This window comes from Mediterraneibacter sp. (genome assembly GCF_030825015.1).
Lineage (GTDB): Bacteria > Bacillota > Clostridia > Lachnospirales > Lachnospiraceae > Mediterraneibacter.
The window spans coordinates 1-57,671 of the sequence record NZ_JAPJQP010000011.1; the positions used below are offsets into that span (position 1 = coordinate 1).

44 protein-coding genes and 1 other annotated feature (1 of these 45 running past the window's edge) are annotated in these 57,671 nt (G+C 42.8%); of the genes, 40 read left to right on the forward strand and 4 right to left on the reverse strand.

The window, feature by feature from the left end; all coding sequences use genetic code 11:
- Positions 1-93: 93 nt before the first annotated feature.
- Entirely contained in the window at positions 94-723 is a 630-nt protein-coding gene (locus RCH61_RS06405; protein ID WP_306480194.1) for a single-stranded DNA-binding protein, read from the reverse strand.
- Between the two features lie 249 nt (positions 724-972).
- On the opposite strand from RCH61_RS06405, the gene typA reads away from it, so the two are divergent.
- The 14 genes from typA to thrS all read left to right on the forward strand — a co-directional run bounded on the left by typA (position 973) and on the right by thrS (position 24,475).
- Positions 973-2,799 (forward strand): translational GTPase TypA, encoded by a 1,827-nt coding sequence (typA, locus tag RCH61_RS06410; RefSeq protein WP_306480195.1) that lies wholly within the window; start codon positions 973-975, stop codon positions 2,797-2,799.
- A 153-nt stretch (positions 2,800-2,952) separates the two neighbouring features.
- Positions 2,953-3,510, forward strand: a complete 558-nt coding sequence (gene hpf, locus RCH61_RS06415) for a ribosome hibernation-promoting factor, HPF/YfiA family (RefSeq protein ID WP_306480196.1) — start codon at positions 2,953-2,955, stop codon at positions 3,508-3,510.
- A 141-nt stretch (positions 3,511-3,651) separates the two neighbouring features.
- Positions 3,652-4,179 carry a hypothetical protein gene (locus tag RCH61_RS06420; protein WP_306480197.1) on the forward strand — a complete coding sequence of 176 codons (528 nt, stop codon included), beginning with the start codon at positions 3,652-3,654 and terminating at the stop codon, positions 4,177-4,179.
- Between the two features lie 198 nt (positions 4,180-4,377).
- Positions 4,378-5,136, forward strand: coding sequence for a 4-hydroxy-tetrahydrodipicolinate reductase (gene dapB, locus RCH61_RS06425; RefSeq protein WP_306480198.1), 759 nt, complete (start codon positions 4,378-4,380; stop codon positions 5,134-5,136).
- Between the two features lie 25 nt (positions 5,137-5,161).
- Positions 5,162-7,117: a fructose-1,6-bisphosphatase gene (locus RCH61_RS06430; protein ID WP_306480199.1), complete on the forward strand. Its 1,956-nt coding sequence runs from the start codon at positions 5,162-5,164 to the stop codon at positions 7,115-7,117.
- A gap of 83 nt (positions 7,118-7,200) precedes the next feature.
- On the forward strand, positions 7,201-8,022 hold the full coding sequence (locus RCH61_RS06435) for a sigma-70 family RNA polymerase sigma factor (RefSeq protein ID WP_178006411.1): 822 nt from the start codon (positions 7,201-7,203) through the stop codon (positions 8,020-8,022).
- A gap of 86 nt (positions 8,023-8,108) precedes the next feature.
- Positions 8,109-8,504, forward strand: coding sequence for a hypothetical protein (locus RCH61_RS06440; RefSeq protein WP_178006412.1), 396 nt, complete (start codon positions 8,109-8,111; stop codon positions 8,502-8,504).
- Between the two features lie 236 nt (positions 8,505-8,740).
- Entirely contained in the window at positions 8,741-9,535 is a 795-nt protein-coding gene (gene hisA, locus RCH61_RS06445) for a phosphoribosylformimino-5-aminoimidazole carboxamide ribotide isomerase (RefSeq protein WP_178006413.1), read from the forward strand.
- 302 nt (positions 9,536-9,837) lie between these two features.
- Complete coding sequence (locus RCH61_RS06450; RefSeq protein WP_306480200.1) at positions 9,838-15,429, forward strand: alpha-N-acetylglucosaminidase TIM-barrel domain-containing protein; 5,592 nt, start codon at positions 9,838-9,840, stop codon at positions 15,427-15,429.
- 368 nt (positions 15,430-15,797) lie between these two features.
- On the forward strand, positions 15,798-18,374 hold the full coding sequence (secA, locus tag RCH61_RS06455) for a preprotein translocase subunit SecA (protein WP_306480201.1): 2,577 nt from the start codon (positions 15,798-15,800) through the stop codon (positions 18,372-18,374).
- A 78-nt stretch (positions 18,375-18,452) separates the two neighbouring features.
- Positions 18,453-19,572 (forward strand): peptide chain release factor 2 gene (gene prfB, locus RCH61_RS06460; protein ID WP_442920446.1). Its coding sequence is split into 2 segments (ribosomal slippage): positions 18,453-18,527 and positions 18,529-19,572, totalling 1,119 coding nucleotides; the frame shifts between segments, so codons are not numbered across the junction.
- 76 nt (positions 19,573-19,648) lie between these two features.
- The gene (locus RCH61_RS06465; protein ID WP_178007311.1) at positions 19,649-20,866 is read left to right on the forward strand and encodes a homoserine dehydrogenase; all 1,218 of its coding nucleotides are present in this window, start codon (positions 19,649-19,651) and stop codon (positions 20,864-20,866) included.
- A 17-nt stretch (positions 20,867-20,883) separates the two neighbouring features.
- The gene (locus RCH61_RS06470; protein WP_178007313.1) at positions 20,884-22,098 is read left to right on the forward strand and encodes a cofactor-independent phosphoglycerate mutase; all 1,215 of its coding nucleotides are present in this window, start codon (positions 20,884-20,886) and stop codon (positions 22,096-22,098) included.
- Positions 22,099-22,148: 50 nt separating this feature from the next.
- Positions 22,149-22,355, forward strand: a binding site (T-box leader).
- A 194-nt stretch (positions 22,356-22,549) separates the two neighbouring features.
- On the forward strand, positions 22,550-24,475 hold the full coding sequence (gene thrS / locus RCH61_RS06475; protein WP_178007315.1) for a threonine--tRNA ligase: 1,926 nt from the start codon (positions 22,550-22,552) through the stop codon (positions 24,473-24,475).
- A 114-nt stretch (positions 24,476-24,589) separates the two neighbouring features.
- Here thrS and RCH61_RS06480 read toward each other — a convergent pair whose 3' ends face one another.
- A complete protein-coding gene (locus tag RCH61_RS06480; RefSeq protein WP_306480202.1) occupies positions 24,590-25,627 on the reverse strand; it encodes a LacI family DNA-binding transcriptional regulator in 1,038 nt (345 codons plus the stop codon).
- Between the two features lie 251 nt (positions 25,628-25,878).
- Between RCH61_RS06480 and RCH61_RS06485 the strand changes: the two genes are divergently transcribed.
- The 22 genes from RCH61_RS06485 to RCH61_RS06590 all read left to right on the forward strand — a co-directional run bounded on the left by RCH61_RS06485 (position 25,879) and on the right by RCH61_RS06590 (position 52,910).
- Positions 25,879-26,745, forward strand: coding sequence for a D-psicose 3-epimerase (locus RCH61_RS06485; RefSeq protein WP_306480203.1), 867 nt, complete (start codon positions 25,879-25,881; stop codon positions 26,743-26,745).
- A gap of 14 nt (positions 26,746-26,759) precedes the next feature.
- Entirely contained in the window at positions 26,760-27,704 is a 945-nt protein-coding gene (locus RCH61_RS06490) for a sugar kinase (RefSeq protein WP_306480204.1), read from the forward strand.
- Positions 27,701-28,819, forward strand: coding sequence for a Gfo/Idh/MocA family protein (locus RCH61_RS06495; RefSeq protein WP_306480205.1), 1,119 nt, complete (start codon positions 27,701-27,703; stop codon positions 28,817-28,819). Before RCH61_RS06490 ends, RCH61_RS06495 begins: the two co-directional genes overlap by 4 nt.
- Positions 28,820-28,837: 18 nt before the next feature.
- Entirely contained in the window at positions 28,838-30,337 is a 1,500-nt protein-coding gene (locus tag RCH61_RS06500; RefSeq protein ID WP_306480206.1) for a sugar ABC transporter ATP-binding protein, read from the forward strand.
- Positions 30,334-31,293, forward strand: coding sequence for an ABC transporter permease (locus tag RCH61_RS06505; RefSeq protein ID WP_306480207.1), 960 nt, complete (start codon positions 30,334-30,336; stop codon positions 31,291-31,293). Before RCH61_RS06500 ends, RCH61_RS06505 begins: the two co-directional genes overlap by 4 nt.
- A 24-nt stretch (positions 31,294-31,317) precedes the next feature.
- On the forward strand, positions 31,318-32,292 hold the full coding sequence (locus RCH61_RS06510; protein ID WP_306480208.1) for a sugar ABC transporter substrate-binding protein: 975 nt from the start codon (positions 31,318-31,320) through the stop codon (positions 32,290-32,292).
- 12 nt (positions 32,293-32,304) lie between these two features.
- Positions 32,305-33,186 carry a sugar phosphate isomerase/epimerase family protein gene (locus tag RCH61_RS06515; RefSeq protein ID WP_306480209.1) on the forward strand — a complete coding sequence of 294 codons (882 nt, stop codon included), beginning with the start codon at positions 32,305-32,307 and terminating at the stop codon, positions 33,184-33,186.
- Positions 33,187-33,357: 171 nt separating this feature from the next.
- The gene (locus RCH61_RS06520; RefSeq protein WP_306480210.1) at positions 33,358-34,311 is read left to right on the forward strand and encodes an AAA family ATPase; all 954 of its coding nucleotides are present in this window, start codon (positions 33,358-33,360) and stop codon (positions 34,309-34,311) included.
- Positions 34,312-34,321: 10 nt separating this feature from the next.
- Positions 34,322-35,374 (forward strand): DUF58 domain-containing protein, encoded by a 1,053-nt coding sequence (locus RCH61_RS06525; RefSeq protein ID WP_306480211.1) that lies wholly within the window; start codon positions 34,322-34,324, stop codon positions 35,372-35,374.
- A gap of 15 nt (positions 35,375-35,389) precedes the next feature.
- Positions 35,390-37,282: a transglutaminase-like domain-containing protein gene (locus tag RCH61_RS06530; RefSeq protein ID WP_178007493.1), complete on the forward strand. Its 1,893-nt coding sequence runs from the start codon at positions 35,390-35,392 to the stop codon at positions 37,280-37,282.
- Positions 37,279-37,728 carry a GNAT family N-acetyltransferase gene (locus tag RCH61_RS06535; RefSeq protein ID WP_178007496.1) on the forward strand — a complete coding sequence of 150 codons (450 nt, stop codon included), beginning with the start codon at positions 37,279-37,281 and terminating at the stop codon, positions 37,726-37,728. The genes RCH61_RS06530 and RCH61_RS06535 overlap by 4 nt, the downstream gene beginning before the upstream one ends.
- A 205-nt stretch (positions 37,729-37,933) precedes the next feature.
- A complete protein-coding gene (locus RCH61_RS06540; protein WP_306480212.1) occupies positions 37,934-41,233 on the forward strand; it encodes a DUF5717 family protein in 3,300 nt (1,099 codons plus the stop codon).
- A 30-nt stretch (positions 41,234-41,263) separates the two neighbouring features.
- Entirely contained in the window at positions 41,264-42,547 is a 1,284-nt protein-coding gene (locus RCH61_RS06545) for a DUF5716 family protein (RefSeq protein ID WP_178006456.1), read from the forward strand.
- Positions 42,522-43,289 (forward strand): hypothetical protein, encoded by a 768-nt coding sequence (locus tag RCH61_RS06550; RefSeq protein ID WP_178006455.1) that lies wholly within the window; start codon positions 42,522-42,524, stop codon positions 43,287-43,289. The genes RCH61_RS06545 and RCH61_RS06550 overlap by 26 nt, the downstream gene beginning before the upstream one ends.
- Positions 43,290-43,551: 262 nt before the next feature.
- Complete coding sequence (locus tag RCH61_RS06555; protein WP_178006454.1) at positions 43,552-44,367, forward strand: transporter substrate-binding domain-containing protein; 816 nt, start codon at positions 43,552-43,554, stop codon at positions 44,365-44,367.
- A gap of 29 nt (positions 44,368-44,396) precedes the next feature.
- Positions 44,397-45,083: an amino acid ABC transporter permease gene (locus tag RCH61_RS06560; RefSeq protein WP_004846450.1), complete on the forward strand. Its 687-nt coding sequence runs from the start codon at positions 44,397-44,399 to the stop codon at positions 45,081-45,083.
- Between the two features lie 12 nt (positions 45,084-45,095).
- Positions 45,096-45,881 (forward strand): amino acid ABC transporter ATP-binding protein, encoded by a 786-nt coding sequence (locus RCH61_RS06565; protein ID WP_306480213.1) that lies wholly within the window; start codon positions 45,096-45,098, stop codon positions 45,879-45,881.
- Between the two features lie 230 nt (positions 45,882-46,111).
- Entirely contained in the window at positions 46,112-46,819 is a 708-nt protein-coding gene (gene purC, locus RCH61_RS06570; RefSeq protein WP_178006452.1) for a phosphoribosylaminoimidazolesuccinocarboxamide synthase, read from the forward strand.
- 38 nt (positions 46,820-46,857) lie between these two features.
- Entirely contained in the window at positions 46,858-48,291 is a 1,434-nt protein-coding gene (gene purB / locus RCH61_RS06575; RefSeq protein WP_178006451.1) for an adenylosuccinate lyase, read from the forward strand.
- 145 nt (positions 48,292-48,436) lie between these two features.
- The gene (locus tag RCH61_RS06580) at positions 48,437-49,420 is read left to right on the forward strand and encodes a leucine-rich repeat protein (RefSeq protein ID WP_178006450.1); all 984 of its coding nucleotides are present in this window, start codon (positions 48,437-48,439) and stop codon (positions 49,418-49,420) included.
- A 165-nt stretch (positions 49,421-49,585) separates the two neighbouring features.
- Positions 49,586-51,061, forward strand: coding sequence for a glutamate--tRNA ligase (gene gltX / locus RCH61_RS06585; RefSeq protein ID WP_178006449.1), 1,476 nt, complete (start codon positions 49,586-49,588; stop codon positions 51,059-51,061).
- Positions 51,062-51,083: 22 nt separating this feature from the next.
- A complete protein-coding gene (locus RCH61_RS06590; protein ID WP_306480214.1) occupies positions 51,084-52,910 on the forward strand; it encodes an ATP-dependent helicase in 1,827 nt (608 codons plus the stop codon).
- Between the two features lie 31 nt (positions 52,911-52,941).
- Here the strand turns inward: RCH61_RS06590 and RCH61_RS06595 are convergent, their stop codons facing one another.
- Complete coding sequence (locus RCH61_RS06595) at positions 52,942-53,250, reverse strand: DUF1292 domain-containing protein (RefSeq protein WP_178006600.1); 309 nt, start codon at positions 53,248-53,250, stop codon at positions 52,942-52,944.
- Between the two features lie 155 nt (positions 53,251-53,405).
- On the opposite strand from RCH61_RS06595, the gene RCH61_RS06600 reads away from it, so the two are divergent.
- The 3 genes from RCH61_RS06600 to RCH61_RS06610 are packed head-to-tail and all read left to right on the forward strand — an operon-like array spanning position 53,406 to position 56,775.
- The gene (locus RCH61_RS06600) at positions 53,406-54,395 is read left to right on the forward strand and encodes a substrate-binding domain-containing protein (protein WP_178006599.1); all 990 of its coding nucleotides are present in this window, start codon (positions 53,406-53,408) and stop codon (positions 54,393-54,395) included.
- A 15-nt stretch (positions 54,396-54,410) separates the two neighbouring features.
- Positions 54,411-56,282, forward strand: coding sequence for an alpha-amylase family glycosyl hydrolase (locus RCH61_RS06605; protein ID WP_306480215.1), 1,872 nt, complete (start codon positions 54,411-54,413; stop codon positions 56,280-56,282).
- Positions 56,242-56,775 carry a DUF5662 family protein gene (locus tag RCH61_RS06610; RefSeq protein ID WP_306480216.1) on the forward strand — a complete coding sequence of 178 codons (534 nt, stop codon included), beginning with the start codon at positions 56,242-56,244 and terminating at the stop codon, positions 56,773-56,775. The genes RCH61_RS06605 and RCH61_RS06610 overlap by 41 nt, the downstream gene beginning before the upstream one ends.
- A gap of 47 nt (positions 56,776-56,822) precedes the next feature.
- Here the strand turns inward: RCH61_RS06610 and RCH61_RS06615 are convergent, their stop codons facing one another.
- Entirely contained in the window at positions 56,823-57,302 is a 480-nt protein-coding gene (locus tag RCH61_RS06615; protein ID WP_306480217.1) for an S-ribosylhomocysteine lyase, read from the reverse strand.
- A gap of 127 nt (positions 57,303-57,429) precedes the next feature.
- Here RCH61_RS06615 and RCH61_RS06620 point away from each other — a divergent pair, with 127 nt between their 5' ends.
- Positions 57,430-57,671, forward strand: the 5' portion of a protein-coding gene (locus RCH61_RS06620; RefSeq protein WP_306480218.1) for a histidine phosphatase family protein. Its footprint extends 373 nt past the window's final position; the window shows 242 of its 615 coding nt (coding positions 1-242); its start codon is at positions 57,430-57,432; the stop codon falls past the right edge of the window.

Consider the following 57,671-nt stretch of genomic DNA (forward strand, 5'->3'; position numbering starts at 1 on the left):
TTTACCATAGAAGACCTTCTAAAACATTATTTACAGAAAAAGTTTCACATTCTCACAGAAAAAATTCATACTGTCCATCTTTAAATTATGTGGTTATTCATCGATACATTCCAGTTTGCTCACTGACACCTCATATGCCGTTCTTGTCTCTGTTTCCGTTTCAGACAGTTTCTTTACATATTCTCTGCTTTGAATCCTTCCTAATATACGCACATGTTCACCTACGTCAAAATTCGAAGCATATCGCGCGTTTCTTCCCCAACAGATGCAGGGAATATAATCCGATTTCCCATAAGGACGATTCACGGCGAGAAGAAGGTCTGCGATCTCTCGTCCTAACGGGGTTTTCCGGTATACCGGCGTCTTGCACATATATCCCTCCAGTAAAATGTGATTTGTCTTTGCTCCGTCAGGCTCTTCTTCGATGAATTCCATTTCCCGGGCAAACACCGAGAGAACGAGTCTGTTTTTCTGTTCTTCATGACGGTTATATGACCGGAACTGCCCTGATACTAAAATGCTTCTGCCTTTGTAATCCTGTGTCACATCAATGAGTCGTTCCGATACCATGACCGGAATTCTGTCGCTGGAATTGCTCAGCCGTTTCACGAGGATATCTACCATATAGAATCCTTCTCCGAATACTTCATGGCTGTATGTAAATTCCGACGCCACTGACCCTATAACCGTTACCTGATTGTTCTCAATAATCTTATCTGACATGCTCTGTAATTCTCCTCTCCTCTTATCGCCGGTTTGCCTTCCCGGCACTGCTTGTATTTTTGAGTCACTACTAAATTTATGTTTCATAAATCTTGTTTAGAACGGATTTCCTTTGGAATCGTTCGACACAAAAATTCGACATGCGTTCTTGTAAAATGAAAATTTTATGATAAAATATAACAGTTGCAGTAAAACTATAACTATAAATCACTCCCTTACCGTGGGAGAATAAAGAAAGAGTGTATATTTATGAAGACAAAACGTGAAGATGTAAGAAACATTGCCATCATCGCTCATGTTGACCACGGAAAAACAACATTGGTTGACGAACTTTTAAAGCAGAGCGGTGTTTTCCGTGAAAATCAGGAAGTGGCGGAACGTGTCATGGACTCAAATGATATCGAAAGGGAGCGTGGAATTACGATCCTGTCTAAAAATACAGCAGTCCATTATAAAGGAACAAAGATTAATATTATCGATACACCGGGACATGCCGATTTCGGCGGAGAAGTAGAACGTGTGCTGAAAATGGTCAACGGAGTTATTCTTGTTGTTGATGCGTTTGAGGGCGCGATGCCGCAGACAAAATTCGTATTAAGAAAAGCGTTGGAACTGAACCTTCCGGTTATCGTCTGCATTAATAAGATCGATCGTCCTGAAGCAAGACCTGACGATGTGATCGACGAAGTTCTTGAGCTTTTTATCGATCTCGGAGCATCTGACGATCAGCTCGAATGTCCGTTTGTCTATGCGTCTGCCAAAGCAGGAGTTGCATGCCTTGATCTGTCTGATCCGCAGCAGGATATGAAACCGCTTTTTGAAACGATCCTTGAATATATTCCGGCTCCGGAAGGAGATCCGGAAGCTCCGACACAGGTGCTGATCAGCACGATTGATTATAACGAATATGTCGGACGGATCGGGATCGGAAAAGTTGACAACGGAACGATCAGCGTTAATCAGGATATGGTACTTGTCAATCATCACGATCCGGATAAACAGCAGAAAGTGAAGATCAGCAAGTTATATGAATTTGATGGATTAAATAAAACAGAAGTCAAAGATGCGACGATTGGATCGATCGTTGCCATTTCCGGTATTTCGGATATTTCCATCGGAGATACTCTCTGCTCCCCTGAAAAACCAGAAGCGATTCCGTTTCAGAAGATTTCTGAGCCGACAATCGCAATGCAGTTCATCGTAAACGACAGTCCGTTTGCCGGACAGGAAGGAAAATATGTAACTTCCCGTCATTTGCGTGACCGTCTGTTTAAAGAGCTGAACACAGACGTCAGCCTCCGTGTGGAAGAAATGGAAAACACAGACAGCTTTAAAGTATCCGGACGCGGAGAGCTCCATCTGTCTGTCCTTATCGAAAATATGCGCCGTGAAGGGTATGAGTTTGCCGTAAGTAAAGCGGAAGTTCTCTATCATACAGATGAAAACGGTAAGAAACTTGAGCCGATCGAAACAGCTTTTATTGATGTGCCGGATGAATTTACGGGAGTTGTGATTGAAAAACTCGGACAGAGAAAAGGGGAACTCCGTAATATGGGTCTTTCTAACGGCGGTTATACACGCCTTGAATTTTCAATCCCGTCAAGAGGTCTGATCGGATACCGCGGAGAATTTATGACTGATACAAAAGGAAATGGTATCATCAATACAAGTTTCGACGGATATGAGCCGTATAAAGGTGATATCCAATACCGCAAACAGGGTTCACTGATCGCATTTGAGACAGGGGAATCTGTAACTTACGGTCTGTACAGCGCGCAGGAACGAGGAACTTTGTTTATCGGGCCCGGAGAGAAAGTCTACTCAGGTATGGTCATCGGTCAGAATGGAAAAACAGATGACATTGAGCTGAATGTATGTAAGACAAAACATCTGACAAATACACGTTCTTCCAGTGCTGATGAGGCTTTGAGACTGACGCCGCCGAAAATCTTAAGTCTTGAACAGGCTCTTGATTTCATTGATACCGACGAGCTTTTAGAGGTGACTCCGAAGACGCTTCGTATCCGCAAAAAAATCTTGGATGCCAGAATGCGTAAGAGAAGTATGATGAAATAAATTATGAAAATTTAATGAAATTTAAAGAATTTACAGAATTCGAAGCGATTTGTCCTATACATCAGAGTTGTTCTGTGTTATAATATTTCCATAATATAAACATCCTTTTTACACATGTTTATGTTAAGTATATACAAAAAGGAGTTGAACAGCATGAATTTTATCATCAGCGGAAAAAACATTGAGGTAACACCGGGACTTAAAGAGGCTATCGAACAAAAGTTGGGAAAACTTGAGAGGTATTTCACTCCTGAAACAGAGATCATCGTAACGCTCAGTGTGGAAAAAGGACGTCAGAAAATCGAAGTGACGATTCCTGTAAAAGGTTCTATTATCCGCTCCGAGCAGACGAGCAGCGACATGTATGTGTCGATTGACCTTGTAGAAGAGGTCATTGAACGACAGCTTCGCAAATATAAGAATAAACTTGTTGCAAAAAGTCAGGGACATCCTACGGCTGCTGTTCCGTCAGGAAGTATTAAAAAAGAATTTATTGAATCTGACGACGATTCATCTGATGACGATGAAATCCACATCGTCCGCACGAAGAAGTTTGGTATCAAACCGATGTTTCCTGAAGATGCCTGCATCCAGATGGAACTGCTCGGACATAGCTTTTTCGTTTTCTCAAACGCAGAAACAGATGAAGTAAATGTTGTATACAAAAGAAAAGACGGATCTTTCGGACTGATCGAGCCGGAATTTTCATAAACAGGGCCGATTCGTATTTTCATCGGAAAATAAAATAAACATAGAAAGCGCCTGAGAAACGGATTATATTGTTTTACAGGCGCTTTGACTGTTGTGTAGTTGTTCCTGGATAAGTTGTCGCGAAAGTTTGTGAAATTTCAAATGAAAATTTTAAGGTTATTTAAAAATAAAATCAAGTTACTATCAGTAACAGTAATATTTGTTTTATTAATATGCGCGGGGTATTCGATACTTAGTTTTGAGCAGACTGATTTACAAAGTATCTTAAAAAAGGAAAGTTCTAAAAAGGAGTTATTTATTGATCATAACGAGAGCAGAGTTTGTTCCATACAATATGAGGCGAAGGACAGCCGGACAGAGAAGATTTATTTCGAATTTGCCGATAAATATGTATTTGATATGGAGTCTAAGTTTTCGCTTTATTATGACAGTAATTATTTAATGATAGACTCTTTTGAATATGAGGTGTTAAAAAACAATCTGATCCATACGAAGCGTATTGAAAAAGGGAATGCACCTGCATCGTCGCATCATGAGGTTATATCATGGTATAATAAATTCAATGTAGCCGGCTGCAACGTGACAAAAGTTACGATAGGTTTCAAGGTGATTAATCAGGAGATCGATCTGTCAAATATTACAGAGATGATATTTTTGTATGAGGAATAAAGCCGGGTATGATTCGACGAATCGGTTATCGAGAAACTTTGTGAAAAGGATATCATATGTTGAGATGCGAACTCAAATGTGATATCCTTTTTTAAGTAGAGAAAAATCCGTTTTTGATTCAATAATGAGCCGCAGGGAAAACTGGTGGTGAATGATTGCTTTTGAAGCGTGAAATGATACAGGCAGGAGGAAAATAAAATGATTAAAATAATGATGCATGGATGCAACGGGAAAATGGGAAGAATGATTACGGAGATCGTGAAAAATGATGAAAATGCTGTTATTACGGCAGGTATTGACACATATACGGGAACCCCGAATGATTATCCGGTATTTGATTCGGTGGAAAAATGCACGGAAGATGCAGATGTTGTGATTGATTTTTCAAATGCGGGAGCAGTGGATGCGCTTTTGGATTACTGCGTGGATAAGAAGCTTCCGGTTGTACTTTGCACGACAGGGCTTTCGGAAGAGCAGCTTGCAAAAGTGGAGAAGGCGGCGGAGAAAACAGCAGTGTTAAAGTCGGCGAATATGTCGCTTGGGATCAATCTTCTTTTGAAGCTTTTGAAAGATGCGGCGAAAGTGCTTGCTCCGGCTGGATATGATATTGAGCTTGTCGAAAAACATCACAATCAGAAACTGGACGCTCCGAGCGGAACAGCGCTTGCACTTGCGGATTCGGTTAATGAAGCGCTTGGAAATGAATATCATTATGTATATGACAGAAGCGCTGTCCGCCAGAAACGTGATGCAAAAGAGATCGGAATTTCAGCGCTTCGCGGCGGCACCATCGTAGGAGAGCATGAAGTATTTTTCGCGGGAACGGATGAAGTGATTGAATTCAAGCATACGGCATACTCAAGAAGCGTATTTGGAAAAGGCGCTGTTGAGGCTGCAAAATTTCTTGCAGGAAAAGAATGTGGAATGTACGATATGAGCGATGTAATTGGATTGTAAAATTCAGAATAAGGAGAGACAAGTTATGAAGGGAGAGCTTGAGAAGCGGTATTTGGCACGTTTGTCAGATTTGTATCCGACGATTGCGGCGGCTTCGACAGAGATTATCAATCTGCAGGCGATTCTGAATCTGCCGAAAGGAACAGAGCATTTTCTGACCGATGTTCATGGAGAGTATGAGGCTTTTTCTCATGTTTTAAAAAATGGATCCGGGGCTGTCAGAAGAAAGATTGAGGATGTGTTCGGAAATACAATGAGCGCCAGAGATAAGCGGTCACTGGCAACGCTGATTTACTATCCGAGAGCGAAGATGGAATTGATCCGGCAGACAGAGACAAATATGGAAGACTGGTACAGAGTCCATCTGTATCTGCTGATCGAAGTTGCCAAAAGAGCGGCGAGCAAATACACGCGGTCAAAAGTAAGGAAAGCGCTTCCGAAAGATTTCGCTTATGTGATCGAGGAGTTGATCACGGAAAAGGCGGAGGTAAATGACAAAGAGTCTTATTATAATGAAATCATTTCAACAATCATACGGATCGGAAGGGCGGAAGATTTTATTGAGGCAATTTCAGAGCTGATCCAAAGGCTTGTTGTAGATCACCTTCATATTGTCGGAGATATTTATGACAGAGGTCCGGGTCCTCATATTATTATGGATAAGCTGATGTCTTATCATTCTCTTGATATTCAGTGGGGAAATCATGATGTGCTTTGGATGGGCGCGGCAGCAGGGCAGCGGGGATGTATTGCGAATGTGATCCGTATCTGTGCACGCTACGGAAACTTAGACATTTTGGAAGATGGGTACGGGATCAATCTTCTTCCGCTGGCGACATTTGCTCTTCGTGTTTATGGAGAGGACCCTTGCAGTTGTTTTCGGTTAAAAGCAGGAGGCGGAACGGATACAGATGAGATGCAGATGAATCTTCGAATCCACAAAGCAATTTCCATCATTCAGTTTAAAGTGGAAGGGCAGATTATCCGGCGGCAGAAGTCGTTTCATTTGGAAGACAGGGCGCTTTTGCACAGAATCGACTTTGAAAGAGGAACGATTGAATTGAAGGGAAAAACATATCCTCTTTTGGATACGGTGTTTCCGACAGTTGATCCCGAGGATCCATATGCGCTTACTCCTGAGGAAGAAGAAATCATGACACGGCTGGAAAAGGCCTTTCTGCATTGTGAGAAACTTCAGAAACATATGCGTTTTTTGCTGACAAGGGGAAGTTTATACAAAGTATATAATGGGAATCTTCTCTATCACGGATGTGTTCCTCTGACAGAGGAAGGAAGGCTGAAAGAGATTGAGGTTTTCGGGAAAACTTATCGGGGAAGAGAACTTTATGACGTTTTGGATTCCTATGTGCGAAAGGGATTTTTTGCCCTTGATGAGAAGGAGAGGCAGGATGGAAAAGATATCATGTGGTACATATGGCTGCATCCGGATTCGCCCCTTTTCGGAAAAGATAAAATGGCAACCTTTGAACGGTATCTGCTGGAAGATGCGGAAACTCATATAGAAAAGAAGAATCCTTATTATTCTCTTCTTGAGAATGAACATGTTATTGATGGCATATTGGCAGAATTCGGGTTAAATCCGGCTTTGTCCCATATTGTCAACGGTCATGTTCCGGTGAAACGAAAAGACGGAGAGAATCCTGTGAAATGCGGAGGAAAAGTACTTGTGATCGACGGTGGATTCTCAAAAGCATATCAGAAAGAAACAGGGATTGCAGGATATACGTTGATCTTTAATTCTTATGGACTTCGTCTTGTTGCGCATGAACCGTTTGAGTCTACAGAAACTGCCATCGAGCAGGAAAAAGATATCCATTCGGAGACGATGATTGTAAAGAGGATGCAGGAACGGCTGTTGGTTGGGGATACAGATATCGGAAGGGAGTTAAAAGGTCAGGTAGAAGATCTTGAATGCTTGTTGGCCGCATACAGAAACGGCGAGATCAGGGAGAAACTATAGACGATATCGAATGTATAACGAAACAGAAAATCTGGACATGATAGTAAGATGACAAATAAAAATGAAATAAGAGCGAGGTTTTTATGGGAAAAGAAGAAATTCAGGAATCAGAACCGCTTCGTATTTATTTGAATGAAATCGGGGAGATTCCTCTGGTAGAGGAAGCAGAGGAAAAAGAATTAGGAAGAAGAATGGCAGAAGGAGATGCGTCTGCAAGAGCGAGACTGGAAGAGGGAAATCTTCGCCTTGTAGTCTCTATCGCGAAACATTACACAGGGAGAGGACTGCCTCTGATGGATCTGATACAGGAAGGCAATATCGGATTGATGCATGCTGTAGAAAAATATGACTACAGGAAAGATAATCGTTTTTCCACATATGCGTCATGGTGGATCAAAGAGGCGATTACAAGAGCGATCGACCAGCAGTCCAGGGAAATTCGTGTGCCTGTTCATGTTGCGGAAAACATAAAACGTGTGCAAAAAGCGGCAAAGGAATTGCAGCAGGAGTTGGGAAGAGAGGCTGATCCCCGGGAAATTGCAGAGAAACTGGGGGATCGCACAGAAGAGGAAGTAAAAAGTATTCTTTCTTATATACGAAATCCGATATCTTTGGAAACTCCGGTCGGTGAAGACGGAGAAGACAGTCTCGGAGACTTTTTGGAAGACCGGTCGGAAGCGACACCGGAAGAGGCTATGGATCTTCTTGTGAAGAAGGAAGAGGTAAAAGAGCTTCTTGAGACATTGAATGACAGAGAAAAGGAAGTGATCAGCCTCCGTTATGGTTTGGGACAAGATAAGACTTGTACGTTGGAGGAGATTGGAGAAAGATTTGGAATTACAAGAGAACGGGTGCGTCAGATTGAAGCGAAAGCGATGGAGAAGCTGCGAAAAAAAGCGTTATAGATAAAAGAAACTCCCGAATGTATAAATATTGAAAATATTGCAGATATTAGAACTACAATAATATTTATGGAAAGGGAGATATTCTTATGAAAAAAATGAAACAGATCCTGTTGCTGATGTTGTGTGCATTTACTTTGTTTGGTACAACGGCATGTACAAGTAAAGATAAAACAGACAATGCGGCAGATCAGACAACAACGGAGAAAGACAAAGAGAAGGGCAGCAATGACGCGGCTGATAAGTCAGATAAAAAAGGTGATGGAATCTTAGACGATGCGGTCAATGATGTTACACAGGGAGTCGATGACGTAACAGATGATGTGACGGACGGAATTGATAATGTGACGGATGATGTAACAGATGGAGTCGATGATGTAACTGATGATCTGACAGATGAAAACGGAGCGAAAAAAGAAGGCGATCGTATGAAAAATACAGATCAGGGTGATGCAACAGGAAACGCAGATGATTCCATGAGATAGTTTCTCGGATGAAACCGACAAAACAGAACAGATGGAAGAGGGCAGGGAATAAGCAGAAAAAAGAGTCCGACCGCAGAGAACAGGAAAAAGTGTGTCTGCGGCCGGTTTTTTGAAATGGCAACGGGCCAAAGTCCGGGCTTGCCCGAGACTTTAGCGGCCGCTTACAATCCCGGAATGTGCCTTTTGGCTCTTCCGGTGAAAATGATTGAGAAAACAGTACATAAGGAGTAAATCAGATGAGGTTCAGACCGTGTATCGATATTCATAATGGAAAAGTAAAGCAGATTGTCGGAGGCAGTTTGAAAGATGAAGGGAATATGGCGCAGACTAATTTTGCTTCTGACTTAAATGCTGCATTTTATGCGAAGATGTACAGAGAAGATGGATTGAAAGGGGGACATATTATTCTTTTAAACAGTCGGGAGTCAGAATATTATGAACAGACGAAACAGCAGGCTAAGGATGCTCTTCGAGTTTATCCAGGCGGACTGCAGGTTGGCGGCGGGATCACAGAAGAGAATGCATACGAATATATCGAGTGCGGAGCAAGCCATGTGATCGTGACGTCCTATGTGTTTCGAAACGGAGAGTTTTGCAGGGAAAATCTTGAAAAACTCGTTCATGCTGTAGGAAAAGAACATTTGGTGATTGATTTAAGCTGCCGGAAACAAGGGGAAGATTATTATGTAGTTACAGATCGTTGGCAGAAGTATACAAAACTGCGGCTGAGCAGCGATGTGCTTGATATGCTGTCGTCTAACTGTGATGAATTTCTGATCCACGGCGTAGATGTGGAAGGAAAACGGTCAGGGATGGAGGAAAATCTCGTGCAGATGCTTGGTGACTGGGGGAAAATTCCGATCACTTATGCGGGAGGGATCGGATCAAAAGAAGATTTGGAACGTTTTTCTTGTCTGAGCGGGGGAAAACTTGACTTTACAATCGGAAGCGCCCTTGATCTTTTCGGGGGAAATATTTCTTACAGGGAAATTGTGAATAAATATAATGCCGCGGAACTGGAAGATTTATAATTTTTTCGGGAAAATATACATTTTTGGAAAAGTGTTTCGGTATTATTAATAGAAATAGATATTATGGCAATCATACACATGTATAAATTGACATTTTAAGAGAAGTTTGCTATTCTGATACAGAGCAAAGACATAGATGGCGGCTTTGGCAGGCGAGATCAGATATTTTCTATGCATTGTGCTAGGAGGTGTCCGGTCTTTTTTTCTGTCTGTATTCAGGAAAAGTCAGTATGAAAACAGGTTTTATTTTAAATATGAATTTGTCGCCGAAGTCTGATTTGATTAATTAAAGGAGTGGAAGAATGCAAAAGAAGATTAGAAAAATCGTATCATCGATTCTTGCTTCCTGCATGGTCATCACTGCATTTACGGGCATAGCTCCGCAAAAGGCAGAAGCGAAGACAACACTTGTCAATGTAGCTGTTGACGGTACGGCAAGTACGCAGAGCGGCGAGAATGGAAACTATGTGATCGGAAACATCAACGACGGAGATCCGAAGACAAGCTGGCAGACACAGGGAAAGTGGCCGTCTACAGCGGTGATCCAGCTGGATAAAGGACGCAGTGTTTCCAAAGTGGCTGTGGAACTTGGGGAAGACGGGGATAACAGCACAGGAAGAACGGCGCTTGTAACGGTTCAATATGCACAGAACGGCATTACAGGCGATCTGATTGATTTCGGAAGCAAGAGAATGACGGTGGATTCAAAAGAAGAGTTTATAGCAGACGTTCCGAAGTCAGCGACACATATTTATGTGACACTTTCCGATCCGCAGAATTCAGACGGAAGTCAGGGCACTTTCTGGCCGTCGGTTCAGGAAGTGGAAGTGTTTGAAGAGCAGGAAGAAAAAGTGTCTGATTACAATAACATTGCAAATCAGGCGAAGATCACAACAGATGGAAACGAACATCCGACAGACGGATCTGCAAAGCTTGTTGACGGTAATGACACAACATTGTATAAGTTCCACAATGCAGCGCAGACAGAAGAGAAATACATTGCTTTGAATTTTGACGAGGCGAGAACAATGGATGCGTTCCGTATTGCTTTTGAGCATGTGGGGGATACGGACAGCACTGATTTCGCATTCGAATACAGTATCTTGGCGAAGAAAGCTGGTGACAGCGACTATACGAAGGTTGCGGATCACGCAAAGGCGAATCGTACAGATAATTATGCGCAGGTTTATAAGTTTAATGCGGCGCAGTATTCAGAAGTGAAGATCGTTATGCATTCCTGTAAGACGCAGGGCGGAACGCAGAACGGATGGCCGGCAGTGGCAGAGTTCGAAGTGTACGGAAGCGAGATCGAAGTACAGGATACAGACAGCATTGCATTTAAGAAACCGGTACATACGCCTTCAGGAAAAAATACAGCGAAAAATATTACTGACGGAAGCAAAAAAACGCAGTGGACAGGAGCATATTATCCGTCTTATGTAGATATTGATCTGGAGAAAAACTACAATCTTGATACGGTAGAAGTATATACACCGGAGAATGGATATTCTCAGTATACGATCTATACAAGTATGGACGGAAGAGATTTTGATAAACTGGCAGAGAAGACGTCAAAAGATTCCTGTGATCCTGAGAACGGAGAAGTTTATCAGGCAGAAGGAAAAGAAGCAAGGATCGTTCGTGTTTATATGGAATATAATTCTGCTTCTACGGCGGCTGTACTGAACGAAGTTCGTGTGACAGGAACAGAGAGCACGACAGAAGTTCAGAAAAGACCTGCAATCAATACAGTAAAATACGAAGACTCGGCTTATAATGTAGCGATTACCGAAGAAGATACGAAAAACGAAGTTTACGGTATTATCGAAAGAAGACTCGGAAAAGCTTACAAAGAGTGGTTTAAGCTTGAACTTGCGGAGAATCCGAAAAAGAACGGTTATGATTATTTTGAACTTTCCATGGATGGAGATCAGGTGAAAATCAAAGGAAATGACGGTGTATCTCTTGCGACAGGACTGAACCATTATCTGAAATATTTCTGCCAGGTCAATCTTTCGCAGGTGGGAGATCAGGCAAATATGCCGGAAAATAAACCTGCTGTAACAGAAAAAGTATTTAAAGAGACGAAGGCAGAAGTTCGTTATTCTTATAACTATTGTACGCTCTCCTATTCTATGGCATTCTGGGGAGAACAGGAATGGCGCGATGAGTTAGACTGGCTGGCGTTAAACGGTGTAAATGTTGTTCTTGACGCGACAGCTCAGGAAGAAGTGTGGAGAAGATTTTTAGGAGAACTTGGGTATTCTCACGAGGATATTAAAGACTTTATCGCAGGACCTGCATATTATGCATGGGCATATATGGCGAACCTTTCCGGTTTCGGAGGTCCGGTACATGATTCATGGTTTGAAGAGAGAACAGAGCTGGCTAGAAAGAACCAGCTTATCATGAGAAAACTCGGAATGCAGCCTGTGCTTCAAGGTTACAGCGGTATGGTTCCGACAAATATTCATGATTATGACCCAAATGCAGAAGTAATCGAGCAGGGCGAGTGGTGTTCCTTCCAGCGTCCGACGATGCTTAAGACAACATCTTCTACATTTGAAAAATATGCGAAGAAATTCTATCAGTGTCAGAAAGAAGTTTACGGAGACGTAAGCAACTATTATGCGACAGACCCGTTCCATGAAGGCGGTATCACAGGCGGCATGGATTCTGCGGACATTTCGGAAAAAGTGTTGACTGAAATGATCACGGCGGATAAAGATGCGGTTTGGATCATCCAGTCATGGCAGGGGAATCCGACAACTGCATTGTTAAACGGTCTTGACAGAGTGGAAAACGGAACAGATCATGCGCTGATCCTTGACCTGTACGCAGAGAAAGATCCGCATTATGATGAAGGACGCCCCGGTGCAGGAGCGTATGGAGACGAGGAAGAATTTGACAAGACACCGTGGCTGTTCTGTATGCTGAACAACTTCGGCGGACGTCTCGGACTGCACGGACATCTTGATAACCTTGCAAATAATATTCCGAAAGTATTTAACGAGACGAAATATATCGCAGGAATCGGAATTACTCCTGAGGCGAGTGTGAATAACCCTGTACTGTATGATTTCTTGTTCGAGACGATCTGGCAGGATGATGCGTCACAGCAGATGGAAGTAATTAATCTTGATACATGGCTTGATGATTATGCGACGAGAAGATACGGGGCAGAAAGTGAATCTGCGAACCAGGCGTGGGATATTCTGAAAGAAACAGTGTATAAGGCGAGCCTGAATGGTCTCGGACAGGGAGCGCCGGAGTCTGTAGTAAATGCAAGACCAAACCTTACGATCGGAGCGGCTTCTACATGGGGCAACGCGGTGATCAGTTATGAAAAAGGCGATCTTGAAGAAGCGGCGGCGCTTCTGTTAGCTGATTATGATAAGCTGAAAGACAGCGCAGGATATCAGTATGATCTGGCAAATGTTTTACAGCAGGTGCTTTCCAACAGCGCTCAGGAATATCAGAAAGGTATGTCTGCTGCGTTCAGTGCGAAAGATTTGGAGAGCTTTAAGACATATTCAGACAAATTCATGTCAGTGATTGAAGATATGGAGAAAGTAACGGGAACAAGCGAATACTTCCTTCTTGGAAGATGGGTGGAGCAGGCAAAAGCGCTTGCAAAAAATGCAGATGATTTTACAAAAGAATTGTATGAGTTCAATGCAAAAGCGCTCGTTACTACATGGGGATCGAAAAACCAGGCTGAAAAAGGTGGTTTGAAAGATTATTCTAACCGTCAGTGGTCCGGTTTGATCGGTGATTTTTATAAAGTAAGATGGCAGCGTTGGATTACGGCAAGAATGAATGAGCTTTCAGGAAAAGAGTATGAGAGCAATATTGACTGGTTTGAGTGGGAATGGGAATGGGTACGCAGCAATAAAGAGTATCCGACAACTGCGACACCGCAGGATCTGAAAACACTTGGAGCAAAAATTTTAGAAGATTATTCTGTGAAAAATCCGGCGGCAAATGAGGAGTTTGACCTTCCGACAGAAGGTATGACTGCTACAGCAGGAAGCGCACAGACGCAGACCGGAACAGAAGGACCTGCATCAAATGTTTTGGACAACAATGTGTCAACACTTTGGCACAGTAAATATGCGGGAGACGATCAGACCAATCTGTGGATCGGCATTGCGCTCGGAGAGAGCAAGACAGTCAACGGACTGCGTCTTCTTCCGAGAAACAGCGGAATTAACGGAATGATCGTGGAATACCGTATCGAGGTAAGTAATGATAACGGAAACTCTTACCGCGAAGTGGCAACAGGAACATGGACAAATGATCCGGGATGGAAATGGGTACAGTTCGATCAGACAGAGGCGACAAATGTTAGATTATACGCAGTGAGAACATTGTCAGATCAGGCAGGAAAGAACTTCGCATCTGCGGCGGAGATCCGTATCATGGCTCCGAAAGCAGAAGAACCGCAGCCGGAACAGGCAAATAAAAAATTCCTTGAATTTTTGATCGGATACGCACAGAGCGCGAAAGAAAAAACGGAATACGAAAACGTAGTTCCTGAAGTGAAAAAAGCGTTAGATGCAGCATTGGAAAAAGCAGTTCAGGTAAGAGATGATGACAAGGCATCTCAGGATCAGGTTGACGCAGCCTACACAGAATTGCTTGAAATCGTACATATGCTTGACTTTACAGGTGATACGACAAGCTTGAAGATACTTGTTGATGCGGTAAGCGATAAGAAAGAGGAAGATTATACTCCGGCTACATGGCAGCCGTTTAAGAACGCGCTGGATGCGGCAAATGAAGTTTTGAAAAATGAAAATGCACTTGACGCGGATATCGAGGCGGCTCGTGCAGCGCTTGATACAGCGGCAAACGGACTTGTAAAACGCGCAGATTTCACAAAACTGCAGGCTGCAGTCGAAGAGGCGAAAAAAGCGTATGGAGATCTTTCGGGATATACGGAAGACTCTGCATCAAAGTATACGGAAGCGCTGGCAGCGGCTGAGAACGTACTCAAAAACGCAGATGCTTCACAGACTGAAGTAGATCAGGCAAAGACGGATCTTGAAACTGCGATCAGCGGACTGACTGCAAAACCGAATCCGGATAAAGTGAATAAGTCAGATCTTCAGAATTATGTAGATCTCGTAAAGAAATATGCAGATAAAGAAGATCAGTATACTCCTTCGACATGGAAAGGTTTTAAGGCAGCATATGATAAAGCTCAGGAAGTTCTCGCAGACGACAAGGCAGTACAGAAAGATGTAGACGACGCTTTGGCTAAATTGCAGAAGGCTGCGGCTGATTTGAGACTGAAGCCGAGCAAAGAGAAGTTAGAGGAATTAAAGAAAGCTGTCAAAGCGGCTGAAAAGAAAGATTTAAGCACATATACAGAAGCATCTGGAGAAGCATATAAAGATGTCGTGGAAAAGGCAAAAACAGTATTAGAAGATAAAGAAGCAACGGCAGAAGATGTGGAAAAGATGCTGAAAGAATTAAAAGACGCAGACAAGCTTCTCGTAGAGAAAGACAACCCGCAGGAAGAAGACAAAAAGCCAGGCAAAGAGCAGTTAGAAGCATTGAAAGAAGTAATTGAAGCGGCTGAAAAGAAAGACTTAAGCGGATATACGGATGCATCAGTGAAAGCATATAAAGACGTCTTGGAAAAAGCAAAAGCGGTATTGGAAGACAAGAAAGCGACGGCAAAAGACGTTGAAGATATGTTAAAAGCGTTAGAAGATGCAGAGAAACTGCTTGTGAAAAAAGATGACGTTAAGGAAGACGGAGATAAAACTCCGGATTCACAGAAAGGTCAGGCAGTTCAGACAGGCGATCAGACGCCGCTCATGTTCTGGATGCTGATTCTGGCAGCTTCAGCAGCTGTTATTTTCAAAAGAAGAAAAAGAGCATAGATTAATTAGAAAAGAATCGGCATAGGATAATCAAATATTGTGTGTGGATGAAATGAGAAAAGCACAGAGCCTTCGTAAAGGGTTCTGTGCTTTTTGAATGGAGACGAGCCAAAGTCCGGGCTTGCCCGGGACTTCGGCGACCACTTACAATCCCGAAATGTGCCTTTTGGCACTTCCGGTGATTCTGAATAAGGATATTATTTCCGACATAAGAGTATCATTTTTATTTGTAAACGGCGGTGCAAGTATGGTTGTTAAAACAATTTTTGAGTATTGAATTACGCTTTGGTTAGTGTTAAAATGAAGAATAGCGGTGGCATCGGAGCTATTACCGATGCTAAATTTATATAAGGAGTTAATTACAGAATATGGGTATTATAGAAAAAATTTTCGGAACCCACAGCCACAATGAGCTGAAAAGGATTTATCCGATCGTAGACCGGATCGAAGCTCTTGCTCCTGCAATGGAGGCGCTGTCAGACGAGGAACTGAAAGGAAAAACAAAGGAGTTTAAGGACAGACTGAATGAAGGCGAGACACTTGATGATATTCTGCCTGAGGCTTATGCCGTTGTAAGAGAAGCAGCATGGAGAAGTATCGGTATGCGCCATTACAGAGTACAGCTTATCGGTGGTATTATTCTGCATCAGGGTCGTATTGCCGAGATGCGTACAGGTGAAGGTAAGACACTTGTGTCTACACTTCCTGCTTATCTGAATGCACTCTCAGGAAAAGGTGTCCATATTGTTACGGTCAATGATTATTTGGCAAAGCGTGACGCAGAATGGATGGGAAAAGTACATGAATTTCTCGGACTGACGGTTGGCGTCATCTTAAACGGAATGGATAATAAAGAGCGCCGTGCGGCATATGACTGTGATATTACTTATGTAACGAACAATGAACTTGGATTTGACTATCTGCGCGATAATATGGTCATATATAAAGAACAGCTCGTACAGAGAGGACTTCATTTTGCAATCATCGATGAGGTTGACTCTGTTTTGATCGATGAGGCGAGAACGCCGCTTATTATTTCAGGACAGAGCGGAAAGTCTACGAAGCTCTATGAAGCCTGCGATATTCTTGCCCGTCAGCTTGAGCGCGGCGAGGCAAGCGGAGAATTCTCCAAGATGAATGCGATCATGGGAGAAGATATTGAAGAGACAGGTGATTTCATTGTCAACGAGAAAGAAAAGGCGATCAACCTGACAGAAGACGGTGTGAAAAAAGTAGAGAAATTCTTCCATATTGAGAACCTTGCCGATCCGGAGAATCTGGAGATCCAGCATAATATCATTCTTGCGCTGCGCGCTCATAATCTGATGTTCAGAGATCAGGATTATGTTGTGAATGCAGAAGGCGAGGTTATGATCGTCGATGAGTTTACAGGACGTATCATGCCGGGAAGACGTTATTCAGACGGTCTGCACCAGGCAATCGAGGCGAAAGAGCATGTAAAAGTCCGCAGAGAGAGCAAGACACTTGCTACGATCACATTCCAGAACCTGTTTAATAAATTTGAGAAGAAGAGCGGTATGACAGGTACGGCTCTTACAGAAGAAAAAGAGTTCCGTGATATTTACGGGATGGATGTTATAGAAATTCCGACAAACAAACCGGTTCAGAGAAAAGATCTTGAAGACGCGGTATATAAAACAAAAGCGGAAAAATACCATGCAGTTGTGGAAGAAGTAAAACGGGCGCATGCTACAGGACAGCCGGTGCTTGTCGGAACGATCACGATCGAGGTATCCGAACTTTTGAGCGGTATGCTGAAAAAAGAAGGCATTAAACATAATGTCCTGAATGCAAAATACCATGAGCAGGAAGCAGAGATCGTAGCGGATGCTGGTATCCACGGCGCGGTAACGATCGCGACGAACATGGCAGGTCGTGGTACGGATATTAAACTTGATGAAGATGCGAGAGCTGCAGGCGGTTTGAAGATCATCGGTACAGAGAGACATGAGTCAAGACGTATTGACAATCAGCTTCGAGGACGTTCTGGTCGACAGGGAGATCCGGGTGAATCAAGATTTTATATTTCACTGGAAGATGATCTGCTCAGGCTGTTCGGTTCAGACCGTCTGATGGGAGCGTTTAATGCGCTTGGAGTTGCGGACGGAGAACAGTTGGAACATAAGATGCTTTCCAATGCCATTGAGACGGCGCAGAAGAAGTTGGAGACAAACAACTTCGGTATCCGTAAAAACCTTCTTGAGTATGATCAGGTTATGAATGAACAAAGAGAGATTATTTACGGAGAAAGAAGAAGAGTTCTTGACGGCGAAAGCATGAGAGATACTGTATATAACATGATTACGGAATATGTTGAAAACATCACAGACCGGTTCGCATCTCCTGAGGCAGACGCAGAAGACTGGGATGTAAAAGGTCTGGAACTGAATCTGCATAAGATTATTCCGATGATGGAACTTCCGAGTGAGAAAGAGTGCCTTGACATGCGTCAAAAAGAACTGAAACACCTTTTGAAAGAACGTGCAGTGAAGGCATATGAAGCGAAAGAGGCAGAATTCCCGGAGACAGAACAGATCCGTGAGTTAGAGCGTGTTGTTCTTCTGAAAGTAATCGATGCAAGATGGATGGATCATATTGATGATATGGATCAGCTTCGTCAGGGAATCGGCCTTCAGGCATATGGACAGAGAGATCCGTTGGTAGAGTATAAAATGACAGGCTACAATATGTTTGGCGAGATGACAAATATGATTGCGGAGACAACGATCCGTACATTGTTCAATGTCCGTGTTGAGCAGAAAGTAGAAAGAGAAGAAGTAGCGAAAGTTACGGGAACAAATAAGGATGATACTTCTGTACGCGCTCCGAAAAAACGAGAAGATAAGAAAGTTTATCCGAACGATCCGTGTCCTTGCGGAAGCGGAAAGAAATATAAACAGTGCTGCGGAAGAAAACCGGTGTAACAGACACCGCAGGATGGAAATCTGATATGAGAGAGCAGAAATCAGAAAAAGATTGAATAAATGAAAGAGGTGATCAAGGTGGTTTTGTTAGATGAACTGAAGTCAAGACTGAGTGCATATGAAGAGCCGCTGAAAGATTTGAGGGATTCACTTTGACTTAGCTTCTAAGAAGCTTCGGGTTGAAGAGTTGGAGAAACGATTGGAAGAGCCGGGATTTTGGGATGATCCGGAAGTTTCCCAACAGGTGATGAAAGAGTTAAAAGGGTTGCAGGATTCCGTGAAAGAGATTGAAAAGCTGTATTCTGATTACGAGGATATGATGCTTCTGATCGAGATGAGCGAGGAGGAAGATGCAGAGGAAACGGCGCAGGAGATCGAGGAAGAGCTGCAGCAGTTTGAAGAGACGTTTGAAGAATTGAGGATCGGGACATTACTTACAGGGCCTTATGACAGAGATAATGCGATTGTAACACTTCATGCCGGAGCCGGCGGTACCGAGTCTTGTGACTGGACCGGGATGCTTTACCGGATGTATACGAGATGGGCGGAGAAGAAAGGGTACAGTATCGAAGAACTTGACTATCTCGAGGGAGATGTGGCAGGTGTGAAAGGCGTGACTTTCGAAGTGAAAGGCGAGAATGCATATGGGTATCTGCGCTCAGAAAAAGGAGTGCACCGTCTTGTGCGTATTTCTCCGTTTAATTCAGCGGGAAAACGACAGACATCATTTGCTTCCTGTGATGTGATTCCTGATATAGAGGAAGATATTGATATAGAGATCAATGACGATGATCTGAAGATCGACACATACCGATCCAGTGGAGCGGGAGGACAGCATATCAACAAGACGTCGTCTGCTGTCAGAATTACGCATCTTCCGACCGGAATTGTTGTTCAATGCCAAAATGAACGTTCACAGCATATGAACAAAGATAAGGCAATGCAGATGCTGAAATCAAAACTTTATTTGATGAAACAGCAGGAACAGGCGGAAAAAATGTCTGATATCCGGGGGGAAGTAAGGGATATTAATTTTGGAAATCAGATCCGTTCCTATGTCATGCAGCCGTATACGATGGTGAAAGATCACCGGACGAATGCGGAAGTGAGTAACGTAGGCGGAGTGATGGATGGAAATATTGATCCGTTTATCAACGCATATTTAAGTGCAAATACAGAACAGGCATCCGAGGAATAATCGGAAGCCTGTTTTGGCTAATATTGGTGTTAGGAAATGTTACGAACAGAAAAAGGGATAGGAAAGGAAGAATAGGATGATAAATATAGCGATAATGGGATATGGCACAGTCGGTTCGGGAGTTGTTGAGGTAATCGGCAGAAATCAGGATGTTATCAGTCAGAGAGCAGGAGATAAAATCAATGTCAAATATGTTCTTGATCTGAGAGATTTTCCGGGAGATCCGATACAGGAGAAGATCGTGCATGATGTTGATGTGATCATTAACGATCCAGAAATACAGATCGTAGTTGAAGTGATGGGCGGAGTAGAGCCGGCTTATACATTTGTGAAACGGTGCTTGGAAGCAGGAAAAAGTGTTGCAACTTCCAATAAAGCGCTTGTGGCAAAACATGGTGCAGAACTGTTGTCTATTGCAAGAGAGCGGGAGATTAATTTCCTGTTTGAGGCGAGTGTTGGCGGCGGAATCCCGATTATTCGCGCTTTGAATTCTTCTTTGACGGCGGATCGTATCGAAGAGATTACCGGAATTTTAAACGGAACGACAAACTATATGCTTACGAAAATGTTCTATGAAGGCGCTCAGTACGATGAAGTTTTGAAAGAAGCGCAGGATAACGGATTCGCAGAGCGTAATCCGGAGGCGGATGTAGAAGGCTATGACGCATGCCGTAAGATTGCGATCCTTTCTTCTCTTATTTCCGGTCAGCAGGTTGATTTTGAAGATATTTATACAGAAGGAATTACGAAGATTACAAAAGAAGATATGATATATGCAAAGAAGATGGGAATGACGATCAAACTTCTTGCATCAAGCAAGCGCGATGGAGATCACCTTCACGCAATCGTTGCTCCGGCGCTTCTTGGAAGTGAACACCCGCTTTATAATGTAAACGGCGTATTTAATGCAGTGTTTGTAAACGGCAATATGCTCGGGGACGCAATGTTTTATGGAAGCGGAGCAGGAAAGCTTCCGACAGCCAGCGCAGTTGTGGCAGATGTTGTAGACGAGGCGAAGCATCTTCACAGAAACATTATGACGATGTGGAAAAATGAAAAGCTGGAACTTCTTCCGATCGAAGATACCCAGAAACGTTTCTTTGTACGAATCAGCGGCGATGAAGATATGCGCCGGGAAGAGACAGAAGCGGCGTTTGGATCAGTAACGTTTGTGAATGTAGAAGGTCTTGAAAACGAATTTGGTATCATGACAGAAAAGATGACAGAAGGATCATATAGGAAGATTGCAGAGAAATTTGATGGAATCCTTCATATGATTCGTATTGAAGAGTAGACAAAGAGGACAAAATTATGAAATATATCGTTATTTTATGTGACGGAATGGCAGATGAACCGATAGAGTCTCTTTCGGGAAAAACTCCGCTTGAAGCGGCGAAGACGCTGAATATGGATCGTCTGGCAAAAACGTCGGAGATTGGGATGGTTCAGACTGTTCCGAAAGGAATGGCTCCGGGAAGCGATACGGCGAACTTGTCCGTGATCGGATATGATCCCAAAGTTTATTATTCAGGACGTTCTCCGCTGGAAGCGTTGAGTATCGGAGCGCAGATGGATGATGGGGATGTATCGTTTCGATGTAATCTTGTCACGCTGACCGAAGAAGAAGACTGTTATGAGGAACGTACGATTTTGGATCACAGTTCCGGCGAAATATCGACAGAGGATGCAGCGGTTCTTGTAGAAGCGCTGCGAGAGGGACTTGCCAAAGAAGGTTATCAATTCTATGTGGGAACGAGTTATCGCCATTTGTTGATCCAAAAGAACGGGCATGTGACAGAGTTGACTCCACCCCATGATATATTAACAAAGAAAATCGGGGAATATCTTCCGGAAGATGAAGTCCTTCGGGAAATGATGGTGAAAAGTTTTGATATATTAAAAGATCATCCGATCAATGTAAAACGTCGGAAAGAGGGAAAAAATCCGGCGAATTCGGCTTGGTTTTGGGGAGCGGGAACCCGTCCGGCGCTGACTTCATTTATGGAAAAAAACGGAGTCAGAGGAGCGATGATCTCTGCGGTTGACCTGCTGAAAGGAATTGCTGTCGGTGCGCAGATGGATAACATTACTGTAGAAGGCGCGAATGGCGGACTGCATACAAATTACAGAGGAAAGGCAGAAGCGGCGGTAAAGGCTCTTACAGCGGATGGTTATGATTTTGTATATGTCCATATTGAAGCGCCGGATGAAATGGGACATCAAGGAAGCGTGAAAGATAAGATAAAAGCGATTGAACTGATTGATGAGTTTGTGATCGGTCCTGTGGCAGACGGTCTTGAACAGGCAGGGGAAGACTATAGAATACTGATTCTTCCGGATCATCCGACCCCTGTTCGTGTGCGTACACATACAGGAGATCCTGTTCCGTATTTGTTGTATGACAGTACAAATGCAGTGGAAGGTCAGGAAGAGTATTCTGAGCGGACAGCTAAGGAGACAGGGATTTTCCGCGCAAAAGGAGATCAGTTGATGGATTATCTCCTGTCGGGAGAGATTCAGTCTTGACATATATTCTTGTTTTGATGTAAAATAGCCGTTGTAAAGTGAAAATAATTATGAAAGTGTTGAAGAGGACAGTAAGCTGTCCGGTCATCTCAGAGAGGGATCTGTATGGTGCGAGGATCCTGATGTTCCGGCTGACTGAATACCACCTCGGAGCGGCCTTAATACGGCACGGTGATTCCGTTATCATCACATGAATTAAGATGGTTTTCTGTCGAAAACAAGCAGGGTGGAACCGCGGGAGTTTTCCCGTCCCTGTGTGGAATGTTTCCGTGCAGTATAGATTCATAGATAAGAGGCATTCCGAAGTGAATGCCTTTTTTATGTGTGCGGACAGGAAAGAAAAATCGTATTTTTCTGAATAAGGAAGCTGGTTTTTCTGACTGATCCGGATTAGATCGTAAAAGCATTTCACAAAACACGGAAGAATAATAGAAAAGAAAGGAAGAAAAAGATGAAGATCACATTAAAAGATGGATCAAGCAAGGAATACGGACAGCCGATGAGCGTCTATGAAATTGCGCTTGATATTAGTGAAGGATTGGCGAGAGCTGCCACAGCAGGAGAAGTTGACGGAGAGGAAGTTGATTTAAGAACTGTGATCGACCGCGACTGTGAATTGAATATTCTGACATTTCATGATGAGAAAGGAAAAGGCGCTTTCCGCCATACGGCGTCTCATATTATGGCGCAGGCGATCAAACGTCTTTATCCGGATACAAAACTTGCGATCGGTCCGTCGATTGCAGATGGATTTTATTATGACGTAGATCGGGAAACACCTCTTACTGCTGAAGATTTGGATAAGATCGAGGCGGAGATGAAGAAGATTGTGAAAGAAAATCTGGAAATCAAGCAGTATACAATGCCGAGAGAAGAAGCTATCGCTTATTTTAAAGAAAAAAATGAACCATATAAAGTAGAATTGATCGAAGATCTTCCGGAAGGGGAGACAATCAGTTTCTATTCACAAGGGGAATTTACAGATTTGTGTGCAGGTCCTCATCTTATGACGACAAAACCGGTAAAAGCGTTTAAATTGACGAGTCTTGCCGGAGCGTATTGGAGAGGTGACGAGCACAACAAAATGCTTCAGAGAATTTACGGAACTGCCTTTTCTAAAAAAGCAGAGCTGGAAGAATATTTAACAATGATCGAAGAAGCGAAAAAGAGAGATCATAGAAAACTTGGAAAAGAGCTTGGATTGTTTATGATGCGCGAGGAAGGTCCGGGATTTCCGTTCTTCCTTCCAAACGGTATGGTTTTGAAAAACACGCTGCTTGATTATTGGAGAGAAATCCATCGCAAGGCAGAGTATGTGGAAATTAATACGCCGATTATGCTGAGCCGTCATTTATGGGAAACATCGGGACACTGGGATCATTATAAAGAAAATATGTATACGACAGTGATCGATGAAGAAGATTTTGCAATTAAACCGATGAACTGTCCTGGGGGAATACTTGTATATGAATCAGAGCCTCGTTCTTATCGGGATCTTCCGATCCGCATGGGTGAGCTTGGACTTGTGCATCGGCACGAAAAATCAGGTCAGCTTCACGGATTGATGAGAGTTCGTTGTTTTACACAAGATGACGCACATATCTTCATGATGCCGGAGCAGATCAAGGATGAGATCAAAGGTGTTGTAAAACTGATTGATGAAGTGTACAGTCTGTTTGGATTTAAGTATCATGTAGAACTTTCTACTCGTCCGGATGACAGTATGGGAAGTGACGAAGATTGGGAGATGGCGACAGACGCTCTGAGAAGCGCGCTTGATGATATCGGACTTCCATATATTGTAAATGAAGGCGACGGTGCATTTTATGGTCCTAAGATCGACTTTCATTTGGAAGATTCTATTGGAAGAACATGGCAGTGCGGTACGATCCAGCTCGACTTCCAGCTTCCGCTTCGGTTTGAACTTGAGTATACGGGAGCGGACGGAGAGAAGCACAGACCGATTATGATCCATCGTGTTGTATTCGGTTCGATTGAGCGTTTTATCGGTATTTTGATTGAACATTTTGCGGGAGCATTCCCGACATGGCTTGCTCCGGTACAGGTGAAGGTGCTTCCAATCTCTGATAAATATCTTGATTATGCAGGTAAGGTTCTTGCAGATCTGAAAGAGGCGGGTATTCGCGCCGAGATTGACAGCCGGGCAGAGAAGATCGGATATAAGATCCGTGAGGCACAGATGAAAAAAATCCCGTATATGCTTGTAGTAGGAGCAAAGGAAGAAGAGGAAGGCAAAGTATCTGTAAGAAGCAGGTTTGCCGGAGATGAAGGACAGTGCGGTTTGGAAGAGTTTGTAGCACAGATCAAAGAAGAAGTTGCGGCAAAAAAACTCAGAGAAACAGTGCAGGATAAATAAGAAGAGAAAAGCGGTTCGGACGAAGGGGTGTCCGAACCGTTTTTAGTTTCAATAAAAATACGCCGCAGCAAAAGCTTTGGCGTATTTTAGTGAAAAGAAAATAATAACATTTGGCTAGTGTTCCTCCACTTTATAAGATTCATCCGTAGAAATTGTGACCGGAATATCGATAATCTTGCGGGGAGTAATGTTTTTAATCAAGTATTCAAATAAGGTTTTAATCAATAAATATCCTTGATTTACCGGTTCCTGCCCGAGCACAAAATCAACAACCTGTGTTTGGAGCAGATGGATAGAACCTTCTGTAAGATCGTGGCAGATTACATGGATGTTTTCAGAATCGTCGATGATGTCTAAAGCACTGCCAACTCCGGCAATACCGCCTCCTGTAATGTAAATTCCGTCTAGATCAGGAAGTTTATTGCAGTATTCTAAAGTGATGCGGAACGCATCTTCTTTTTTGTCTTGATTTTCGGAAATGCCGACAATCTTGATGTCCGGTCGTGTTTCCGAAAGCTTGTTTTGAAAACCAAGCAGTCTTTGCTGGTGACATGAAAGTTTTTTACTGCTGATAATGATACCTATTCTGGCATCTTTGGGAAGAATCTTACACATTAATCCGCCTGCGGTTCTTCCGCCTTTATAATGATCCTGTCCGATAAAGCATAGACTTTTTACTTCCGGGGCAGGAGAGTTGAAAGTAATTATGGCAATTCCTTTTTCGATGAGAGAATTAAGAAGCGCATAAACATTCGGATGGTCGAGCGGAAAAACAGCCATCCCGCTGACACCGCTTTCTGTTAAATCATTGATAATTCGGATTTCTTCAGAAGGATCAAGGCTGGTCATCAGTTTTATGATCACTTCGATTCCGAAAGCGGAAAATTCTTTTTTAGCACGGTCGATTCCTGCAATAATATCATGGATAAAGGGATTATAGTCTGGGGTTAAGATGACCCCAATCTTTATAGATTCCTTTTTTGATACTAAAGCCTTGGCAAGAAAGTTTGGTTCATAGTGCAGTTCTTCTGCAATTTTTAAAACCTTTTGGCGCGTTGCTTCACTGACTCCGGATCGGTTGTTCAGTACCCGGTCTACAGTACCTCGAGAGACGTTCGCCAGTTCTGCGATTTGTTTTACTGTAACCGCCATGTAAAAAATCACCTCCCATATAATACCAATTTTCTTGCTAATAATATAGCACAATATCGTGCTCGTGTCTAGTTGGAAAAAATAAGGAGTTATAGAAATTTATATAAAAACTATATATCGATATAAAAGATGTGAAAAATATACAAAAAAATAACATTAAAAATGGTAAATATATAGTATTGAAACAATAAAATTAACGTGTTACTATAAATACAACAAAACGTGCACGAGCACGAAAAAGGAGGACGGAGATGAAATTTGGAACATTGTATTCTTATTGGGGAACCGAATGGAACTGTGATTATTTAAAAACATTAAAGAGAGTTTCGGATATTGGATTTGACATTTTAGAGGTTGGAGCTCCGCATTTGTTGGAAATGACAGATTATGAATTGTCTGAATTGAGTCGTGTGGCGAAAGATATGGATATGACATTGACGGCGAATATAGGACCGGCGAAAGATAAAGATCTTTCTTCTCCTGATCCAAAGATACGGAAAGCAGGCGTTGAATATCTGATCGACATCTTAAAAGCTATGAATAAAGTCGGTTCGAAATCACTTGTCGGAGCGATGTATTCATATTGGCCATGTCAGTTTGAGATCACAGATAAAGAAAAGGCGTGGGAGAGAAGTATTGAAGGGATGAAAGAAGTTGCAAAAGTGGCGGAAGAATTGGATATTGAGTGCTGCCAGGAAGTGTTGAATCGCTATGAAACATATATCATGACAGACTGCAGAGAAGGATTAGAGTATTGCAGACAAGTCGGCAGTAAAAAGGTCAATCTTCTTCTTGACACTTTTCATATGAATATTGAAGAAGATAATATTCCGGAGGCAATTCGGCTTGCGGGAGAAGATTTAGGACATCTCCATGTGGGAGAGTCAAATCGGAAGCTGCCAGGAATGGGTTCTCTCCCGTGGAGGGAAATCGGAAGGGCGTTAAGAGATATCAAATATGAAAAAGGCGTTGTTATGGAACCGTTTCTTTTGCAGGGTGGCGATGTTGGCCGGGATTGTAAAGTATGGAGAGATTTAAGCGGAAGTGCGGATGAGAAAATGCTGGATCGTTATATTGAAGAGTCACTGGTATTTTTGAAACATGAGTTTACATTTTGAGGAGAGGATGTAAAATGGCAGAAATTTGGACCATGGGCGAGATGATCGTGGAAATTATGCGGACGAAAGAAAATGAGCCGTTAGATAAAGCAGGACTTTTTCGGGGACCTTATCCAAGCGGAGCGCCGGCAATTTTTATTGATACGGTGGCAAGACTTGGTCACGAGGGCGGAATTATCGGAGGAGTAGGGAAAGATGATTTCGGAAAGTGTCTGCTGGACAGATTGAAAAATGATGGGGTTGATGTATCCCAAGTGATTGAAGATCCGAAAAATTCTACAGGGTGTGCTATTGTAACATATTTTGATGACGGTTCCAGAAAGTTCATTTTTCACATGGGAAATACCCCTGCTGTTGAGGCGAAAGCCCCGCGGGAAGATGTGCTGAAAGGACTCAGGTATTTTCATGTGATGGGATGTTCTTTATTTGCAGATGTGGAATTCGCGAAAGAAATCTTAAAAACGGCACAGATGGCAAAAAAGATGGGAGCAAAGATTTCTTTTGATCCCAATATCAGAAAAGAACTGATCGGCGAAAAAGAAACGGACGATATTGTGGAAAATCTGATGCAGCTGACGAATGTTTTCCTGCCTGGAGAGGAAGAACTTCTTTTGTTGACAGGAAAAGAAACTGTAAAAGAGGCTGTCGAAAGCTGTTTTGAAAATGGGGAACTTGAGATATTGGCGTTAAAGCAAGGATCAAGAGGATCGAGAATTTATACACGGGAAAAAACAGTCGAAACAGGGATTTACAAGATTCGGCCGGTAGATGCAACCGGAGCCGGTGACAGTTTTGACGCAGCGTTTATTTGCGGACTATGTGAAGGTAAGGAGATTGCAGAGGCAGCAAAAATGGCAGCTGCGGCAGGTGCGGTTAATACAGCGGCATTTGGTCCCATGGAAGGGGAAATCAGTGTAGAGACGATAAATGAGATGATAAAAAAGGAGGAACAGGAATGAAAAAAGTCAATATTGGAGTTGTAGGACTTGGGTTCGGAAAAGAATTTGCAGCAATTTATTGTGATCATCCGCTTGTTGATAAAGTGGCAATCTGTACGAGAAATCCTGAAACATTGAAGAAAGCGGGAGAGGAACTTGGAATTCCGGAAGAGTTAAGATTTACAAATTATGATGATATGGTTTCTTGTGAAGAATTAGATGCGATTCACATTGTGACACCGATCAAAGAACATTATCCGCAGACTATAAAAGCGCTTAAAGCAGGAAAACATACTGCATGTACAGTTCCTATGGCGACATCTTTGGATGAATTAAGGGATATCGTAAAGACGTCCAAGGAAGTTGGAAAGATCTATACGATGATGGAGACTTCGCTTTATACAAGAGAATATCTTTATGTTAAGGGATTGAAAGAGAGGGGAGAACTTGGAAAGATCCAGTATTTAAAAGGAGATCATATGCAGAATATGTCATTGGAAGGCTGGGGAGATTACTGGCAGGGATTTCCGCCGTTTTGGTATGGCACACATGTATTGTCACCGATTTTAGATTTGGCAGGAACAACTCCTGAGAGCGTACGCTGTCTCGGAAGCGGAAGAGTGAGCAAAGAAAGAGCCGAACATTATGGATGTCCGTATGCAGTAGAAACTGCGACGTTCAGACTGAGAAACAGTGATATTGTGGCAGAGGCACATCGATGTCTTTTTGAGACAGTGCGTCAGGTAAGAGAATGCTTTGATGTTTATGGAGATAAAATGTCATTTGAGTGGGAACCGACAGTGGATGAAGGGCATACGATTTTTACCGGAATTGATGATTTTACGAAGTTTACAGCTCCGGATACGGCGGAACTACTGCCGGAAGAGATTCAAAAATATACGCTGCGTTCTGCTATTAAAGACCCGAATCAGCCGTCCTTTATTCAGGGAAGCGGACACGGTGGATCCCATCCTCATCTCTGTAATGAATTTGTCAATGCGATCGTAGAGGAAAGAGAGCCATATATGGATGCTGTTCGCTCGGCAAATTATACGGCGGCAGGCATTTGCGCTCAGGAATCAGCAGATCATGATGGGGCAGAAGTAAAAGTACCTGATTTTGCGGAGGAATTTTAAACTGTTGAGGAGGGGCTTATGGAAAAACTACTGGAAATGAAAGAAATCTGTAAGTCTTTCGGGACAAATAAAGTCCTGAAGAATGTACAGTTTGATCTTTTCTCAGGGGAAGTCCATGCTTTGATCGGAGAAAACGGAGCAGGAAAATCTACATTAATGAAAATATTGATGGGAATGTATAAAAAGGATTCGGGAAGTCTTTCTGTTCTTGGATCGGACGAAGCATACGCGAATCCGGATCAGGCGCTCAAAGCCGGGGTTGCCATGATACATCAGGAATTGAATCCGATTCCAGATATGTCCATTGCTGAAAATATTTTTCTCGGAAAAGAGAAAAGAAAAGGGATTTTTATCGATAAAAAAGAACAGGAAAGAGAATCGAAAAAATATTTGGATATGCTTGGAATCGAGTTGGATCCGTCTGCCCTGATGAGAGATCTGAGCGTTTCTGAAATGCAGATGGTGGAGATTGCAAAAGCGCTTTCTTACGGAGCAAGGATTATTATAATGGATGAACCAACTTCCGCTATTACGGAAGCGGAAGTGGAGAAATTGTTTCAAAATATAAAGATGCTCAAAGCAAAAGAAACAGGGATTATTTATATTTCACATAAAATGGAGGAATTGTTTCAAATTTCAGACCGTATTACTGTGCTTAGAGATGGACAGTATGTATTTTCAAAGAAGACAGAACAGCTTTGTCCAAATGATTTGATCAAGGCAATGGTAGGGCGTGAGATTACGGAAATTTACCCGGAAAGTAAGAGCAAGATCGGAAATGTGATCCTTAAAGTAAAGAATGCTTCACGGGAAGGTGAGTTTAAAAAGATCAATTTTGAACTTCGCGAAGGTGAAAAACTTGGGATTGCCGGACTGATGGGAGCAGGAAGAACTGAGTTGATGATGGCAATTTTCGGAGCGTCAAAATTAGAGGAAGGCGAGATTGAAATCAATGGAACGCCCGTTAGAATACGGAGTCCGAAGGATGCGATCCGGCACAAAATCGCACTTGTAACAGAAGACAGAAAACGCTATGGTTTAAATTTGATGGCATCGGTTGAAGATAATGCGGTTTCTGTAATTGAAGACCGCCTTTCGAAAATTGGATTTTACAATAAGAAAGCAGGAAAGAAATCTTCGGCAGAAATGATCGGTCGTATGAATACGAAAGTTACGGGAATGGATCAGATTGTCGGAAGTCTTTCGGGCGGAAATATGCAGAAGGTCGTTCTTGCGAAATGGCTTTTGAACGATCCTGATATTATTATTTTTGATGAGCCGACAAGAGGAATCGATGTCGGTGCGAAAGCGGAGATTTATAAAATCATAGAGGAATTAGCCTGCAAAGGGAAGGGAATCATTATCATATCATCAGAAATGCCGGAACTGATCGGGTTAAGTCAAAGAATCATTGTGCTGCATGAAGGAGAGCAAACCGGAGAATTGCGAGGAGAAGAGATGATGCAGGAAAATATTATGGCTCTTGCATCAGGGTATAGAAAGGAGGAAAAAGAATGAAAAGTTTAAGCAAAAATTCTGTTATGGAATTTATAAAAAAGACGGCAATACTCTGGGTTATGATTGTTCTGATCCTTGTCTTATCTGTGATTAGTCCAAGCTTTTTCAGGGGACAGAATCTTCTGAATATTATAAAGCAGGCATCGATTACAGGTGTGATCGGCGTAGGGATGACGTTCGTTTTGATTACAGGCGGAATCGATCTTTCTGTCGGATCTGTGATGGCGTTATCCGGAACACTGGCTGCATCCGTGGCGGTAGCAGAAAAGGATATGCCGATTGCTCTTGTAATACTGGTTGGAGTAGGACTGGGGGCGTTGTGTGGACTTGTAAACGGAATCGGTGTAGCCTACATTGGATTTCCACCCTTTATTATGACGCTTGGAATGATGACAATCGCACGTGGAATCCCGCTTGTATTTACAAACGGAACTCCGATCTTCGGATTGTCGGAAGAGTTTAACATGATTGCGAATTCCAGAGTTCTCGGAGTGCCTTCGCTTGTGATTTTTCTTGTCGTTACTGTTTTGGCAGGACAAATCATTTTGAGTAAAACTGTTTTGGGAAGAAGGATTTATGCAGTAGGAGGAAACGAAGATGCGGCTCGTTTAAGTGGTGTATCGACTGCAAGAGTAAAGTTGTTCGTTTATGTTTTCTGCGGAATTTTAGCGGGGATCGCCGGGATTTTGATCTGTTCGAGGATTACGTCAGGAAACGGAACTGTGGCAGAAGGATATGAAATGAACGCTATTTCTGCGGCGGTAATCGGCGGTGTCAGTATGACCGGAGGATCGGGAAATGTTCTTGGTATGGTTGTTGGAGCAATGATTTTAACAATTATTCAAAATAGTTTCGATATTATGGGTGTGAACTCATTTTATCAGAACATCATTAAAGGAATTATTATTTTACTTGCTGTATTTTTAGATCTGAGAGGAAAGAAAAAGAAAAACTGAAATCTATTTTAAGGAGGAAAAAAGATGAAGAAAAAGATGTTGGCAATGGTAGTATGTGCGGCGATGTGTATGATGGCTTTTGCAGGATGTACAAGTGAGTCAGGCGGGTCTTCGGATAAGAAAGCAGAACAGACAGAAGGCGAAAAAGAAGGATCTGGAAAAGTGTTCATGACAGTGAGCAATCAGCAGAATGAATTTATGGTCGGAATGGCAGAGAATTTTAAAGAAGTTGGAGAGGCGGCGGGATATGACGTAAAGTTGATGGATGCTGACCTTGACGCTACGAAACAGGTTTCTCAGATTGAAACGGCGATCTCCGAAAATGCGGAAGCAATTCTTGTAGAGCCGTGCAGTGTAGATGGGTTGACGACAGGATTAAAAGAAGCTCATGACGCGGGAATCCCAGTGTTTGTTATTCATAATAATGTGTCGGCAACGGAGTTGATCACTTCTTTGATCCATGTGGATGTAAGACAGGGTGGAGAATTGAAAATGGAGCAGGTTATTAAGGATTGTGGAGAAGATGCCAAGATTGCAATCATGACAGGAACGCTCGGTCAGGATACGACAAATCAGATCTGCGGCGGTTATGATACGGTACTTGAACAATATCCGAATGTAGAGGTTGTATTTGAAGGGGCTGGAAACTGGGGTGCGACAGATGCTGCGCCGCTGGCAGAAAACTGGATGGCTTCCGGTAAAGAGATTGATGCGATTGTCTGCAATAATGACGGAATGGCTTTGGGAGTAGTGCCTGTACTGAAATCAGCAGGAAAGCTGGATCAGATTAAAGTTTATGGTCTGGATGCGACAAATGAAGGACTGAAAGCGGTTGAAGCGGGAGAGATGGCTGCAACGATTTATGTGAATTCCAGAGCGGAGATTGAAAAGGCGTTTGAGATGCTTGAAGATCTGAAAGCCGGGAAAAAAGTGGATGCAGAATATAAGGTGCCATCGGTGCTTGTTACTAAAGAGAATGTAAAAGAATATATGAAATAGCAGGTGAGTTTTATGAAAGCGGCAATATCCGGGGAGACGCTCGGAAGTGTAATGAAATTAGAAGATATTTTATCTGTATTTCAGAGAAATGGGATTCGTTTTATCGAAATATGGCCGGAAAATATCCCTGTAAAAGCCGGAAAAACACTTGTGCATAAACGGTTGTATGCAAACCGGGATGTGGAGAAGGCAAAACAGATCCTTGACCGATATCAAACAGAAGTGGCATGTGTATGTTTTGGGGCGGGGTTTGATAAGGAACTGGCAGCAGATCCGACCCTTTTTGCCGCCGAATTAGAGAGAGCTGTCGAGACGGCATATCAGTTGGGCGCCAAAGTAGTAAATCATTATTGTTATCATGTGGCAATGGAAAAGGATGTTCCGTTTTTCAAACTGAAACCGTATTATGAAAGGGCAATCAGAAAGGCGGAACAGCGGAAAATTTATTTGGCATTGGAAAATGAGGCTCATGACATTACACAAAGCCCGGAAGGAATGAAGGCGTTTGTAGAATATATGGATTCAGAATATTTTCAGACGAATTTTGATGCCACGAACTATTATCAGGCAGGATACGAAGGGTTTCCATATGCGTATGAGGTGTTGAAAGAACATATTGTTCATGTGCATATAAAAAACGGCTGTTTCTATCATCCTGAATTCGGACATGAAGAACAGTGCCGGGGACGGAAAATGACAGGGCGATTTGCAGGGAGTGAGATTTATTATCCGTACATGCAGGATGGCGCGGTAAATATAGACGGGCTTTTGCGAAGACTTGAACGGGATGGATATACAGGATTTTGTACAATGGAACCTCATACGACACCGGAAAAATGTATGGATTTTTACAGAGAAGAGACAGCTTATTTAAGAGAAAGAGGAATTGAATAGCAGGAATTATATGCGGCAAAGATGGCAGAGAGCATTTTTGCCGCATTTTCTTATCATATACTTGTTTTCGGAAAGGGGATACGGTAGAGTATAGGTAAGGCAAAAGCCGAATGTATAAAATGAGTGAAACAAAGAAACAGATTTGGCGGGACAATCAGGGGAGATTGATTTATGGGAGAAAACAGATATCGTGCACAGTTAATTATAGAGGAAGTAGGCAAAGCAGTTATCGGGAAGGAAGACATTTTAAAAATGATTATGACTGCAATTCTTGCTGGCGGGCATATTTTGATTGAAGATATTCCGGGAACAGGGAAAACAACGATGGCGCTTTCGTTTTCCCGCGCGATGGGGCTTGAGGTAAACCGCGTACAGTTTACGCCGGACATACTGCCTGCTGATTTGGCGGGATTTACAGTATATGACAAAGAATCGGGGAGTTTTGTCTATCAGCCCGGAGCGGTAATATGTAATCTTCTTTTGGCAGATGAGATCAACCGTACTTCCCCGAAGACACAGTCGGCGCTTTTGGAAGTGATGGAAGAGCATCAGGTGACAGTAGATGGAAACACTTATAAAACAGGGGTTCCGTTTATTGTAATCGCTACGGAGAATCCTGTCGGTTCTGCCGGAACACAGCTTCTGCCGGAGTCACAGCTTGATCGGTTTATGATCTGTGTGAGTATGGGGTATCCGTCTGTGGAAGAGGAAATTGAGATTTTGAAACGCGGACAGATGGCAGAGAAAGTCAGCGATTTGGTGTGTCCGGTCGTAAATGCGGCAGAACTGACGGCAATGCAAAAAGAAGTAAGAGAGATTTTTGTGCATGACAAGATTTTTTCTTATATCGCAGAACTTGCAAAGGCGACAAGAGAAGATGAATGGACGGAGCTTGGGATAAGTCCGAGAGGAACGGTTGCTTTGACCGCAATGGCGAAGGCATGTGCATGGCTGAAGGGAAGAGAATATGTTGTTCCTTCTGATGTGCAGGAAGCGTTTCTGCCGGTTGCAAGACATCGTATCATTTTGAATATGAAGGCAAAGGTAGGACATGTGAAAGTGGAGGAATTGATTCGGCGTGTGTTGGAGAATGTTCCGACACCGACGATGAAATCAAAGCGGTGAGGGAGAATAGATGGTCAAAAGGATGATCGGATATGCGGCAGTTCTGACTGTTGTGGTATATTTGTTTTTTATGTATGACGATACGGTGCTCTCTGGATTTCTTGTATTTATTATGCTGTATCCGTTTTTGTCCTTTGCTTTTTTGCTGTTTCAGAGGGATAAAGGGGAAACAGATTTGACAAGAATTCCTGCAATCGGAGAAGAAGGAAAGAAAATCAGGGCAGGAATCACAGTGGCAAATCATTCGGCGTGGAACATCAGGTATGGAGCGGTTGTTTTGACCGGAAACAGGATTGAGGGAAAGCGGGAGAAAAAAGAGATACGAGGTGTTGTTTCGGCGGGAAATACGAGGACATTTTGGAAGCAATTTACAGCAGACTTTTGTGGAAGTTTGGAGATTACGCTAAGAGAAACAAGAATTTATGATCCGCTTAGCGTTTTTTATAGAAAGAAAAAACAGAATCAGACGGTGATCGTGAAACTAATGCCGGAATTCGAACTGATGCCGTTGGAAATTACAAGAAAGACAAGAGAATTTCAGGCGGATGCCGAAGAATATTCAGGGGAGAAAAAAGGGGATGACCCTTCTGAAGTTTATCAGGTGAGGGAATACCGGACGAAAGATTCGTTTAAAGATATTCATTGGAAGCTGACTGCTGCAAAAGACGAACTCATGATAAAGGAACGGGCGTTTCCTTTAGGGTGTGCTGTATTAATTTGGTTTGACGTAAGGGAAAAGGAGTGTACGGCAAAAGGATTTTCGGAAATGTTGAAGGCGGCAGCTTCATTGTCGATTACTCTTGTGGAAGAAAAGTGTATTCATCTCGCGTCGTGGTATGAGGAGAATACAGGGCGGATCATAAGCGCAAAAGTGAAAGATGAAGAAAGCGCCTATGAGATGGTCTGGGCGTTGATGGATATGAAACCGTGTAAAGACTTGGAAAAAAGGGAAATATGCAGGCAGGAACGATTTAGGGGGATAGAGTTTAGCAGTACTGTTGTGATCGACGGACAGGGGCGAATCAAGAAAGAGGGATGTGAAGAAACGTTTCTTCGAGTATAAAGAGAGGGAGCAAAGGTGGGAAAGAAAAATCCGAAAATAAATTTCGTAAAGATATTCTGTGTAATCTGTGTAACTTTGCTGTGGTGGAATGCGTGGTTCTCTGTATTTGATCTGAAAGCAGCGGCACATCAAACAGGTATGAAAGAAACAGTATTTGCAGCAGTTGCCGGAAGCGGTTTGGTTCTTCTGTTATTGATCGGGGCGTTTCGGGCGAGAAGATTAAGGATGGTTGCCTATTTGGTTCTTCTTTTGCCGTTTATTGCCGCAGCATGTGCGAGAAAATTTCCGCCTGCAAGAGCGGCTTGGCTTTTACTTTTGGCCGTGGTATTATATGGAACGTGCTGTGCTGTGGAAGAGGCAGGGGCGAAAGAGATTATCCGTTCTCTTGTTCCGATTATGGCAGTTTTTGGAATAGCGGCGGGTCTTTCTTTTTTTGCCGGGAAACAGATTGACAGGATCAGGGAAGACGAGGATGGGTTTTATCGGGAAGCAAGGCGGGGAATCCGGGAAAATGTGATCGGGAAGGCAGAAGATCTGGCAGAAAAGATAACGTATAATAAAAAAGAAGAGCAGGATTCGAAAGAAGAAAAAGCAGAAGAAAGACTTCCAGACCGTGAAAAGGACAATGACAGGGCGAGTGCAGAAAACAAAAAGCTTTCTCCGATAGAGGAGGTTTTGGAAGAACAGGACGGATCGATGGAGGATTTGAAAGCAATCTCTTCTTTTAAACCTTCTGTTGAAACATCTACTTGTGTTGTGCTCGAGAAAAAAACAACTTATCTGTATGAGAATTGGGGCACGACTTATAAAGACAGTGCATGGACGAATGAAAAACTGGAAGAAATACTCCGCTCTTCAGAGCATCACTCCAAAGAAGAAACGTATGATATATTTTTACAGTATCCGGCGGAGCTTGTGCGGATGCGGGAAATGTGTGACGAATGGGATAAAAGTTCTGTTTCTGTTGTGAAAGAGCAGATTGAAGAAGCTCTGGCTGATGTGGTGTATGATGTGAATCCTGGAAGTACGCCTGTAAAGTGGGATTTTGCGGAATATTTTCTGTTTGAAAATAAAAAAGGGTTTTGCATGCATTTTGCTACGACTGCAGCTCTGCTTTACAGAATGTGCGGTTATCCGTCTGTCTATGTAGAAGGTTCGGTAGTTCCTGCTTCTGCATTTAAAGAAAAAGAGAACGGAATATATGAAGCGCAAGTTGACGGAACAATGGGGCATGCGTGGTGTGAAGTGTATGATGAGACATCGGGACAATGGATCACAATGGAACATACTCCTGCTTCAAGAAATAGTGAAGTTGGAGCGGAGGTGACAGCCCCACAGAATGAAGAAGGGACTGAAAACAGTTTTTTCGATAAAGAGAAAATGAGAATGTTGTTGTGGATTGTGTGTGTTATATTTGCGGCAGGAGCGGTTTCAGGCAGTGTTTTTATTCAGGCGAGGATCAGAAAAAAGCGGCATCAGAAGAAGATCCGGACGCTTAGGAACGGAATTGGAATTTTGACGATGTATGACGATGTGGTTAGAATTGCAAGGCTGACGGAGGAAACAAAAAAGTACAGTTTCAGAAAGAAACGATTAGATACAGATTATTATTCGGAAGTTCGGTTTGAAAATCTGAAAAAACAGTATTCTCAAATTTCGTCAGAAAAATGGAATATGTTTTATGAGTATGTGTGCCGTATTTTGTTTTATCATCCGCCGGAGGAAAAGGAACAGTGGCAGGAATCTCGCAGAGTATATGATCTCTTTTGCGAAGAGGCAGAGAAAAGAATGGATCGAAGAACATGGCTGCATTGTAAATATATAGATTGTATCGGAGAATTTTCCCGTGGGAAACAGGCAGGTTTTTTGGGAAAGAAAAAAAGAAAAGAAAAGGAGAAAGTACAATGATACGGAAAATGAAAGCAGAAGACAGAAAGATTTATGTAGAGATGGCAAGAGAGTTCTATCATTCGGATGCTGTTTTGCATCCGGTTCCGGATTCTTATTTTGAAAGAACGGCAGATGAGGCTTTACGTTCAGATGATTATGCGGAGATTTTTATGTTTGAAAGTGAAAATGAGACGGCGGGATATGGATTGATCGCAAAGACTTTTTCACAGGAAGCGGGAGGAATGGTTTGGTGGATTGAAGAGATCTATGTAAGAGAGACGTTTCGATCTAAGGGGCTTGGAAGAGAGTTTTTTGCATACCTCGATGAGAAGAAAGGTTCGGCTGTGACAAGAATGCGTCTTGAAGTGGAAGAAGAGAATACAAGGGCAGTAGCTCTTTATAAGAAGCTTGGTTATGAACCGTTAGAATACATGCAGATGATTCGTGAAACTCCAGGAAAATAAATGGTGAAATCGACGCGCTTTGGCAGTACGGCGATATTGTATACAAGTATACAATATCGCCGAAATTCTTTTAATACCCCATTGCAAGAAGATATAGAACAATGTTATAATTCATAGTAGCGTACTTTTGTCCGTGGACAAAAGACAGCGGTTCGTAATATCGTTTTACCCGGACTGCTGCAAAAATGATGAGTAGGTGACAGATTTGAAAAATAAGATCAAACGATTTGCCAAAGGGGACTTTCATATTCCGCAGCCGGAGATCATATTTCCGGAAACACATATTGTAATGAGAGTCGGAGAAGGAGAAAAATACAGAGGAAGTTTTTCGTTAAAAAATCAGGGGGAAGGAACGATCAGAGGTCTTGTCTATCCCTCTTCTTATCGTGTGCAGTGCGATGAACAGGGGTTCGATGGAAATCCTGTGAATATATATTATACATATGACGGCAGTGGATTGATGCCGGGGCATGTGGAACACGGAAAGTTTACGATCGTCTGCAATGGAGGAGAATATGACGTTGCATTTACTGCGATTATCGAGAAACCGTATGTGATGACGAATTACGGGAAGATCCAAAGTTTGGATGATTTTAAAAAATTATCTTTCCGAGATGCAGCTGAGGCGGTAAAGCTGTTTCGATCCAGAGATTTTTATGAGATTTTGAAATATGAAGATAAGAGGATTCAGGCACTCTATGAAAATATGCGGAAGTGGGAACTGGATCAGCAGGCGCTGGAAGAGTTTCTTGTAGGATGCAAACAGAAAGAAAAGATTTTTCTGACTTTGGAAGAAGAAAGCCGTGCCTTTATGTCTCTTTCGGAAGCCAGAAAAGAAACGTTTACGATAAAGAAAAATACATGGGGATATCTGGAGATTGATGTGCGCACAGAAGGGGAATTTCTGTCCGTGGAACATACTCGTGTGACAACAGAGGAGTTTATTGGAAATTCATACCGGCTCGAATATTTTCTGAATGTGGAGGCGCTTCATCTTGGCAGTAATTTCGGCAGGATTATATTGGAGTCTCCTTATGAGACTCTGACGTATGAAGTTGTTGTGGAAAAGAATGTGAACAGAGATGAAGATCGACGCGCCAATGACAGAGAGTTTGTCGGAATTATTAAAAATTATTTAAAGTATGAGAGCGGAAAACTGGAGTTAAGTGAATGGGTGGAGGAAGCGGTTCGGCGGATCAGTCACCTAAGGGAAGTGGACGACAGAAACGAATTCTATCTTCTTGCGCATGCTCATATCTGTCTGATCGGAAAGAGAGCGGAAGAGGCTAAACGGCTTCTTGAGTCTTATAATTATAATCGATTTGCCATAGGAAAAGATGTAGAACTTAGTTCTTATTACCTGTATTTGACAACACTTTTGTCAAACGATACGATCGGACAGCGCAAGGTTGCGGAAGAGCTTTCTAAATCATTTATGAAGCATCCGGACAGCTGGAAGATTTTGTGCATGCTTGTGGAAGTGGATTCTGAATACAAGATATACAGCGAACGTCTCCGCACGCTGGAGAAGCAGTTTTATGAAGAAAAATCGCATAGTATTTGGTTTTATCTGCAGGCGTTCAAATGTTACAGAGAAAAAAGTTCTTCCTTGAAAAAACTTGGAGTATTTGAAGTCCGTGTTCTTTTCTTTGCGGTGAAGCATCAATTAATGACAAGAGAGCTTGCACTGTATACTGCGAATCTTGCAAGCCAGATGAAAGTTTTTGACAAACAACTGTATGAGGTATTGGTCGGTTCTTATAAGATGTATAACGAGTCGATGATTCTGACAGCCATCTGTACGCTTCTGATCAAAGGAAACTGTGTGGAAAGCTGCTATTTCCAGTGGTATGAAAAAGCGGTGGAGGCAGAACTTAAGATCGCGCAGCTTTACGAGTATTATATGGCGTCTGTTGTTCCATCCGGATTTCATAAGGCACTGCCGAGATCTGTATACTTGTATTTTATGCATGGAAATTCACTGGATTATCACAAATGTGCATTTTTGTATTCTAATTTGATTACCTATGAGGATGAGGGCAGTGAAATCTATGCTCATTATCGGGATGAGATGGAAGCTTTTGCATGGAATCAGCTTGATCGGAGAAATGTTGACGAACAGCTTCGTATTATTTATAAGCGCTTTGTTGTAGAGGCATCTATGAATCCTGAGAGGGTAAAAGCGCTTTATGATGTATGTCATGCATACCGGATCACAACGAAAGTGCCGAATATGAAATTTATCCATGTGATTGCGGATGACGGTACGATTACGCAGAAAGCACCGTACACAGACAATGGAGCTCGTGTATTTTTATATGCGAAGACGGATCGTCTTGTGTGGGAGGCGAAGGACGGAAGACACTATACAGATTCAATCCCGTATGAAAGCAAAAGACTTTTTTATGAACTGCGTTATATGGATATGTGCCGTAAATATATTAACGGTCTGCGCAGAACACGGGAGGAAGAAGAAGTTCAGGAGCTGACAACAGAGATTGTCAGGGAAAACGGCGTTGAAAATTACGAAGAAGATGAGCTTTTAGGGCTTTGCAGCAAGACAATCAGAGAAAACAATTATGAAAATGATGATTTTCTTACTTATGTCTGCTTTGAACTGTTTAAAAAAGGACAATATGACAAAGTGATCCTGACTTATCTGGCAAGTTATTATTGCGGCGCAACGTCGGATATGAAGCTGCTTTGGAGAGAAGCGCGGGATTATGAAGTACATACACATAAATTAGGAGAGAGGATCTTAACTCAGATGCTCTTTTCAGAAGAATTGTTTCAGGAAGCGCAGATTTTTGAACAGTATTATGCGGAAGGCGCATATTTCCGGCTTCAGCAGGCGTATCTTGTATATATGTCCCGGGAATATGTTGTGGAAGAAAGAAAGATCAGCAGAAGTGTGATCGATATTATCTGCCGGGAATATGAGAAAGGCGAGGATACGATCGATATATGTAAGGTTGCTGTATTGAAATATTATTCTACGAGAGAGTACAGCTCTCAGACAAGGAAAACATTGAAGAAATTCTTACAGGAACTGTGTGGAAAACAGATTTATTTCCCGTTCTTTCTGTCTTATGAAAAAGACTGGCTGATTGAACTGCAGCTTTGGGACAAGACGCTGATCGAATATAAAGGTCAGAAGGGAAGCCGGGTAATGCTCTACTATAGCCTGCAAAAAGGCGGGGAAGAGCCGTCGGACTATTCGACGGAAGTGCTTACTCCGATGTATGAAAATATTTATGTGAAAAAGTTCGTTCTTTTTGCAAACGAGAAGCTGAAATACTATTTTAAAGAGACGATTGACGGAAATTCTTATCGCAGCGATAAAGAAATCTGTGTGCGTGAGACTGTTCCGGGAGAACCGGGAAGGTATGGAAGGCTGAATGATATTCTGATTGAGAAGAATGAAAGTGAACGCAGAAAAAAAATCCAGGCATATGCAAGAGAGGATGCGGCTGCGGCGCAGATTTTTACAAAAGAGCAGGTATGAGATTAAACAATGCGAGGAGGTTGTCTTTTCATGGGACAGGGAAGCATCATCGGGTATGAGATAAATGAAAAGACGTGTCAGATTAGTTTTTATAATGAAAAGGAATTAGAGCCGGACACGTTGGAAGTGGATGCAGATAATTATCAGATTCCGCTGATTATCGGAAAACTGAGAGATACATGGGCATATGGAAAAGAAGCAAAAAGACTTGTTACGATCAAGGAAGGATTTACTGCGACGAGACTTTTGAGCAAGAGTCTTGCAGGCGGGAAGATTGAATTTGGAGAAGAGACGTATGATGCGGTGTGGCTTTTGTCCCGGTTTATTCAGATGTCCCTTCAGTCTTTTCCGAAAATTGACGGGATCGTCTTTACCGTGCCGTCGCTTTCGGAAGAAATGGCGCAGATGCTCCGAGGGATCGCAGTGAGGATGAACATTGATAAACGAAATATCTTCATTCAGGATTATAAGGAAAGTTTTTGTAATTATCTGTTTTATCAGCCGAAGGAATTGTGGCAGTATGACGCGGCTTTGTTCTGCTGTGACAGGAATGAGATTAAAGCGTATATGCTTCGGAGACTCCGTCCGGGACTGGGAGGCGGAAAGACAACTTTTGTCACAGTTGATGAAGTGGCAAGCGCCCATATGAAAGAACTGGCGATGGTATATCCTGTTTTGAACGAAGATAAAGCAAAAGAAGCGGATGCAATGTTCAGTAAATTTATTGAGAGTGTATTTGACAAGCGAATTGTCTCTTCTGTCTTTTTGACCGGAGAAGGTTTTGAAAATGACTGGTATCCGAAATCTTTAAGGGTGCTGTGCAATGGCCGGCGGGCGTTTATCGGAAATAATCTTTACAGTAAAGGCGCTTGCTATACGGCGTACCGGAAACTGTATATGCATATAGAAAATCCGGTGTACCTGTCGGAAGATAAACTGACAGATCAGATCACGGTCAATATGCGTGTCGGCGGACAGGAGATGTGGTATCCGATCGTTTCCTGGGGCAATCACTGGTATGAGTCGAATAATCAGTGGGAAGTTCTTATGGAGGATGTGGAAGATATAGAGCTTCGTATCGAGTCGCTCGTTCAGGGGACGGTGAGGACGGAGACGCTTTCTCTTGACGGATTTCCGAGAAGAGCAGAATATTCGATGCGTCTGCAGCTTGAGACGTTGTTTCTTGATGAAAAAACATGCAGAATTTCCGTCAGAGATGCCGGATTCGGAGATTTCTTTCCGGCGACGGATTTTCATGCGGAGAAGACGATACATTTAGGAGGCAATGATGGGAAATTTAATTCTTTGTCATGACAGACATGCGGCACATCCGTATGAGATTACGCGCATTCATTGCCGTATTTTTACAATCGAAGAATTGTGCTACTATCTGTGTAATAATTTATATTTGATCGACTATACGATTATGAACGGGCAGCTTTGCGATTGGCTGGATGAAGACCTCGGGATGAAGTCGCTTGCATCGGAGTTAAGAGATGTTCTCCGCCTGCACGGTTCAGTTGAAAAGTTTGTTTTGACGATCTTAAAATCGTCCCGTTTATATCGGGAGCCGGAAATGATCCGTATTCAGAATGTGCTGGAACATTTGAAAAATCAAAAAGATATTGAACGGCAGAAATATAAAGGTGATAATCTTCTTGAAAGCGGAGAAGTAGAGGAGGCAATCCTTGTATATCAGGCAATTTTAAATGGGGAAAAAGATGAGACGGTAGATGAGAAATTCTACGGAAAGATCTATGAAAGCCTCGGGGCGGCTTACGGTCGTTTGTTCCTCTATCAGGAGTCGGCGAAGATGTATGACCGTGCATATCAGATCTGCGCAGACAAGACGTTGATCAAACCTTATCTATACGCATCTTATAAATATATGTCGCTTGAGGAGTATCATATTTTGATCACGAAAAGCGAGGAATATATGGAAATAAACGCGCAGATGCGCAGGGAAGTAGATAAGATCAATGAACAGGTATCGGTTGAGCCGGAACCTGGGATTTTGGAGAAATGGAAGCGAAGCCATAGAAGAAGCCACACATGACAGATATCCATTGGTGGATTAAGAGGAAAAGGATGACGATAATCACCGGAAGTGCCAAGAGACACATTCCGGGATTGTAAGCGGTCGCCAGGGTCTTGGACAAGCTTGGACTTTGGATTGTCGTCATTGCAAGAAAACCCCTCCGTATGTTGACACGGAGGGGTTTGCATGTTAGAATACAGAGGTAACTTTACTGTGGTACAGTGACTCATTAGTAGAGAAAGAAAGTAAAAAGAACGATACGTTCAGTGTGGAGGGTATTATGAAAAGAAGAGTGTTAAGTGTTTTGTTGTGTGCAGGACTTGCTGTTTCAGTATTGGCAGGATGCGGTTCAGACGATGCAAAGAAAGATTCAGGAAAGAAAGCCGCTTCAGAGAGCGATGTTGATTATGTGAAAGGAAAAGGTACGCTTGTCGTAGGAATTACGAATTTTGAACCGATGGATTATCAGGATGCGGACGGAGAATGGATCGGTTTCGATGCGGATATGGCGAAAGCGTTTGGCGAGAGCCTTGGCGTAGATGTAGAGTTTGTGGAGATTGACTGGGATAATAAGATCTTAGAACTTGACGGAAAGACGATCGACTGCGTATGGAACGGAATGACATTAACAGAAGAAGTTACAAGTTCTATGGAGTGTACAGATGCATATTTGAATAACGCGCAGGTTGTAGTGCTTCCGGCAGAGAAAGCTGATAAATATCAGGATGAAAAGAGTCTTTCTGATCTGACTTTTGCCGTAGAATCAGGAAGTGCCGGAGAAGATGAAGTGGAAGCGCGTGGTTTGAATTTTACGCCGGTGACAGCACAGGCAGATGCGCTGATGGAAGTTGCGGCAGGAACGTCTGATGCGGCTGTAATCGATCTTTTGATGGCAACGGCAATGATCGGTGAAGGAACAAGTTATGCAGATCTTACATATACAGTCAGCTTAAGCGAGGAAGAATACGGCGTAGGATTCAGAAAAGGCTCTGATCTTGCAAAAGCGCTGAACGACTTTTTCACAGAATCTTATGAAGATGGAAGCATATTGAAATGCGCAGAAAAATATAATCTTCAGGATATGCTTGTAAAATAAGAATAGAAAGACGGAGTTGTAGACAGAAGATGGATTTGATATTAGAACAGTTTCCGATCGTGTTTAAATCACTGAATATCGGATTCCTCCAGACATTAAAGTTGTTTTTTGTGACGCTGTTAGGGGCAGTTCCTCTCGGACTTGTCATTGCGTTTGGATCGATGTCGCGGTTTAAACCGCTTAGCTACCTGACAAAGATTATTGTGTGGATTATAAGAGGAACGCCGCTTATGATTCAGCTTTTGATCATTTATTTCTTCCCGGGACTTGTTATGGGAAATAATATTTGGGGCGGAGGCGAAGCCGGACGTTTCCTTGCGGCAGCGGTTGCATTTATTTTTAACTATGCATGTTATTTCTCTGAAATATACAGAGGCGGAATCCAGGGAGTTCCTCACGGACAGGAAGAAGCCGGACTTGTGCTTGGTATGACGCGAAGTCAGATTTTCTTTAAGGTAACTTTGCTTCAGATGGTGAAACGGATCGTACCTCCGATGTCGAATGAAATTATCACGCTTGTAAAAGATACGTCTCTTGCCCGTATTATCGCGCTTCAGGAGATCATATGGGCAGGACAGGCATTCCTGAAAGGATCACAGGGAATAGCCGGAGTGATCTGGCCGCTTTTCTTTACAGCGGTATATTATCTGATTTTTAATGGTATTTTGACAGTACTTCTCGGACGGCTTGAGAAGAAACTGGATTATTTCAAGTAGGAGGTGGAGTGTGTGGCAATTCTTGAAGTAGAACATTTGAGCAAAAATTTTGATCGCACGGAAGTGTTAAAAGACATCACCTTTTCTCTTGAAAAAGGACAGGTACTTTCGATTATCGGTTCTTCGGGAAGCGGAAAGACAACGCTGCTTCGATGTCTGAATTTTTTGGAGAGACCGGATGGGGGTTCTATCCGCGTAAACGGAGAAACATTGTTTGACATTCATGACCCTGTGACTTCACAGGAAGCGGAGATTCGGAAAAAACGGCTGCATTTTGGTCTGGTATTTCAGTCGTTTAATCTGTTCCCTCAGTATACGGCTCTGAAAAATGTAATGTTGGCGAAAGAACTTCTTGCAAAAGAGCAGGCGGACTATAAACAGCGTAAAAAAGAAATTCATGAAGAAATTGAACAAGAAGCGAGAATACTTCTGACACAGATGGGACTTGCAGATCGTATGGAAAATTATCCTCATCAGCTTTCAGGAGGACAGTGTCAGCGTGTGGCGATTGCGAGAGCCCTTGCCCTAAAGCCGGATATTTTATGCTTTGATGAACCGACATCGGCGCTTGACCCGGAATTGACGGGAGAGGTGCTGAAAGTAATTCAAAGCCTTGCCGATCAGGAGACGACGATGATTATCGTGACGCATGAGATGGCGTTTGCGAGAGATGTTTCCAGTCAGGTGATTTTTATGGATGGCGGATGTATTTTGGAACAGGGAACGCCTTCGGATGTTTTTGAACATCCGAAAGAGGAAAGGACGAAACAGTTTTTGTCTCGTTTTACAAATGGCTGAGACAGGATACAACAGAACAAAAGTAATAAATAATAACTGCTCTATAAGCAGAACTTATTAAAAGTTGATAAATAAAATAATGAGAAGAGAGAAAGACAAGGCAGAGGGAATGTTGATTTTCCCTCTGCCTTATATTATAATCGAATTTGCGGGATGCATAAAAACAGAAGTATGCCGCATACTGATCGATCCAGATTTGAAAAATAATGAAAAGGACAGGTGTGGATGTTATGAAAAAATTAGAACAGCTCTATGAAGGAAAAGCAAAAAAGGTATTTGCCACAGAAGATCCGGATGTTGTGATCGTTGATTATAAAGATGATGCGACAGCTTTTAACGGGGAGAAAAAAGGAACGATCGTCGGAAAAGGTGTAATTAATAACCGTATGACGAACTATATTTTCCAGGTATTGGAAAAGGAAGGCGTTCCAACACATTATGTAGAAGAACTTAGTGACAGAGAGACAGCCGTGAAAAAGGTAGAGATCGTTCCGCTTGAAGTAATCGTGCGTAACGTGGCAGCAGGAAGTTTTTCTAAGAGACTGGGAATTGAAGAAGGAAGAAAACTGCTCGCACCGACTTTGGAATTCAGTTATAAAGATGATGATCTCGGTGATCCGCTGATCAATGATTATTTTGCCATTGCCATCGGAGCGGCGACGAGAGAAGAGATTGATAAGATTACAGAATATACGTTTAAAGTAAACGATGTGCTGAAAAAGTTCTTTGACGAGGCGGGAATCGACCTGATCGATTTCAAGATCGAGTTCGGAAGATATCATGGGGATATCATTCTTGCGGATGAGATTTCACCGGATACATGTCGTCTTTGGGACAAAGAGACACATGAAAAACTTGACAAAGACCGCTTCCGCAGAGATATGGGAAATGTAGAAGATGCTTATCAGGAAGTATTTAAACGAATCGGCATCAAATAAGAAAAGCATTATATGATACAAAAAGGAGATAATCAGACATGAGCAATGATCGTTATGTAAGTCCCCTTTCCGAGCGTTATGCGAGCAGGGAGATGCAGTATATTTTTTCCCCGGACAAGAAGTTCCGTACATGGAGAAGACTTTGGATTGCGCTTGCAGAGACAGAGAAAGAACTGGGACTCAATATTACGGACGAGCAGATAGAAGAATTAAAAAGCCATGCGGACGACATTAATTATGATGTGGCAAAGGAACGGGAAAAAATCGTACGTCACGACGTAATGTCCCATGTGTATGCATATGGCGTACAGTGTCCGAAAGCGAAAGGAATCATTCATCTCGGAGCGACATCCTGCTATGTCGGAGATAATACAGATATTATCGTAATGTCTGAAGCGTTAAAACTCGTGCGGAAAAAATTAGTTAATGTAATTGCAGAACTGGCAAAATTTGCAGAAGAGCAGAAAAGTCAGCCAACGCTTGCATTTACGCATTTCCAACCGGCACAGCCGACGACGGTTGGAAAGAGAGCAACACTTTGGATGCAGGAATTTGAGATGGATCTGGAAGACTTGGATTATGTGCTTGGAAGTTTAAAACTTCTCGGATCTAAGGGAACAACGGGAACACAGGCCAGCTTTTTGGAACTGTTTGACGGGGATCAGGAAACAATCGATAAGATTGATCCGATGATCGCGGAAAAGATGGGATTTCAGGCATGTTATCCTGTTTCAGGTCAGACTTATTCAAGAAAGGTGGATACAAGGGTATTGAATGTGCTGGCGGGAATTGCCGCAAGTGCGCATAAATTTTCGAATGATATCCGTCTGCTTCAGCACTTAAAAGAAATTGAAGAGCCTTTTGAAAAGACACAGATCGGATCTTCGGCAATGGCATATAAGAGAAATCCGATGAGAAGTGAACGTATTGCATCTCTGTCAAGATATGTGATGATCGATGCCCTGAATCCGGCGATCACATCTGCAACGCAGTGGTTTGAAAGAACATTGGATGATTCGGCGAATAAACGGCTCAGCGTACCGGAGGGATTCCTTGCAATCGACGGAATTCTTGACCTGTGTCTGAATGTTGTCGATGGACTTGTTGTTTATCCGAAGGTAATTGAGAAACGTTTGATGTCTGAACTTCCGTTTATGGCAACGGAAAATATTATGATGGATGCGGTGAAAGCCGGCGGAGACCGCCAGGAACTTCATGAACGCATCAGAGAACTTTCCATGGAAGCCGGAAAGAATGTGAAAGAGAATGGTCTTGATAATAATCTTTTGGAATTGATCGCTGAAGATCCGGCGTTTAATATGAGCTTGGAAGACCTGAAAAAGACGATGGATCCGGCAAAATATGTAGGACGTGCAAAAGAGCAGGTAGAGGCATATCTGAAGAATGTAATCCATCCGCTTTTGAAAGAAAATGAGAAAGAACTCGGTCTGAAGGCGGAGATTAATGTCTAAGTGAAAGGATTTCTTTTAGAATACGTTATATGAAATGTGCTAAGGAGTGTTGCAAGGGATTGCGGCATTCCTTTTTCTTTGGTATTTTATCATAATGAGTACTGGAAATATTTTCCAAAGAAAATGAATGAGAGGATATGAGAAGATGGAATATTGTGGTGTGTTTTACGGGGCAGGATCTTTGCCGTCAATGTATTGCAAGGTCAGAAATTTATTTTTTGTATTTTTGACAGCAGTACTTCTGCCGGCAGGGATGATGGTATATGGAGTCGGAACGGCAGGAGTAGGAGTTCCTGTCACTCAAAGTGATACGGCAAGAGAAATAGCTGTTGCAGAAAAGATAGTGGAAACAGGAAGAACAGGAGATGTTTTACTTCGGACGGCTGAAATTTTGCTTCCGGCAGACACTCCTTTTTCGGTTTTGCAGTCTTCCAAGGTATCGGCTGATTACAGCACGGTTGCCTCGGATCGATTGCTTGTTTCGGATGAAAGAGGCAGTTCCCTTTCTTTGACTGAAGAAACCGGTATGGCGGATAGGATGTCTGCCGAGGTGATTTTGCCTGATGATTCTGTGATCCATGAAGAAGATGAGGAAATCCTTTTGGCAGAGGGAACTGTGACAGGCAATTCGCCGTCTGAGAAAGAATCGTTCGGCAATCAAACGGTGGTCGGAGACGGTTTTCTTGTTGACGAATCCGGGATGATCTGCGGGATTTCGGATTCAGCGGTTGTTTCTGAAGATGGATATTTGACGATTCCTTCTAAAGGATGCAAAGGGATTGCAGCAGGAGCGTTTTCTTCCTGCAAAAGTGAGGTTACGGAGATTTATATTCCGGCAAATATTACGGAGATCGAAACCGGGGCATTCGCCGGATTGCCTTCCCTTGGCTGGATTGAGATGGAAACATCAGCAGGATATTATACGGAAGACGGTGTCTTGTTTTCTGATGAAGGAACTTGTCTGCTGGCATTTCCACCGGCAAGGACAGGTAATTATAAAGTGCCTTCAGGCGTAACGAAAATCGCAGAAGGAGCGTTTGATCATGCAGGGATCTCGGTTTTAGATGCTTCAAGCTGTTCGGCATTGGATGCGGGAAATCTGCCGGAATACATAGAATTAAGGCAGTGAAAAGAAAGTGTGCATTGTCTTGAACATTTTCCTGAGTTGTTTTATAATGTTGCGTGGAAGTTTTATGCGGAAGACAATGGAAATTAAAAAATAAGGATGTTGAAGATACGTTTCAAAGAGCGGCCGCACAGAGCAGGAAAATAGAAATAGAAGTGGAGAAAAAACATGGGAAATAAAGTAAGAACAAGATTTGCGCCCAGTCCGACTGGAAGAATGCATGTGGGAAATTTAAGAACAGCGTTGTATGCCTATCTGATCGCAAAGCATGAAGGAGGAGATTTTATTCTCCGGGTGGAAGATACAGACCAGGAGCGTTTCGTGGAAGGCGCTCTTGATATCATATACAGAACAATGGAAAAGACGGGGCTTCTTCATGACGAAGGACCGGATAAAGACGGAGGAGTCGGACCGTATGTTCAAAGTGAAAGACAGGCGTCCGGACTTTATTTGGATTATGCAAAGCAGCTTGTAGAGCAGGGAGACGCTTATTACTGTTTCTGTGATAAAGAACGTCTTGAAAGTCTGAAAACATCGGTTTCTGACGATGGAACGGATATTGTTGTCTATGACAAGCATTGCCTTGGCCTTAGCAAAGAAGAAGTGGAGAAGAATCTTGCGGAAGGAAAACCGTGGGTGATCCGTCTGAACGTTCCGAATGAGGGTGAGACAACATTCCACGATGAGATCTATGGGGACATTACAGTGCCGAATAATGAGCTGGATGATATGATCCTGATCAAATCTGATGGATTTCCGACTTATAATTTTGCGAATGTGATCGATGATCATCTGATGGGAATCACTCATGTCGTGCGTGGAAACGAGTACCTTTCTTCTGCACCGAAATACAATCGCCTCTATGAAGCGTTTGGATGGGAAATACCGGTTTATGTACACTGCCCGTTGATTACGGATGAGAATCACAAAAAATTGAGTAAAAGATGCGGACATTCTTCTTATGAGGACTTGATCGATCAAGGATTTGTGTCCGAAGCAGTTGTAAATTATGTGGCGCTTCTTGGATGGTGTCCGTCTGATAACAGAGAGATTTTTTCTTTGGAAGAATTGGTAGAAGCGTTTGATTATCGTCATATGAGCAAATCACCTGCTGTATTTGATACAGTGAAACTGAAATGGATGAACGGCGAATATTTGAAAGCGATGGATTTTGACAGATTTTATGAGTTGGCAGAGCCGTATCTGAAAAAGACGGTTACGAAAGATTATGATCTGAAGAAGATTGCAGCGCTTGTAAAAACAAGAATAGAGATCCTTCCGGATATTTGTGAGCAGATTGATTTCTTTGAGGAAGTTCCCGAGTATGATAACGAGTTATACAGACATAAGAAGATGAAAACGGATCCAGAGAAAGGACTTGTTCTTTTACAGGAAGTGCTTCCGGTTCTCGAAGCGCAGGAAGTGTTTGACAATGACTCTTTGTTTGAGACATTGAAAGCATTTGCAGGTGAGAAAGAATATAAGATCGGTTATGTGATGTGGCCTTTGCGCACTGCTGTGTCAGGAAAACAAAATACGCCCGGAGGCGCGACAGAACTGATGGAAGTGCTTGGAAAGGAAGAATCTCTTCGCAGAATCCGCGCCGGAATTGAGAAGCTTGGCGCCGCTGTACAGGCAGAATAAAGAGTGACCGAAGAGGAGACTGATGGGGTTTAATAAGGCACAAAGTGAAGCGATCGAGCATGGAAGGGGACCGTGTCTGGTATTGGCAGGTCCCGGTTCAGGGAAGACGCTGACGATTGTAAACAGAATCAAATATTTGATTGAAAAACATAAAGTAAGACCGGAAGAAATTCTGGTCGTTACTTTTACCCGTTTTGCAGCGGCTGAGATGAAATCCCGGCTGTGTAAATTAATGGGCAGGTCAGATGTTCCGGTTACTGCCGGAACGTTTCATGGTATTTATTATGGGATTTTAAAGTGGGCATATCGGCTTGGACCGGATAATATTTTATCAGAAGAAGAAAAATATCGTATTCTTCGCAGCGTATCGCAAGAATGTGAAAGTGAAGTACTGGAAGAGGAAGATTTCCTTCGCGATATTGCAGAAGAGATCGGACTTGTGAAAAATAACGGATTGAAAGTAGAACAGTTTGTTTCTAAAAAGTGCAGACAGGACACGTTTCGTGAGCTGTATGCGAAATACGAAGCAAAGAGGAAGTCTCTCAGGAAACTGGATTTTGACGATATGCTCACAGTATGTAAAGAATTATTTGAAAGACATCCGGAAGTACTGGCGCAGTGGCAGACGAAATTTAAGTATATATTAATCGATGAGTTTCAAGATATTAATCGGGTTCAGTATGATGTGATCAGGATGCTGGCTCTTCCGGAAAATAATCTTTTTGCGGTTGGGGATGACGATCAGGCGATTTACGGTTTCCGGGGAGCTGATTCAGAATTTATGTTTCGATTTTCAACAGATTACCCGCAGGCAAAAAGAATTTTGTTGAATGTGAATTACCGGTCTTCCGGTAATATTGTCAGAAATTCGATGAAAGTGATCGGGCATAATGAAAAGCGGTTTGAGAAAACATTTCAGCCGGTAAAAGACAAGGGAAGCTGTGTTCATGTTCAGGAAGTAAAAGACCCGAATGAAGAGGCGCAGTATATTGCTGATGAGGTCGAAAAGCGTGCGGCAGAAGGGATTCCTTATGAAGACATGGCGGTCTTATTTCGGATTCATACAGATGCTCGTCCTGTGGCAGAAGAGTTTTTAGAACGAAAGATTCCTTTACAGATGAAAGAAAGGCTTCCGAATCTGTATGACCATTTTATAGCGAAGGATATATGTGCATATTTCCGATTGGCTTTGGGGAATATGGAGCGGAACGATCTTTTACAGATTATGAACCGTCCGAAACGGTATCTTGGCAGGGACAGTGTTGGATCAGGCACCCCTTCTTTTGAGGAAATGAGAAAATTCTACTGTGATAAAGAATGGATGCTGGATCGGATTGACCAGTTGGAATGGGATATTAAGATGCTGCGCAAGACAGCGCCTTATGCCGGAATCAATTACATACGAAAACGGATCGGATATGATGATTTTTTAAAAGATTATGCGTTTGCGAGGAAGGTAGACCGCGCAGACCTTAATGAAGTGCTGGCGGAGCTGGAAGAGGCGGCGCGTCCTTTCGCAACGATAGAAGAGTGGTTCCGCCATATAGAAGAATATACGCGGATGCTGCAGTTAAAAGCAAAGCGGCGGCAGGAAGATAAAGAAGGCGTTCGTCTTATGACGCTGCATTCTGCAAAAGGGCTTGAGTTTGATACCGTATTTCTGGTAGAAGCAAATGAAGGAAAAATGCCGTATAAGAAAGCGAAAACGGAGGCAGAGACAGAAGAAGAGAGAAGATTGTTTTATGTAGGGATGACAAGGGCGAAGGAAGTTCTGAAAGTATCTTATGTGAAAACAAAAAACGGGAAAGAGACAAGTCCTTCCCGTTTTGTAGATGAATTATTAGAATAATTATAAGAGCGGGAAAACGTCAGACAAAAGATCAGTCTTCAAGTTCGTCCAGATCTACGTCTGCGAAGTCCGCTTCCTCCATTAATTCGTTGAATGCATTTGATACACGTTCAAATTCATCATCATCTTCGATGTTTTCCAAATCCGGCTCAGCATCTTCGCCATTGTCGATAAAGCGATAGAGGAATACCTGTCCGTCGTCATTGTCTCCGTTTTCATCAAGAGGAAGCAGGGCGATGTACTCTCTTTCCTCTGCTTCAAAAATGGAAAGAACGGCACATTCCAGTTCTTCGTCATTTTCAAGTGTCAGTGTAACTGTGATTGCTTCGTTTTCATTCATATGTCTTTCTCCTTTATCTGCACATTGTGTATTTGATAAGATGGTATCAGAAAGCAGGGGAAAAAGCAAGAAGCAACGTGAGTCTATTGACATTCCTTTGAAACAGCGTAGAATAAAATAAGAATAGAAAACCTATACGGTAAAGAGGAGACGACATGAGAAAAAGAGTAGTTGAATTTATTTTGCTGACGGTGCTTGCCGTTATTTTTTTATCGGGCTGTAAAAAGAATGTAGGTACACCTGAAGATAATCCGGTTGTGGAAGAGGAGGAAGAGGCTTCTGAACCGGAAGCAAATTATCTGTATGGATATAGCTGCGCAGATCTGACAGATCCGTTTTATGCGGCGCTGCGGGATGCAGTCGGAGCGCAGGTTGAGCAGAGAAAAGGCCAGCTCCTCGTTAGAGATGCGGCGAATGATCCGGCAAAGCAGAATGTGCAGCTTGTGGAAATGATCGATAAAGGGGTAGATCTTGTCTTTTTGACAGCGGCAGATCCCACTGCTGTAACACCGGCTTTGGAAGCGTTGGATGAGGCGGATATTCCGGTTGTTTTGCTGGAAACACAGATAGAAGAACGGGATCTGACAAAGGCGATGCTTTGTTCGGATAATTATAATGCGGGAAAGGTTTGCGGAGAGAATTTGAAAGAAAGAATGCCGGAAGGCGGAAAACTGGTGATCGTGGAGAATAAAGAAGATAAAAGTTTAAGCGAAGGAGTTTCCGGCTTTGAGGAGAAGATTAAAAACGGCGGATTTGAAGTTGTGAAGCGGATTGACGGTACGAAAACCGAAGAGATGAAAACAGAATTGAGTCAGATATTGTCTTCAGAAGCAGGAACAGATGTGATTATGTGTGCGAACGATCAGATGGCAGAGGCTGTTCGGACTATGATGAAAGAGAGCGGAAGAAATAATATTCTGTTGTATAGTATCGGTGGTTCGCCTGCTGTGAAAGCAGCGCTTTTAGATTCGACAGCCGCTATTGCAGGAATTGGGGCACGTTCGCCGATTAATGAAGGGAAAATTGCGGTGAAGACAGCAGAGGCGATTTTAGATGATGGATCTTATGAAGAAGAGGTCTTAGTGGAAACATTTTTTATTAATCGGGAAAATGTTGAGATATACGGAACAGACGGCTGGCAGTAGGAAAGGAAACGGAATATGAAAAAAACAGAAGGAAATCCGCTTCCGTTCGGGGCGGCTGCAAAAGAAAGACAGGTGAATTTTTCCGTGCAGGTTCCGATGGAAAAAGAATGTCAGCTTCTGCTGTATAAAGTGGGAAGTGAAAAACCTGAGATCTGTTATGACATGCCAAGAGAAGAAGGCATCGGAGAAGTACGGTTTCTGAGCATACAGGATCTTGATCCCGAGAAGTATGAATATAATTTTCGAATCGGCGGAAAAGTATGTACAGACCCATACGCAAAAGAGATCGCGGGGCGCGAGGTATTCGGAAAGCGGCAAAATAGCAGCGAGCATGGACTGCGGGGGAAAATACAGGTTTCAGATTATGACTGGGAAGGCGATCGGAGAATTTGCCGTCCGTGGAATGAGGTCGTGGCGTACAGTATCCATGTAAGGGGATTTACGAAGCACAGTTCATCAAAAGCGCTTCATAAAGGAACGTATCGTGGTGTGATCGAAAAGATTCCTTATCTGAAAGAGCTGGGGATCAATCAGATTCAGTGTATGCCAATCTATGAATTTGACGAATGTGCGAAGGCAAAGATCAATTACTGGGGATACGGACCGGCATTTTACTTTGCGCCTAAAGAAGCATACGCGTCGGACGGACGCGCTGCACATGAGCTGAAAGATATGGTGAAAGCATGCCATAAGGCAGAGATAGAGGTTGTTTTGGAAATGCCGTTTGCAGCGGGAATTTCGGAACAAAAAGCAGCGGAATGCCTGCGGTTTTATATGATGGAATATCATGTTGACGGATTCGTGGTGAACCCATATGTTGTCTCATGGGAGTTTTTGAAGAAAGATCCGTTTTTGAAAGAGATCCGTCTGATACGCAAAGACGACGGGTTTCAAAATGTGATGCGCCGCTTTTTAAAAGGGGATGAGAATATGGTCAATGATGTGATCACATCCCTTAGTCATAACAGTGCGACAGACGGAAGATGTAATTATATTACTGCTCATACAGGATTTACGCTTAGAGATCTTGTGTCTTATGACTGTAAACATAACGAAGAAAACGGTGAGAACAATATGGACGGGCCGGATTATAATTATAGCTGGAACTGTGGGGCAGAAGGTCAAAGCCGCAAGAGAAGCATTGTAAATTTGAGAAAAAGTCAGATAAGGAATGCGTTTTTACTGTTGCTTCTTGCACAGGGAACCCCGTGTCTTTTGGCAGGGGATGAATTCTATAATACACAGAAAGGGAATAATAATGTGTATTGTCAGGATAATGCCATAGGCTGGCTTGACTGGAGCAGGCTGAAGTCTGACAGAGGATTGTTTGATTATGTAAAAGCGTTGATTGCATTTCGCAAGGAGCACCCGTGCTTGTGTCAGGCTGAGGAGCTGAAAGGACTGGATCGTACAGCGTGTGGAATGCCGGATGTGTCTTATCACGGAGAAAATGCATGGCAGGTAAGCAATCAAGTGTTCAGCCGTCAGCTGGGCGTGTTATATTCGGGTACTGGTAAGGGAGACTGCGCTTGTTTTATCGCTTATAACATGCATTGGATTCCCCATACTTATGCACTTCCGTCTCCTGGTAAAGGGAAGTGCTGGCACTTGGCGTTAGATACGGATCGGGGTGTTTTATCAAAAAGTATAATGCTGGAAGATCAGAAGTGCATAGAGATCAGGGAGAGAAGCATTGCAGTTTTACTAAGCTGTGAAGACGAGAGCGCGAACATGCGGAAGTCGAGTTCCCGAGGCAAAGGCAGGACGACGGCAGAAAAGCAGAAATCCGGGCAGACTGATCAGAAAAAAGACACAGAAAAAGGGGAGACAGGAGTAAAGAAAGAAGATGAAAGCGGTCAAACATTTTCAAACGATCACAAAGCATAAACTTATCGTTATGCAGGAGTGCTTTCGGGTAGGTCTGTATCGGCAGGGACTGTTACATGACTTGTCAAAATATGGCTGGACGGAATTTCGGGTTGGCTGTAAATATTATCAGGGTACTCGAAGTCCGAATAATGCTGAGCGGGAAGAAAAAGGCTATTCTACGGCGTGGCTGCACCATAAAGGAAGAAACAAACATCACTATGAGTATTGGCTTGATTACGATTCCCATGGAGAGGGAAAACTGGTCGGAATGAAGATGCCGGTCAGATATGTTGTTGAGATGTTTATGGATCGGATTGCAGCCTGTAAAGTATATAAAGGAGCTGCGTACAAAGACAGTGACCCGTTAATCTATTACAATAACGGAAAAGCCGGAGATATGATGCACAAAGATACGAGAAAGCTTTTGGAACAGCTCCTGCATATGCTTGCAGATCAGGGAGAAGAAGCGGCGTTTCGTTATGTCCGTAAGGAAGTGTTGAAAAAGAAATAGAGATGATATAAAAATAAGCCGTTAAACAACGGCTTATTTGATATCTGTCAGACAGGGTAATTCAGTTGTTCTTCGCGAATATCCGTCAGTACCTCTTTGAGAAATTTTTCGGCAAGATAGTTTGCCATTGGAAGATTCATATCAAGGTAGTTTCCGCAGTCTCTTGCAGATGCCCCGGGAACATCTCCTTGAAAAGAAGCGATAAAAGCAAACATTTCCTTCATGAGAGGGATGATATCAGAAGAGGTAAGATCACCTGCAAGAAGAAGATAGAAACCGGTTCTGCATCCCATCGGACCGAAGTAGATCACCTGATCTTTATAAGTTTCGTGATTACGAAGGAATGTAGCGCCGAGATGTTCGATCGTATGGACTTCAGCGGTGTTCATGACGGGTTCGTCATTGGGACTTGTCATTCGGATATCAAAAGTTGTGATGATATGGCTGCCGACGGAGTCTTTTCTCGATACATAGATGCCGGGAATAAGGCGGATGTGATCAATCGTAAAACTTGTAATTTTATTCATATTACTGTTCCTTTCCTCTGTTGATCGCTGCTTTAAGGTCAGCTTGTAATATCGTTATTATAGACGGCGGAAAGAAAAAAGACAAGAGCAAAGAAATGTAAAAAACGAAAGTAGAAAGGGAAAAAGAATGTTACTTTATATTGTTCGACATGGAGAGACTGATTGGAATAAGGCAGGGAAAGTCCAGGGACGCACGGATATTCCTCTAAATGAAAGGGGAAGATATCTTGCAGAAGAAACGGCAAAAGGAATGAAAAATATCAGGATTGATTTTGGATATACAAGTCCATTGATCCGCGCAAAAGAGACAGCGCAGATCATACTCGGAGACAGAAATGTTCCGCTGATGGAAGATGAGCGTATCGAGGA

Bases quoted from the DNA above. Each gene is read 5' to 3' on its own strand.
- RCH61_RS06405 (WP_306480194.1), bottom strand. From the start codon at position 723: ATGTCAGATAAGATTATTGAGAACAATCAGGTAACGGTTATAGGGTCA.
- typA (WP_306480195.1), top strand. From the start codon at position 973: ATGAAGACAAAACGTGAAGATGTAAGAAACATTGCCATCATCGCTCAT.
- hpf (WP_306480196.1), top strand. From the start codon at position 2,953: ATGAATTTTATCATCAGCGGAAAAAACATTGAGGTAACACCGGGACTT.
- RCH61_RS06420 (WP_306480197.1), top strand. From the start codon at position 3,652: ATGAAAATTTTAAGGTTATTTAAAAATAAAATCAAGTTACTATCAGTA.
- dapB (WP_306480198.1), top strand. From the start codon at position 4,378: ATGATTAAAATAATGATGCATGGATGCAACGGGAAAATGGGAAGAATG.
- RCH61_RS06430 (WP_306480199.1), top strand. From the start codon at position 5,162: ATGAAGGGAGAGCTTGAGAAGCGGTATTTGGCACGTTTGTCAGATTTG.
- RCH61_RS06435 (WP_178006411.1), top strand. From the start codon at position 7,201: ATGGGAAAAGAAGAAATTCAGGAATCAGAACCGCTTCGTATTTATTTG.
- RCH61_RS06440 (WP_178006412.1), top strand. From the start codon at position 8,109: ATGAAAAAAATGAAACAGATCCTGTTGCTGATGTTGTGTGCATTTACT.
- hisA (WP_178006413.1), top strand. From the start codon at position 8,741: ATGAGGTTCAGACCGTGTATCGATATTCATAATGGAAAAGTAAAGCAG.
- RCH61_RS06450 (WP_306480200.1), top strand. From the start codon at position 9,838: ATGCAAAAGAAGATTAGAAAAATCGTATCATCGATTCTTGCTTCCTGC.
- secA (WP_306480201.1), top strand. From the start codon at position 15,798: ATGGGTATTATAGAAAAAATTTTCGGAACCCACAGCCACAATGAGCTG.
- RCH61_RS06465 (WP_178007311.1), top strand. From the start codon at position 19,649: ATGATAAATATAGCGATAATGGGATATGGCACAGTCGGTTCGGGAGTT.
- RCH61_RS06470 (WP_178007313.1), top strand. From the start codon at position 20,884: ATGAAATATATCGTTATTTTATGTGACGGAATGGCAGATGAACCGATA.
- thrS (WP_178007315.1), top strand. From the start codon at position 22,550: ATGAAGATCACATTAAAAGATGGATCAAGCAAGGAATACGGACAGCCG.
- RCH61_RS06480 (WP_306480202.1), bottom strand. From the start codon at position 25,627: ATGGCGGTTACAGTAAAACAAATCGCAGAACTGGCGAACGTCTCTCGA.
- RCH61_RS06485 (WP_306480203.1), top strand. From the start codon at position 25,879: ATGAAATTTGGAACATTGTATTCTTATTGGGGAACCGAATGGAACTGT.
- RCH61_RS06490 (WP_306480204.1), top strand. From the start codon at position 26,760: ATGGCAGAAATTTGGACCATGGGCGAGATGATCGTGGAAATTATGCGG.
- RCH61_RS06495 (WP_306480205.1), top strand. From the start codon at position 27,701: ATGAAAAAAGTCAATATTGGAGTTGTAGGACTTGGGTTCGGAAAAGAA.
- RCH61_RS06500 (WP_306480206.1), top strand. From the start codon at position 28,838: ATGGAAAAACTACTGGAAATGAAAGAAATCTGTAAGTCTTTCGGGACA.
- RCH61_RS06505 (WP_306480207.1), top strand. From the start codon at position 30,334: ATGAAAAGTTTAAGCAAAAATTCTGTTATGGAATTTATAAAAAAGACG.
- RCH61_RS06510 (WP_306480208.1), top strand. From the start codon at position 31,318: ATGAAGAAAAAGATGTTGGCAATGGTAGTATGTGCGGCGATGTGTATG.
- RCH61_RS06515 (WP_306480209.1), top strand. From the start codon at position 32,305: ATGAAAGCGGCAATATCCGGGGAGACGCTCGGAAGTGTAATGAAATTA.
- RCH61_RS06520 (WP_306480210.1), top strand. From the start codon at position 33,358: ATGGGAGAAAACAGATATCGTGCACAGTTAATTATAGAGGAAGTAGGC.
- RCH61_RS06525 (WP_306480211.1), top strand. From the start codon at position 34,322: ATGGTCAAAAGGATGATCGGATATGCGGCAGTTCTGACTGTTGTGGTA.
- RCH61_RS06535 (WP_178007496.1), top strand. From the start codon at position 37,279: ATGATACGGAAAATGAAAGCAGAAGACAGAAAGATTTATGTAGAGATG.
- RCH61_RS06545 (WP_178006456.1), top strand. From the start codon at position 41,264: ATGGGACAGGGAAGCATCATCGGGTATGAGATAAATGAAAAGACGTGT.
- RCH61_RS06550 (WP_178006455.1), top strand. From the start codon at position 42,522: ATGGGAAATTTAATTCTTTGTCATGACAGACATGCGGCACATCCGTAT.
- RCH61_RS06555 (WP_178006454.1), top strand. From the start codon at position 43,552: ATGAAAAGAAGAGTGTTAAGTGTTTTGTTGTGTGCAGGACTTGCTGTT.
- RCH61_RS06560 (WP_004846450.1), top strand. From the start codon at position 44,397: ATGGATTTGATATTAGAACAGTTTCCGATCGTGTTTAAATCACTGAAT.
- purC (WP_178006452.1), top strand. From the start codon at position 46,112: ATGAAAAAATTAGAACAGCTCTATGAAGGAAAAGCAAAAAAGGTATTT.
- purB (WP_178006451.1), top strand. From the start codon at position 46,858: ATGAGCAATGATCGTTATGTAAGTCCCCTTTCCGAGCGTTATGCGAGC.
- RCH61_RS06580 (WP_178006450.1), top strand. From the start codon at position 48,437: ATGGAATATTGTGGTGTGTTTTACGGGGCAGGATCTTTGCCGTCAATG.
- gltX (WP_178006449.1), top strand. From the start codon at position 49,586: ATGGGAAATAAAGTAAGAACAAGATTTGCGCCCAGTCCGACTGGAAGA.
- RCH61_RS06590 (WP_306480214.1), top strand. From the start codon at position 51,084: ATGGGGTTTAATAAGGCACAAAGTGAAGCGATCGAGCATGGAAGGGGA.
- RCH61_RS06595 (WP_178006600.1), bottom strand. From the start codon at position 53,250: ATGAATGAAAACGAAGCAATCACAGTTACACTGACACTTGAAAATGAC.
- RCH61_RS06600 (WP_178006599.1), top strand. From the start codon at position 53,406: ATGAGAAAAAGAGTAGTTGAATTTATTTTGCTGACGGTGCTTGCCGTT.
- RCH61_RS06605 (WP_306480215.1), top strand. From the start codon at position 54,411: ATGAAAAAAACAGAAGGAAATCCGCTTCCGTTCGGGGCGGCTGCAAAA.
- RCH61_RS06610 (WP_306480216.1), top strand. From the start codon at position 56,242: ATGAAAGCGGTCAAACATTTTCAAACGATCACAAAGCATAAACTTATC.
- RCH61_RS06615 (WP_306480217.1), bottom strand. From the start codon at position 57,302: ATGAATAAAATTACAAGTTTTACGATTGATCACATCCGCCTTATTCCC.